We start from the raw sequence: 54,325 nt of genomic DNA, 5'->3' as shown, positions 1-54,325 counted from the left end.
AACACCTTCCTTCCCTCCCCCCATACGAAGGTCACAGCTACGTGCGCACGCTCGCCAGACGCCTCCTGCTTCCCAGCCTGACCACATTTGCGCTCGCCGCCACCGGCTGCTCCTCACCAGCGCACACCAGCGCGGCCACACCGGAAAGCGCCGCCACCACCGCGCCGGCAGCCAACGGCTCGCAGCAACTCGACGTGGCCGCCGCTCCGCAGGGATCGCCCACACCGACTGCCGTGGCTCGCAGCGGTGACGGCAAGGGCCGGCCCGAAAAGTCCTCGCTGCAGGTCGCCTCCTACGACAAGGCGAGCGGACGGGCCGTCATATCCACGCCCGCCGCTCAGAAGCAGACCGGTGCACCCAGCCACTCCCCCGCACCCGACAAGCCCGTGGCGGTGGGCGACGTCATCGCCAGCGCACCGGCGCCCGGCGCCCCCGACGGCCTGCTCGCGAAGGTCACCGAGGTCGTCGGGAAGACCGACCGCGGCACCGAGGTCAAAACCGCTGCCACGACGCTGGCCTCCGTACTCGACGACGACAAGGCCGACGGGAAGGTCCCGGTCGACCCGGCCTCGGTCACCGTCGAGCCGCTCGTGAAGGGCGTCACCTTCTCCTGGGCGAAGAGCCAGGGCGCGCGGTTCGGGCCCCAGGGCGCGACGCTGCCCCTCGGCAGCCTGCGGCTCGACGTGAACGCCGCGGTGGACACCGCCAAGGACGCCCCCGCCTCGGCCGGCGCCTCGGTGTCCGGCTTCGTCCAGCTCGCCCCCCGGGTGGAGTTCTCGTACGACGGCAGCTCGGGCGGCGGCTTCGGCCCGAAGTCCGCCTTCCTCGGCCTGAGCGGTGACTGGTCCTCGCAGTGGGCGCTCAAGGGCCGCGCGGCAGCGAGCACCGGCGACGCGCCCAAGCGGATCCCGTTCGCCAAACTGCACAGCGCCCCCGTCATCCAGGTGGGCCCGGTGCCCGTCGTCGTCAACCTCGACCTGACCTGCTACGTCCAGGTGGAGGCGGACGGCCGCGTCACCCTCGACGTCCAGCAGGACGTCAAGGGCGACTTCCGTGTCGGCGGCAGCTACGCCGCCGGGCAGGGCTGGTCCCCGGTCAGCACGTCGGCCGTACAGAGCACCCCGGTGAAGGCCGGCGTCACCGCCGCCGGACGCGTCAAGGGCGCCCTCGGCGCCGAGGCGTCCGTGGGCCTGTACGGGGCCGTCGGCGTCAGCGCCGACTTCGCCCCGTACGTGCGCGGTGAGGCCGACGTCAAGGCGAGCGCGTCCACCGACGGCAAGAGCGCGGTGAGCGGATCCTGGGCGCTGTACGGCGGCTTCGACCTGAGCGGACAGCTCCACTTCGAACTGTCCCTGTTCGGCACGCCGGTCATCCAGCACCGTATCCCGCTGGGCACCCTCAACCGCGAGTGGCCGCTCGCGAGCGGGCGCGCCGGGCAATAGCAGATGGGCCGGCTACAGCACTGAGCGCCGTAGTCGCCGGCAGAGGGCGACTACGGCGCGAGGCGCGAGGCGCGAGGTCAGGAAGTGCGCTTCAGCGTCCAGGTATTGGGGTTGAAGCTCGGGACGGCGGAGTAGCGGCAGCCGCTCGAGTAGTAGGTGCTGGTGATGGTCCAGCCGGCGGGCGGCCAGGTGGAGGCGCAGGCGTTGACCTGGGTGCCGACCGGGTAGCCCCTGAGGTCCTTGATCTGCTTGGTGTTGGGCGTGAAGCCGGAGCCGCACCCGCCGCTGTTCCACCACTGGACGTCCACCCAGCCGTCGGGGGTGAGCGTGCTGGAGCACATGGTGAGCGTGTCTCCGGGTGCCGCCGAGGCGGGGCTCGCGCTGATCGCGAGGGCGGTAACGGCCATGGTGGCCAGAGCGGCGGCATAACGGGTGCGGATCACGAGACGTTCCTTTCGGCACGCTGGAATCGCCGCCGACCGTCGGCGGGCCGTGCCAGGCGCCGTGTCATTGCTATCCGACCAGCTCAGGCTACAGAAAGTCAGCTTTTGGGCATAATTGTCGTGCATTTTAAAGCCGTTGCCGGGGCGACAGGAAGGGGGTGCGGGCCGGGACCCGTCCGGTCCGGCCCCCGCCCGCACCCCCTCGCCCTGCGCTACGCCTTCCTCGGGTTGGGGCACACCTGCCAGGCGAGGTGGTAGAGGGTGCTGACGCCGGCGTCGGTGGAGTCCATGGCCATGAAGCTCGTGGACGTCTGCGGGTTGGACGTGCCGGCGTTCACGCGCAGTTCGGTATTGATGTTGAAATTGCGCTTTTCACCGCACGGGGCCCAGACCAGGTCGGCGAATTCCGTCTTGTCGCTCGTCTGCCAGTTGTCGTTGAGCGGGCCGTTGAACTGGTGGGTCCGCTGGGACGTCTGCGGCATTCCCTGGAAGTAGTAGCTCGCCCTTTCCTGGCCCCACGCCCCGGGCTGGAGGAATGCGAATCCGCGGTAGTCGGCCTGCACGATGGCGTAGGTGAAGCCGGAGGGCACGTGAACGCGAAGGTTCAGCTGGCAGTTCTTGCGGAAGGCCGTCGGCGGGGCGCCCGGGCCGACCTGGGCGAGGTAGTCGCTGTACGTGACCGTGAAGGCGGTGTTGTCCGGGGCGACGGCCACCTCGGCGGTACCTTCGCGGCAGCCGGAGCCGTTCACGGTGGCGAGTTCGATCACGATCTTGTCGGGCGGGGCGGTGATCGGGCCCGCGGCCACGGCGGGTGTCGACGCGGTGATCAGGGCGGCGGCCGCACCACCGATGAGCAGGGAGCGGGTACGGGTGCGGGACAGGGGATGAGACATCGTTGTCACTCCTGACTGTCGGGTCGGGTTTCCAGCGCTCGCGCGCTCACGCGTCGGCTTCAGGCCGCAGGGCATTGCTTCCACTCGAAGTGGTAGACGGTGCTGACGCTCCCGTCCGTCGAGTCCATGCTCATGAAGCTCAGCGCCTGCGGGCTCGACGTGCCCGCGTAGACCCGCAGTTCGGTGTTGACGTTGAGGTTGCGCTCCTCGCCGCAGGGGGCCCAGACCAGGTCGGCGTACTCGGTCTGGTCGGCGGCCTGCCAGTTGTCCGTGAAGGGGCCGTTGAACTGGTGGGTCGAACGGGCCGTCTGGGGGGTGCCCTGGAAGTAGTAGTTCGCGCGCTCCTGGCCGTAGGCCCCGCGCTGGAGGTGGGCGAAGCCGCGGTAGTCCGCGCGGGCGATGGCGTACGTGAACCCCTGGGGGACGTGGATCCGCAGGGCCAGCTGGCAGTTCTTGCGGAACTCGGTACCGCCGGAGCCGGCTCCCGTCTGCGCCAGGTAATTGCTGTAGGTGACGGTGAACGCGGTGTTGTCCGAGGCGGTGGCGACGTCCGCGGTCCCCTGGGGGCAGCCCGAACCATTGACCCCGACCACATCGACCGTAATGCGGCCGGGCGGCGGAATGTCGGGGAAGTCGGCCTGGGCCTGCGCGGGGGCGGCCACGGCCGACAACACCGCGATAGCGGCGCCGACGGCCATTCTGCGGAGCGGCATCTTCGGTTCTCCATTCGTGCGGACGGGCACGGAATCCGGCATGCACATGCCACCACGGGCGCTGCGGGGGCAGCAGGACGCGATACGGCCAACACGCGCCCACCGCATTCCCCGACACACCTCCTGGCCAGATACTGCGATCCCCGCGCCCCGCCACACGCCGCCCATCAGCCCGGCCACACCGCGCCGGACGGGCGGAGCCGTCTGCGGCGGACCGGACGATGTCCGGATTCCCCGACACCGTGCCGATGGGCCGCGATACCAAGGGCGTGTGACGAAGTGCTGCCGCAGCCCCGGCGCAATGTGGTGGCGGGTCGGCCGTTGGGCGGGGCAGACTCCTGTGCATGGTCTCAGTGGTGCAAAACGTGGCGATCGACTGTGCGGATGCCTATGGGCTGGCCCGATTCTGGAGCGAGGTGCTCGGTCGTCCGCTGCACCCGGAGGCCAAACCGGGTGACCCTGAGACCGAGGTGCCGCTGCCGGAGGGACCGTTGCTGTACTTCAACCAGGTGCCGGAGCCGAAGACGGTCAAGAACAGGATCCACCTGTGTCTGCGTCCGGAGACATCGCGCGAGGAGGAGGTCGAGCGGCTGCTGGGCCTGGGTGCCACCCTCGTCGCCGATCGCCGGGAACCCGACGGCGCGGGCTGGGCCGTCCTCGCGGACCCTGAAGGCAATGAATTCTGTGTACTCCGCAGTGCGGCCGAGCGGGCTGCGATTTCCTGCGGCTGAACGGCCCGCTGCGGCCAGGGTGGATGTAGCAACTCAGAGCAAACGATTCATCTCCTCGGCGGCGACAAGGAGTGTGCCATTCCGGTGTCGCGGGGTTCGCCGAAGCGGAATGCTGGCAGGGACGTTCCGTACGCCAAGGGCGGGAGAGACAATGACGGGTGGGGACCGGAACCTGTCAGTGGGCGGCGAAGCCGTCGGCCAATTCGTCACCGGGGACAACAACGACGTCTTGAGCATCGTCGTGAACGCGACGCATTCGGCCGTCACGGTGGTGGGGCCGGCCAAGCGGCCCAGGCCGGTACGCCGCGAACGCATAGAACGCCTGCCGCGCCGTGCCAGTCGGCCGCTGCTCGGCAGGGACACAGAGCTGGCCTCGCTGGTCGGCAGCATCACCGGCAACGAACCGGCTGGGGTGCACGGGCCCGTGGGGATCGGCAAGAGCACCCTGATCCGGCAGGCGGTGTTCGAGATCGGCCACCACGACGGCGTCGTGTTCCTCGACGGGCACGGCAAGGACGTCGACGACCTGACCCAGAGCGTCTTCGAGGCCTGCTACGACGCCCCGGGATACCGCCCGAGCGACGGGGAACTGCATCGCCTCCTCGCCGGGCTCCGCCTCTGCGTCGTCGTCGACGACCTCGACCTGCCCGCTGGGGAGCTGACCCGGCTGCAGGACACGTTGCCGTCCGGCACCGTGGCGTTCAGCTCGCGCGAGCGCCTGCTGTGGGGGGAGGGCAAGGCGATTGCCCTTGCCGGTCTGTCCCCGTCGGCCGGATTGCAGCTGCTGGCACGGGAGTTGGAACGTCCGCTGTTACCCGCCGAGGCGGACACGGCGGCCGCGTTGTGGCAGGCGAGCGAGGGCAATCCCTTCGCGTTGATCAGGGCGGCCGCCCTGGCCCGCCCCGGCGCAGACGGCGGGATGGTCCTGCTGCCGGCACCGGCCGAGATCCCCGAATTGCTGCGCAGGGCTGTGGCCAGGCTCGGCGGGCTGTCCCGGCAGGTCCTGGCGCTCCTCGCGATGGCACCGAAGGCGCAAGCCACCGTCGAGGTGCTCACCCTGCTGGTACCGGATGCCACCACCACGGCCGTCGAGGAAGCCGTCGGCCGGCTGGCCGGGCTGGGAGTGCTGAACCTCACCGGGCCGCACGTCCGCCTGGCCGGCGTTCCGAGCGGCACACTGCCGGAGGATCTCGCGCTCGGCCCCCAGCAGCTCGCGGAGGCTGTGGCCCGGCTCACCGCGTGGGTGTCGGCCCGCCGGACCGGTCCGGCCGCACTGGCCGACCACAGTCTTCTGATCGCCGGACTCGCCGACGCCATCGGCCGGGCGGGCAGGCCGGACCTGGGCGTCGCTCTCACTCGGGCCGCCGCCCCCGGTATGGCGTGCTCCCTTCGCTGGGGCGCATGGGACCGGATCCTGACCCGGGGGCTGGCCTCCGCCCGCCAGGCCGGTGACGAACGTGCCCAGGCGTACTTCACGTACGAATCCGGCGTGCGCTCGTGGCTGACCGGCAAGCGTGTTGCCGCCGCCGCCGCGTTCGGGGCGGCGGCGATAGCCTGGCACGCCCTCGGTGACCCCACCAGCGCCGCCATCGCCGAAGGCGCCCAGGCGTTGACCGCGCCCGGCCCTGCACCGTTGCCGGGCTCCGATTCGGGCACGGACGCGGACCCGGGCACGGACCTGGACTCGGGCTCCAACACAGACGCGGGTTCCAACACGGACGCGGGTTCGAACACGGACGCGGGCTCTAACACGGACGCCGGCCCGGGCCCGGACAACGCGGGCTCGGACACGGGCGGGGGAACCGACACCGGGACCGACGGCGGCCAGTCGGCAGGCCCCACCGAGCCATCATCGGGAGCCGGAACCCCGCACCACAGCTCCGCTCCCCCTGCGGACGGCACCGGTGCCCCCAATCCGTCGCCGCCGGGCCCGGGAGCCCCCGTGCCACCCGTGGATCCGGTCGGCATTTCCCTGTTCGCCAAGGTGGTGATCGGAGGTTCGCTGCTCGCGGCAGCGGCGGTCGGCACCGTGATGGTCCTGGGCACGGGCGGCGGTCCCGCCGCGACCCCGCCCACCGTCCCCCTGCACGTGCACGTCGCGACCAGCCTCTTCGAGGTCAAGGACATGCCCGGCACTCCGGAAGGTCCTTGCCCGAGCGGCACCGGCACGACCGACTGCACGAAGGTCTCACAGGTGGTCAGGGGCAAGCAGGGACCCGTAGAGGTCATCCCCGCCCAACCTCTCCCGCAGGGCGTGAACGTCGTCTACTGGGGATGCGACGAAGGCCCTTCCTCCGCGGGATGCACCGTCAAGGCCGACAGCGAACGCACCGTGTGCGCCACGACGACCAGCCCCGGCGACGAGGCCGCCAGACGGGAGTGCCTGCGGCGGACCGGCGGCCGGTCGACCACTGAGGCGCAAAAGGCCCTGGTGTACGTCCAGTTGGGGGCGACCGACTTCGAGGTCACCGTCACCCCCGACGCACCGGATACAAAACCCTGTGTCCAACCGCCTCTGAACCTCGAACCGAACACGAGCCAGAACCAGCAACCATCGCCCACCCGCGCGTGCGCGTTCGTCGTCCCCCTCCACACCAAAATGAGCCTCACGGCCAAGATCACGGGCACTGCCCGGGGCCTGCCCCGTCCCTTCAACGGAGAACCCGAGTGGTTCGGTTGCGACGAAGGGCCCGCCTCCCCCAGCCCCTTCGACCCGAACGGCAGGGGCATCGACGAGGACGGCGGCCGCCAGGAGATGTACGCCAACGGCACGAGGACGTGCAGGCTCAACCTCACGACCGGCCGGTACATCGGTCTGTCCAGCACCGACGTGAGCGACGGCGGCTCGACCGGCGCCCTGGCCGGCGCCTTCGCCCAGCTCCCCAGGGTTCACCTCGCTCCCGGTGTGACCAGCATGCCGACGCCGCAGGAGCCGCCCCTGCAACGCGTCCCCTGCTCTTCCGTCGGCGGCCCGGAGGGAATCGAGTGCCTCGGCAAGCCCTCGAACGGCTGACCCCCGCAGGCCACGCGCCGCGACAGGGACATCCGCCTCACCGGTCAGCCCCCGCACCCACCCACCAGACACGAGACAAGGACGAGAAGATGGCCGACGACCAGCGAACCCGCGGCATCACGATTCACGGCCCGGCCACCGGCCTGTTCCAGACCGGTGACAACGGCACGCAGACCTCCACCACCATCTCGGCCGAGCACGGAACGGCGGCCGTGGCCCCGTTCGTGGAGCTGATGCTGGGCGTCATCTCCCGGCTCGGCCTGCCCGCCGATCAGGAGGCCGGTGCGCGGCGGACTCTGCACGAGTTGCAGGGCGAGGCGGCCAGGGACGAGCCGTCGGCCTCACGGCTCCAGCAGCTGATGGGCGGCTTCGTGGCCTACCTGGCCCAAGCCGGCGCCCCCGCCCTGACCGCGGCCTTCATGACCCTGGCCATGCACGTGGGCATCACCGACCCGCGGTAGCCCCCATCCGGTACCTGCGGAACGTTCATCGGGTCAGCCGCCGGTGGCGGCTGACCAGCCCGCCGGAAGGATGGAATGCGAAGCGCCATCCCGCCGCGGGCGACGGCTGCCCGATCAGACGTGGCAGCGCACGTTGACGAGCAGCGTGTCGGCGGGCAGCCCGATCAGATAGGACTGGACCCCCTCGCCCCCCATGCCGAAGTTCGGCTCGTGGACGCATTCGAGGCGACCGTGGCACGCGCCATGGAGGGGAGCATCGCCAAGTTCGTACCACCATCCACCGAGCGACAGCACGTTGCGCCGGGGCAGGAGGCTGAACTCGTAGGTTGCGATGTACTCCTCGCGGCTGCGCCGTCCGATTCCGACCGGGTCCCAACCAAAGGAAAAGTGGTCTGCGATGTCGGGCCGGGCCAATGCCGGTGCTACCTCCGCCCAGGCGCGGACGGCCGGCTGCGCCCGGTAGTCGGCGGCCTCCCGCGACGTCTTGTACGAGTCCCTGGTCCCTGCGGCGGCCAGGTGACGGTGGAAGAACACCGACTCGTCGTCCGCGACCGGGTGGCGAGAGGCGATTTCCCGCCAGCGATCCCACACCCGACCTGCGTGCTCAGCGGCTTCCGCCCGGCGGTCGTCGCGGAAGTCGATCAGCTCCCGCGGCCCTCCCGCGCACTCCCCGGGCACCGCGGGCTCCAGCGAGCCGTCCCAACGGGGGCGATCGGTGATCAGCTGCGGATCGCCCTCGTGTCCCGCCAGCACCGGCAGGCCCACGGAACTGCAGATCCGATAGTTGTCCCACACATCCCGCTCTACGGCGCCCGCACCGTCCCTTGCGAACGGCGCCATCGCCTCCGCTACCGCCTCATCCACCCTTTCGGCAGCCGAAGCGGGCAGACATACGGTGATCGACATTCCAGCCATCCCGGGATCGTAGGCACCAGGTTCACCACACGCCACCTCATTGTCCGGCGACGACTGACCTCGGGGCGGCTTGCTCGCCCAGGGGGGCCGCCGCAGTCAGCCGGCCTGGGTGTCGCCCGGGCCGGGAGCAGGCATGACGAACGCGGTAAAGACGATCTGCGTCGCGAACATCGCCACCGTCATCAGGCCGCCACCGAAGAAGAGGAAGAGAGTCATCGGCAGCATGCACACCATGCTCGCCGTGAACCGGAACTGCAGCCGGTCGTCCTTCCTGAGACGCGCGATCAACAGGAGCAGGAACACCGTCACCCCGCCGATCCCGGCCAGAAATCCGGGAAGCTGCTCCATGAATACGAGGAAGGACTCCCCGAAGGCAAGGACCCGGCCCTCGTAACCCGTGGCTCGGGGCGCCACCGCCGCGGCGACGGCCCAGCCCACGGAGAAGGTCGGCACATAGCGGACGGCACAAACCAGGAGCCACCACGCCCAGCCCTGCCGCCAACCACTGCCACCGCGGGTGGTGACGACTGCGGGGCGGTGCTGGTCACCAGTGACGCCCGAGGCCGACGAGACAGACAGGAAAGTGGAAGCAATTCATCCACTTATTCAATCAGGTGCTCAACCCGAGACGCCGGCCGGTCCGCTCAGCCGCCCGGACCGACCGTCGGGCGTGAGGCCAGGGCGAGGGCGGCGATCCGCAGCTGCGCCTCCCACGTCTCCTCGTCGAGTCCGAGCGTGTATTCGATGCAGCACACACATGGCGGGATCAGCGCCACGAAGGCTCGCTCCTCCGCGGTCTCGACCTCCAGCTCCCACCAGTCGTCCGATGCCAGCTCGGCAGGAGCCGGCTCCTCGGCGACGAACCGCATGGCCAGTCTGCGCAGCGCGTAGCGATGGGCCAGGTTGTGAGAGGGCAACGCGATTCCCAATTCCGAGAGAGCCTGCTCGAACGCGTCGCGGATGTCCCTGGGGTCTGCGTTGCGCGGCAAACCGGCGAGCTCGCAGAGAGTCGGGCCGTCCACCCCTGATGCGAGTGCTTCGGCAGCGGTCGTGGGCAGGTCTTCCGGACGCACCTGATCCGCCTGATAGAGCCACGCCGCCTCCTCCAGGGGCATGTGGACCTGGCCTACGGGGATGTCAGGTTCGGACGTGTCTTCTCTCGCTGCCATGGTCCATACGATGCCAGCACTGTTGGCGAGAGCGCACAGGCCTTGGGCCGACCCCCGCGTGAACCTGGAGGCCGGCCCGGCCTCCGCGAGGTGCGGAGACCGGGCCGGAGGGTCCATCGGCGCCCGTGCGGTGGTCGCCGTCGTGCGGTGGTCACCGTCGTGCGGTCACCTCACCGCGCGAGCCGGTAGGCGTTCGTGATCGTTTCCTGCACGGTGTTGCCGCCCTTGTCCTTCAGGTCCACCCGGAAGGACACGGCCTCGGCCGCCGCGGGGTGCTTCACGCTCACCGAGCGAGCCCCCTTCGCGTCGGTCCTCACCGTGAGCGGCTGCCAGGTCGCGCCCCCGTCGTACGAGACCTTGACGGTCAGCGCGGCGACCTGCCCGGCCGCGGCGGCCGCCCCGCCCACGTGCAGCGGCACCTTGAGCGTCCCGCCCGCCGGCGCCGTCCCGCTCAGGCTCAGCTTCGGCGAGAGCCGCACCGTCGACAGCGGCAGCTTCACCGGCTCGTCCGTGGGCGGGCGGGCCGAGGTGAACGTCCAGACCGCGGCCACCTTCGTACTGGTGGAGGTGTCCTCGGCGGAACGGCTCGCCTCGACGCTCAGGCGGTACACCGCGGAGGCGGCCGGGACTTCGGCGCTCAGCCAGTCGGTTGCCGTCCCCTCGGCGATGACCCGTCCGCCGGACTCCAGCCGGCTGAAGCCCTCGGTGACGACGGAGGAGCCCGAGTGGCCGCTGCCGTCGTTGAACAGCTGGACCCTGGTGTCGAGGTAGTCGCCGTTCCGGCTGGCGGCCTGGTCGCTCCCGGCCTCCAGATCGGGGCCCACCACGCCGGTGTTGAAGTCGAGCGTGTGGCGCGTGCCCGGTTTGTAGGCGACCGGGTCCTTCGTGAAGACGATGCGCGCTTCGCCTTGGGCGTTGAGCTGCGACGCGACCCAGGACCAGCGCACGCCCGCCGTACTGACGTACTGCGTGGTGGCCAGCGGCAGGCTCTGCTCGTCCGGGACCTGCTCGCCGGCCGTGAAGCCGCGCTCGTCCATCGGCGTCATGTGGACCAGCCCCTTGGCCCCGCTGACGGACGCACCGAAGCCGAGCTTCACTTCGGCGACATCGGCCCGGGTGACCGTGCGGGTGAACCCGGTGAACCAGCTGCCCGTACGGTGGAAGGCGAGCCGGTAGTCGACGTTCCTGCCCTCCGCGCCGGGCTTCTTCCACACGCCGCTGTACTGTGCCCGCAGCGCTGGGGAGGCCGGGCCGAGGGCTGCGGTGAGGATCCGCGTCTGGCCGTCGGTGGCCCAGTAGTTGCTCGTCCCCGCGGCCTCGTCCACGTATCCGGCGAAGGCGCTGACCAGCCGTGCGGCCGGATCCGGAGGGGTGACGGCGAACGGCTTGGCCTTGCGGGAGTCGAGCGCGATCGTGGTGTTCGCGGTGAGCTTCAGCACCGGCTGGACGAAGAACGCGACGGTGCTGTCCGGGCCGAAGACGAGGCTCTCCATCTGGTAGTTCCCCTTGGGCAGCCGATGGACGACCGTGCCGTCCGGGCTGTCCGGTACGTCGACGCGCCCCACCGAGCCTTCGCCGACCTGGGTGATCGTGGTCGCGTAGGTCAGCGGCGTCGCGCCGTTGACGTCCTTGTGCCGCAGTGTGACGTCGTACGACTCCACCTCGCGCTCGACCACGAGGCCGGTGCGTACCGACTGGCCGCCGCCGGTGGCCAGCACGGTGCCTCCGAACACGCCGTCGGCCGTGCCCTTGCTCGTGTCGACGGTGACGGTGGTGCCGGCGCTGCCGCCGGCGGGGACGGTGAGCTCGGCGTCCTTGACGGTGAACATCCCGGCCGGTGCCGGGCCGCCGGACGGGTCGGCCCCGGCCGCGCTCAGCCGGAGCGTGACGGCCTGGGCGCCGTGGTTGCGGTAGGTCAGGGTCTTCGCGACCGGCTTGTCGTCGGCGTGCGGCCAGGCCTGCGTGCCGAAGCCGAGGGAGCCGGGCTCGGAGACGACGACGGCGGTGGCGGCGCGTGCCAGGTCGACTCGGCCCGCGCCCTGCTGGTGGGCGTCGAGTGCCGGGTTGGGCTGTGCCGAGCCGGTCAGCAGGGCCTTGAGCTGGGCCCCGCTCCAGCCAGGGTGCTGCTGGAGCAGCAGGGCTGCGGCCCCCGCGACGTGCGGGGCGGCCATCGAGGTGCCCTGCATGCTGACGTATCCCTCGCCCGGTTCGTACTCGCCCTGTGTGGTCAGGGCGGCGGTGATGTCGACGCCCGGGCCGGTGATGTCCGGTTTCACCGCCCCGTCGAGGGTCGGCCCGCGGCTGGAGAAGTCGGCGATCTGGTCCTGCTTGTCGACCGCGCCGACGGTGAGCGCCTCCGGGGAGCTGCCGGGCGAGCGGATCGTGCGGGGCCCGGGGCCCTCGTTGCCCGCGCTCACCACGAACAGGGCCTTCCCGGAGAGCTGGGCGACCGCCTCCTCCAGCACGTCGACGTCCCGGTTGTCGGGGCCGCCCAGGCTCATGTTGACGACCTGGGCCCCTTGGTCGACGGCCCACTGCACGCCCATGACGATGTCCGAGTAGAGGCCGTCGCCGCCGTCGTCCAGGACCTTGACGTCCAGGAGCTGTACGTCGGGTGCCACGCCCTTGTAGCGGCCGCCCGACAGGGCGCCCGACCCGGCGAGGGTGGAGGCCACGTGCGTGCCGTGCCCGTAGCGGTCCTTGGAGTCGGGTGAGGAGCTGAAGTTCCTCTCGGCCGTCTCGACGCCCTTGAGGTCGGGATGGTCCTGGTCGACCCCCGTGTCCAGGACGGCCACCTTGACGCCCTGGCCGGTGTAACCCGCCTGCCACATGGCGGGCGCGCCGATCTGCGGCACGCTCGTGTCGAGGGCCGCCCGGACCTTGGCGTCCAGCCACAGGTGCGCGACGGGCCGCGCGGGTACGGCGCCCGGCGTGCGGGCGTCGGGGCGGTCGGTGAGCGCCGACCACAGGGTCGTGGCGTCGGCCTTGGGCGCGTTGAACGCCTCGCCACCGACGGCGGGCAGCGGACGGCGGTCACGGGCGACCCCGGCGAACGCGTCGCCGGACGCGGTGAAGTCCCCGGCTCCGGCGCCGTCTCGCCGGTAGCCGACGATCAGGGGCAGCGTTGTGCGGTGCGCGTCGTCGTACCCGTCCTTGACCAGCTGGACGACGTCGAACAGCCGCCGGTCGAGGACGCCGTCGCCGACCATGCGCAGGGCGTCCTGCGGGATGACGTACGTGTGCTCGGCCTCGCGCCGCACCGAGAAGCCGGTCCCTTCTCGTCCCTTGCCGCGCATGAGCCGGACGACGCGGCCGTCGGAGCCGACGACGACGCGGTCGCCGGTGATCAGCGTGACGGTCGCGGTCGCCGTCGCCGACGGCTTCGCCTTCACCGACGCCTTCGAACCGTCCTGTGCGGTGGAACTCGCGGCCTGCGCCGGCTGGATGCCGACCGACGCCGTCCCCGTGATCAGCGTCCCGGCCACCGCGGCGGCGATGGCCGCCGTTCTCACTCTTGATGTGGATCCCACCCGCGTTCCCCCGTCTCCGTGGACATGCCAAGGTGTTCTCCGGTATCACGCGCGAGGGGCGACGCCCGGTTCTCGACGGGCGCAGGCAATTCGAAGCAACAGCCTTGAGTCTCCAGTGACTGGAGACAGCAGAGTGGGGGACATGGACGTTACGACCCTCTACTCGATCGGGGAGCTCTCCCGGCGGACGGGCCTGCCCGTCAGGACCATCCGGTTCTACTCCGATTCGGGGGTGGTGGCGCCGACCACCCGAAGCCCCGCCGGCTATCGGCTCTACGACCTCGACGCACTGCTTCGACTGGAACTCCTGCGCACACTGCGCGAGCTGGGCATGGACCTGGCCACGATTCAACGGGTGCTGGACCGCGAGCTGTCGGTGGCGGAAGTCGCCGCGGCACACGCCGACGCCGTGGACGTCCAGATCCGGGTGCTGCAACTGCGTCGGAGCGTCCTGCGAGCCGTGGCCAGAGGCGGGTCCAGTCCCGAGGAGACCACACTCATGCACAGGCTCACGCAGTTGTCCGGCGAGGAACGCCGACGGTTGATCGACGATTTCGTGGACGGCACCTTCGGCACGGTGGATGCCGATCCGGCCGCGGCGGCCATGGTTCGCGCTGCCACTCCGGACCTCCCCGACGATCCGTCCAGCGAGCAGGTCGCCGCGTGGGTGGAACTCGCCGAGCTGGTAGCCGACGAGGACTTCCGGGCCCGGATGCGCCGGACGGCCAGACACCAGGCCTCCGGGCGTACGCTCGCCATCGAGAGCGAGGCCGGCGTAGAACTGATGGAGTTCACCCGCCAGAAGGTGGCCGAGGCCATGGAGTCGGGCATCGACCCGCTCAGCGACAGGGCCGCACCGGTCATCGAGGACCTCGTGCACCGCTTCGCCGAGGTGTTCGCGCGCACCCCTGACCCGGAATTCCGGGATTGGCTGGCCCAGCGGTTCGAGGAGGCACACGATCCCCGGGTGGACCGATACTGGCGGCTGGTGTGGATCGTCAACGGCTGGCAGGTGGTACCGAACCTGATCCCGGTGTACCCCTGGCTCATCCAGTCCCTGCGAAATGGCCGCGTCGCGTAGTCACCCAGGCCACGCCGGCGGCGGCAAGAGCCCGGCAGGGGTTGTCAACCCGGGTCTTGTGCCGGATCCTCGCACGGTGCGTGGGCACCGACAGGTCGGAAGGGATGTGGACATGGCACTGGCCAAGAAGGGATCGCGGCTCATCACCGTGGACGGCACCGCCTACCGGTGGCGACTCCGCGGACGGCCGACCTATGACCAAGGACTGGTCCAGTCACCCGTTACCTACGCGGTCGAGCACGCCGAGACATCCGGCACCACACTGGTGATCACCACCAACCAGCCGCACCCGAGCAACTGGCTCGGAACACACGGCAACCCGATCCTGCCGGCCCAGGTGGCCGACGGCATCCGCACCGCCGTCACCGCCGGCTGGACTCCCAAGAGCCCCGGCCCACCGTTCCACCTCGATCAATCAGCCGGCTTCGTCCCGTTCCACTGACCCACCCCGCACGCAAGGGCTCACCGACCCGGCAACCGGTGAATCCTCATGCCTCCCGCCCCCGCATTCCCCTGGATCGTCAGCCGAGGAATGCCGCAGTGGCTGCGCCGAACCGGTCGGCGTCGTCGAGCCAGGGGTAGTGGCCTGCTCCCGGCTGCACCACGAGCCTGGCATCGGGGAACAGGGCCGCGAGTTCCGCCATAGCCGGCGGGGGGCTGTTCAGGTCGAACTCCCCCGCGAGCACCAGGACCGGGGCCTCGCAAGCGCCGAGGGCCGCTCGCGTCGCCTCCGGGTCGAAGGCCCCGTCGGACCCGAAGACAGCGACGGCCTCCTGGTTGGTCGGTTGGGCGGCCGCGTGGTGCTCGTGCGCTTCGGTGTCCCATCGGCCGTAGAAGAAGGGATTGATGGCCTCCCAGTCGGTGCCCGTGCCCCGGGTGATCGCCTCCAGGGCGGCGAACGCGGCCGGGAACCAGGGCTCGTTCGCCCGACGCTGTGCGAGCTCTCGTCGCATCTCCCCGGTGATGGGGATGCCGACCGCTCGGGTACCGGGGGTGATCAGGGCCAGCTTGCCGACCCTCCCCGGGTACCGGGCCGCGTACTGGATCGCCAGGTTGGCGCCGGCGGAGTGGCCGAGCAGATCCATCCCGGGGAGGCCGAGGTGTTCGCGCAGGGCCTCGACGTCCTCGACCAGGCGGTCACAGCGGTACGAGGAGGTGTCCTCGGGAATCGCGGACCCGCCGGTGCCACGAAGGTCCAGGACGATCAGCCGGCGGTGCGCGGACAGGCCGCCGAGGTCGCCGAGGTAGAGGGAGTCCGCAGGACCTCCCGGGAGGCAGACGACGGGGTCGCCGTCGCCGTGGCTGCGGTAGGAGAGTCGGGTTCCGTCCGGTGCGGTGAAGGTAGGCATGACGCCGGATCCTGCCAGCTATAACCAGGTTATACAACTCGGTTATGACGATGCGGGCGCACGGGTGTATAACCGAGTTATGGAAGGCGAAGCGAACACGCATCGGCAGCCGGAGACGCTGACCGAGCAGCAGGCCGAGCGGATGCTCGCCGACATGAACGAGGTCATCCGCGCCGGCGAGGAGATGCGCAAGCTGCGCGCCGAGATGATCAAGCTGTTCGTCGGCTTCGGCTGGACCCAGGACAAGATCGCCGAGCTCACGGACATGAGTCAGCCCGCCGTGTCCAAGCAGGTCACGAGGTACAGGACCGACGAACCACCGGCTCCGATGGGACTCGCCCTCGACCAGCACGACGTCCCGTGGCTGGAAGGACGCCTGTGGGGTCTTGCCGAGGAGATCTCAGAGACCCTCGACACGGCCCGCTGCACGCGCTACGTCAACGCCATCGCCCGGGGGAAGAAGCGTTTCACGCCCCAGAACGTCGACGAGTTGCGACGCCTCCTGGAGGAAGACCTGATGCTCCACCAGCAGGAACTCCCCAGCGCCTACCGGGATGCGTACGACGAGATCAGCCGCGGCCTCGACGTCCCCGCGAACGCCATCTCCCCCGCACCGGCCTCGGTACGCCGCGCCCTCGCCCATCAAGTCCAACGCGACCAGTTCAGGAACGACACCTGACCCGGGGCCGCGCACGGCACGCGCCGCGCTCATCGCCGTGCGGTCGATCGATCACGCATACAGGTCGATAATGGCCCATATGACACAGAAGGCCGGTACGTCACATCGTCCGTCGACGCTGACCGTCAAGGGCCGGAACGTGCGCGTGCGCACCCTCGGCTTCGTCGTCCTGGCCGCCCTCGCCATCTGGTTCATCGCCGCCAATACCGGGTCCGTCACCATCAGGCTGTGGATCCCCACGGTCACGATCCCCCTGTGGGGCGTTCTCACGGTGACGCTGCTGGTGGGCGTGGTACTCGGCCTGTTCATCGCCCACCGCCGGGCCAGGCGGTGACCGCCCCACCCCCATGGGATGAGGGCATGACGTGCGGCCATCGGCGGTGTCCCGACGGCGTCGGCTGAGAGGAATGCCCTCATGCGGGCCGAGTCTGCGGCAGCAGCGCGGACGGGGGCCTTCGTCGCGGTCGCCCTCGCCCTGTTCTGCATCCAGCTCGACTTCTTCGCCCTCAATCTCGCCCTTCCCGGCATCTCGGCCGAGCTCGGGGTCACCGTTTCGGCCGCGCAGTGGACCCTCTCCGCGTACATGCTCGCCATCGGCTGCTTCTTCATCGTCGGCGGCCGGGTGGGGGACGTATTCGGACGGCGGGGCACCCTGCTCGCCGGAATCGCCCTGTTCACGGCGGGTTCCGTGGGCTGCGCGCTGGCTCCTGGCCTCGGCCTGCTGGTGGCGGCCCGGATCGCACAGGGGGTGGGCGCGGCCTTCGTCTTCCCGGTGTCCGTGTCCGTGATCACCAACACCTTTCCCGAGCAGACCCGCGCAAGGGCCCTGGGCGCCGTATTCGGCGTCGCCAACATCGGGACCGCGCTCGGGCCCTTCGTGGGCGGAGGGTTCACCGAGGGGCCCGGATGGCGCTGGATCTTCTGGCTGATGGTGCCGCTGAGCCTGCTCGCGCTGCTGGCCGCTCTCGCGTACGTCCCGGACTCGCGCGATGCGTCGGCGCCGCGCGAGCTCGATCTCCTCGGCTGCGCCCTGATCGTTTGCTCGCTGGCCGCCGTGACCCTGGCCGTGGAGCGCGGAGACGCCTGGGGCTGGGACGGCGCCCGCACCCTCGCCTTCCTCGCGGTGGCCGTGGTGACCGGCGGGCTGTTCCTGGTACGGGAACGGCTGGCCCGGCACCCGCTGGTCGATCTGCGGCTGTTCCGCAACGTCCCGTACGTCCTGGTGACCGGGATGGGCTCGCTCTCGAACATGGGCTTCTGCGTGACCGTCTTCCTCACCACGCTCTACCTCCAGGGCGTACGCGGGCTCTCGCCGCTCCTGGCGGGCACGGTCTTCCTGGCCCCGGCCCTGCTGGTGGCGATCGCACTGGCCGGTACGGCGGCGGGGATCTCGGCGATGACGCCGCAGCGGCCGCCCGAGGAGGCCTACGACGCGATCCTGCGACTGGGCGGGGTGGTCATCCTCGCCACGGCGGTGGTCGTCATGGCCGTACGCCACCGGCTCGTGGCGCTCGGCAGGATCCCTCCGCTGTCGATGCGGGCACACGGTGACGCCGAGCAGGAACGGGGCCGCCGGCCCTGACGGAGCCCCGACCGTGCCCGCGGCACGGAACGCACCGCCTCCCGGTGTCGGTACCGGCGGCCGACGACCGCACCTCGCGCCTCAGTAGGCGTAGCAGGGCGGATCCTTCTTCGTCCGGGAGACGGGCCTGTCATTGCGGAATTCGTAGTAGGTCCGCTGACCGCCCTGCCGGAAGCTCTCCAGTGCTTGCGCGCTGATGTCGAGGCAGAAGCTCTCAACGATGGGATCCGATCCTCCGGCCCGGTGCAGGGTGAGCGTGCCCTTGAAGAGTGCGATCCCGAGCGCCACCGTCCCTGTGACCGTGGTGCTCCACAGATGTACGGCATCGAAGCGCCGGCGTCCGGCTCTCCGCGTACCAGGATCCGCGCCGCTCACCCGGCCAGTCTGCGCCGCATTCGGCCTCCGCCGCAGAAACGACGCGCGACGGTCGCCGGGCTCCGGTCCTCAACCTGTGGCATTTGGAGGGTCTCCGGAAAGCTGAATGAATGGCACCTTCACCTTCGTCCGGCTCGGGGAAGGCACGTGAGCGCAAGGCCCAGATCTGGGGGCGCTACCTGCACCCGGAGCCGACTCCTGCCACACAGATGCCGTGAGCACTACCAGGGCACCGCCACCCGCCCGAAAATCAGTGGAACCGCACTCCCGCGCGGCGTTACCGTTCCCCCCGCCCGCAATCACCCTGTCAAGGACGTGCCGTTGTACACCAAGTGAGACCCCCCGAGCGCTGAACCGTCGCGCGTCGCACCTGTGCGCCGTGCTCCTTTTCGCTGCGGTCTTCTCACTGGAACCGGTGTATCTCTGTGTCCAAAACCTGGGTGGTCGTGCCCACCTGCCTGCCGATCGTTCTCCGCCGTTGCCACAGGTGCCCCTCCGGGCGCTTCCGGGCGTACGGCAAATTCCGCGTCAACGCGAACCACAAGCTCCTCGACGCCTGGCTCCTCGCGCTGTGCACCGTGTGCGGGGACACCACCAAGATCACTGTCTTGGAGCGGATGAACGTGCGTTCCGTACGACCCGAGCTCCTGAACCTGCTGCACGACAACGACCCCGGCCTGGCCGCCGAACTGCTCCAGGACCCGGTCGTACGGCGTCGCAATCGCATCGCCCTCGACTGGGACAACGCCTGGCGCCTCGACAGCGGCTCACCGGAGCAGCCGCATCAGCCGCATCAGCCGGAGGGTGAGGCGATCGAGATCTCGGTCCGCTTTGCGGAGCGGATTCCTGTACGGCCGGTGCGACTGATCGCCGAAGGGTTCGGCCTTTCGCGAGCCGAGGTCGAGAGACTGCTCGCCGAGGGCAACCTCGTGTCGACAGTCCGCCTGAGCGGCAAGCTCTCGGGCGACTTCACCTTCACGCTCAAGCGCTGAGTCCTCCCGGCCCAGGGCCTGTCCGGCAGTATCCGACCTGCCGGACAGGCCCTGGATCGGCGAACTCAGCTGTGTGGGAGTTGACTTCGGCATACTGCGCGGCGCCGCCGCCCTGCGGACGATCTTTGAGCCCGGGCAGGCCCGCCTGGGCGAACCCGCCACACCAGCGGCATGCAAGAGGCCACTTGGACAGGAAAAACGCAACTTCGACATGGCCCGCAGAGGCAGCTACCTTCACCTTGTCTTCGGCGATCGCCCACGGTCGCGCAGGAGTTCCTTCAGGCTGAGCCACCCGCGACGGGATGAGTTGGTCATGCCCCACGAACCCTCGCCCCCGTGCGTAAGACACCGGACCGGGTCCACACCAGGCACCCCCAACCAGGGAGAGACGCATGCCCCAGCTTGCTCTGTACACATTCGGCGTCCTGAAGTCGCCTCTCGCCGATCCCGCACCTCTCACGCGCGAGTTCTACGCCAAGGGTGAGGCCGTCTACCGGAAGATCAGTCAGCACCCCGGATACCTCGCGCGTGCTGAAACGGCAGGCGGTGACCAGGGCATGCTCTTCGAGGCGGACTGGGGTGCATGGGGAGAGTTCGCCGTACCGACCTGGTACGACAAGGGCCGTACGGTGGAAACCACCGCCCTGGCCGCGACACTCTCGCTCTGGACCGACCTGGACCCCGCCTTCGACGCCATCTACACCGGTCTGCACCGTGAGGCGCTGAACAGGCGCTACGACTGGTTCGAGAGGTCAGGAAACCCGAACTACGTGTGCTGGTGGGTCTCCGACGGCGTGATACCCACCTGGCAGGACGGGGTTTCCAGGCTGGAACACCTCCAGGACCACGGCTCCGCGCCGCACGCCTTCACCTTCCACCACTCATTCGCCCCGGACGGAACTCCGACCAGGATCAAAGGCATCGGCCCGAAGAGCGACCAGGTTCGCTGACAAGGAAGTGTCCCTCAACCCGCCGAGCGCCGCACCCATGGGGCTGCCGACTCAGCGGGCTGAGTGGCCTCGTTCCCCGTCGAGGTCACCGCCCCGCTCCAGGTCGGCCATGAGCCGGTCGTGCACCCTCAGCTCGCGCCCTCTGCCCGGGCTCGTCAGGACGATCGTCTTGGCCTCGCCAAGTGCCGTGGGACCCGCCCCAAGCAGCTCGCGCGTGACCACCACCGCATCGAGCACCTCGACGCGGCGCTCGCTCAGCAGCCGCTGTACCGCGTCCATCCCGCCGTCACCCGCCAACAGCGGCCGACACTCGTCGACGAGCACCTCTACCCGGGCCCTCCTCTCTGGACGCAGCCCCCCGATCGCCATCACGCCGTCCCTTCCCTCCACCAACCCGGACCCTCGATCATCCCCGAAGCCGGCGACTTCCGGATACCCGCACGAGCAGGAGGCGTCACGAGGTTCGGCGGCGGTCCTCGACTGTCCAGGCGTCGCCCAGTTCGCGGCGCAGATCGGCCAGCGCGGTGTCCGCCTGCTGCCTGAACAGCTCCCACTGCTCCTCGGGCCACGGCGAGGGGCCCGGCGGGTAGTCCCAGTCGATGGACGTCTCGTACCACTCGCAGAGCCTCACCAGTTCGGCCCGCGTGGCCAGGCTGATGGGCAGTCGTTCCAGCTCGCAGGGATACCCGTACGGGCTGTCGAGATCGGGGTCGCCTTGGGGACCCGGCCACAGCGGGGTGTGGGTGACGCCGACTTCGAAGAAGAACCGCAGGTGGTAGGGCATTGGTGCACCCTACTCACGACACCTGCCGGCGCTTCACCCCGGCCCACCCCGTGCACCGCGTTCCGGCGTCCGCCATCCCGCGTCGTGACCGGCCGTGTGGTTCCGCTGCTCCGGACGGCCCACCCCTGCGGTACGGCCCCCACCCATTCCGCCTGGCCTGTGCTCGCGTGGCCCCGTGCGAATCGGCTGTCCCCGCCGTGCCGCCACGTGTCCCACGGCGCCGAGCGGCCACGCGCGGGACCGACAACGCCTGCCGCGAGCCGGATCCGGAGTGCGGCCCTGACTTCTTCACCGAGTTCCAGCACGCCGGCATCCTGGCCAACACGGGGGTGGTGGTCACCAGGAACCGCCTCATCGGCAACCAGCTCGGCATCTACGCCTTCGGCACCATGGAGACCAGCCACAACACCCTCATCGACAACGAGTACTTCGGGATGGCCCTCCAAGACGGGACGTTCACCGCGGTCAAGGACACCATCCGGGGCGGCGGGGACGGCGTCGCGGTCATCGCCTCGGCCATCGACACCACCGCACAGCTGAACCAGGTGCGGATCACGAAGGTCACGGGAGACCGGATCCGGAAGTTCGAGTGCTGCGGGTTCACCGCGAGGGTGACCACCCAGCCCTGAGCCATTCCGGCGCAGGCCTACGCCGCCCCGCGATGCTTGATGTTGACGACGGAAGCCTTGGCAAGCGCCAAGGGGTTCAAGAAGCGCAGCGGACCGATCAGGCGGGATCCGAACAGATGCATGTGCCGCGCCATCGACTCGTCGCGCGCCGCGGCCGAGAACATCAGCCGCTCCATGGGATTGAACGGACGGGACGTGGCGAAGTCGGCTGCAAGGTACTGGTGACCTCGCAGCCGGCTGCGGTGTCTGCGCTCGTACGCCACGAGTGACGTGTCGAGGTCCCCCCGACCGGTCGCGGCCGAGGCGACCGCCTCCGCCAGCCATTGCGCGGACTGCAGCGCCCACCCGCACCCCACGCCCCACAGGGGGTCGCCGGTCAGGGCGGCGTCGCCGATGAACGCGACGCCCGGTGCGGTCGGCTTGCGGCTGTGGAGGGGGTAGTTGACCGTGCCGATGATCTTCGTGATGCGCTCGGCCGAGTCGATGGGCGGCGCCTCGGGCAGGGCGCGGACGAATGCGAGGAAGCTGCCCTCCAGGTCCTCGCGGAAGGCCGGCAGCCGCTTCTTGTCCGGGAGCACCGCGATGACCGTCACCCCGTCGTCGTTGGGGAACGCGTACGCCATGTCGGGCTCGAGGAACCACGCGTGACTGACCCCGTCGCGCAGCGGAAGGTCGCGGAAGTGCGCGAGATAGCCGAACCGCTCGTTCTCGAACAGCCGAGCAGGCACCCCGGCGAGCTTCGCCACGTCCGAGTCCTTGCCATCGGCGCCGACCACCAGGCGGGCCCGGATCTCTCGCTCGCCCTGGGGCGTCGACGCGCGTACCCCCAGGGTTCGCCCCGCTTCCCGGACCAGCCCGGTCACGTGGTGACCGAGGAGCAGGTCGACGCCGGGGGTTTCCGCCGCGAGCGATCTGATCAGCGGGTCGAGCGTGCTGCGCCGGATGTTGTACCCGTACGGCAGTTCGGGGCCCGTCGGCGCGGCCCTCGGCTCGATCCACCCCCAACGGGTGTACCAGCGGGCCTTGTTGCGTACGGCTCCCGCCTTCTCGAGGGCGGGGATGAGGCCGAGTTCGTCCAGCACCGGGTAGGCGTTGGCCGTGAGGGAGTGGGTGCAGAGCACCTTGTGGGCTTCGGGGTCCGAGCGGCGTTCCAGCAGCGCGACGCGGACACCGCGTCGAGCGAGCAGGATCGCCGCGGCGCTGCCGGCGAGGCCGGCTCCGCTGATGGCGACGTCGTAGTCGTATCCCGCGCTCTCAGGCTTGGTCATGCGCTGGCCGCTCCCTTCGGGGTGTGGTGCCCTTCATGGGAGTGGTGCAGTGGCACTCCTGTCAGGCACATGACCAATTGTAGAGAGCTGGTGGATCGGATGATGTGTGATCAGGCCGCGACCCCGGAGGTGGACTACGCCCCGCTGAGTGTCGGCCCATGCGATGTCCGGGAGCGTACAACCCTGGTTGTAGGCGGCCGCTTCCCCTGGTGGGAGGAGGAGTCACCTCCTGGTCGTAACAAGGAGAAATCAGCTCCGGGTGGGTCGACCCGCGCGGCGGCCGGCGCTACGTTGTCGCCCATTCAGCACTCCCCATGACGGAGGATCGCCGCATGCAGACCCGTTTGGCCGATGACCCGCGCAAGCGAGTGGTCTGGGGGATAACCCTCGTCCTGATCGTGGTCACGGCACTCCTCGGTGTCACGCCCGGGGCCGCCACGGCGACGGCCGCCGCCACCCCGCCCGTGCCCGTTCTGTCCTGGGGCCCCTGCGCCGACCCGGGGGACGGCTTCGAGTGCGCGACCGCCCAGGTGCCGCTGGACTACCGCCGGCCCACCGGGCGCACGATCCCCCTCGCGGTCACCCGGCGGCTCGCGGCCGACCCGGCCCACCGCACCGGTGTCCTCCTGCTGCACCCCGGCGGACCCGGCAACTCCGGTGTGGACTTCGCCCGTAACAGCTACGAGGCCCTCCCCGCCTCCCTCCGCGACTCCTTCGACGTCGTCGGGTACGACATGCGCGGTGTGGCGCGCAGCGGACAGGTGGAGTGCTGGAACGACAAGGAGTACTCCGCCGCCGTCGACGCCGCGCGCGGCGTGCCCGGCCCGGGAGCCCTGCGCGGCGCCATCCGGCAGGGCCTCGACTTCGCCACCGCCTGTCGGCAACGGGCCGGGGACCTCGTGCCGTTCATCGGCACCGGGTCGAACGCCAAGGACATCGATCTGCTGCGCCAGGCCCTCGGCGAGGAGACGCTCACCTTCTACGGCCGTTCCTTCGGCAGCTACGTCGGCACCGTCTACGCCGCACAGTTCCCGCGGCGCGTCCGCGCCATGGTCCTGGACGGGGCCTACGATCCGCAGCGCTACGCCAGCGTGCCGTACGCCTACGACGCCGCGCAGTTCGTCGCCCTGGACGCGGCGGTCGGGCGCTTCCTGGACTGGTGCGCGCAGAACGCCGCCGCCTGCGGATTCGGCGACGGCCGGCCTCGGGAGGCCTTCGAGCAGCTCAAGCGGGCGCTGGACGCGGACCCGGTCATCACGGCGAGCGGGCGCCCGGCCACCGGGTACACGCTCTCGTACCGCCTGATGTTCAACATCAACGCGGGCAAGGAGATCTGGCCCGAGCTGGGGCAGGCCCTGCGAGCGGCGCAGGCACGCCAGGCCACGTTCCTGCTGAACCCGCCCTCCCCCGCATCGTTCGACTTCCTCAACGTCAACCTGGCCGTCGAGTGCGCCGACCGCGTCTACCCGACCAGTCGGCTGCTCCTGGGCTCGCTGGTCAGTGCCCATGTCGCCTCGGCGCCGCTGCTGGGACCCGCCATCGGGCTCGGGCCGCCCACCTACGACCACAACCACGCGCCGGCCTGCGCCCAGTGGCAGGCGGAGCGCCCGAGCCGCTTCGAGGGCTCCTACCGGGCGGCCGGTTCGGCCCCGATCCTGGTCCTCGGCACGACCGGAGACCCGGACACCCCGTACCAGGACGCCGTGGCCCTCGCCGGGACGCTGGACAACGGGCGGCTGTTGACCTTCGCCGGTGAAGGACACACCGCGTACAACCGGAGCGCGTGCGTCAGCACCCTGGTCACGGACTACCTCGCCACGCTGGCGCTGCCCGCACGGGGCACCGTCTGTGCGGACGAGACTCCCCCGGCATCGCTGGGCCGCCGCACCGCGGGCATCGAGGTCGACGAGACCCGCGATGTGATCCCTGCCCTCCGCTGAGCGCGTCGCCCTGAGCGCCTCGTACTGAGCACCGGCCGCCGAGCGGGGCCGCAGCCGACCGTCGGCTGCGGCCCCGACCGCACGTCAGGACCGGGTGGGACGCCCGGCTCAGCGGAACAGCATGGACGCGTCCCCGACCGGGGTGGTGACCGAGCCCGGGCACAGGAAGCTGCCCGAGGTCTTGGCGGCGGTGAAGGCGCGGTTGATGTACTTCCGGCTCGTCCCGTCGCGGTCCCACACGATGTTCGTCGCCTTGTAGCGGCAGGAGATGAAACTCTGCCTGCCGGTGATGTCGATCAGATCGGTCCGCGCCGTGCCTGCGGCATCGTCGAAGGTGAAGGCGGGGTTGTTGTTGAGGGTGGCCGCGATCCCGCCACCACAGGCGAGGTTGCCTCCCGGCGCGTTGATCGTGGTGCGGTCGACGGTGAGGGCGGCCGGGGCAGCCGCGCTGGTGCTCGCGTTGGTCCAGCTGCAGCTGTTGCCGGCGACCACGATCACGCCGTCGGCCTTCAGGTCGGCTGCCGAGGCGCCGGGGCCGTGCGCGAGGGCGGTGCCGGTACCGGTGAAGGCGGCCGCGACGACCAGCGTCGCGATCCCGGCGATGCGCGAGATGCGGGTGCTACGGGTTCTGCGGGTGGGGTGCACGGTGTCGGTGCTGTGTGTGATGGGCGTGGTGTGCCTCATGGTTCGCTCCTCCATGCCACGTACTGGTGGGGGTGGTCGAGGCGCTGGGCCTCTCAGAGGGTGCGGAGTGCGTGCCGGGAGCGTCCCACAGCCATCTTGAACTGTCAGGAACCTGTCAGGGGATTGCCGAGAATTGGCTTGAATTACCGGTCGGTACGAACGGTGCTTCAGCGGGCGGGCAGGGCTCCGGAGGTCTTGCGCAGAACACCGATCTTGTCGATCCGATGCTCGGGGTTGCCCTGGGCGTCGCTCCAGAAGTTGCCCTCGGCGTGATCCTCCGGTGTGGCGCAGGTCGAGATCGTGATCATGGCTTGAGCGGGGGCCACCCCGGGCGCGCCGGGCACCGCCGCGCGCTGTTCGCCCAGCGAGCGCTCCGAGCGGAAGGACGTCTTGCGGGTCGCGATGATCTCGTAGGTGTACTCCACCTCGCCCACGGTCACGAGGACCGTGTCGCCCGTGTCCACGGCGGGCAGGTCGCGCAGCGGGCCTCCCGCCGACAGGCGGTGCGCGGTGATCAGGAAGTTGCCCACCTGACCGGGTCCGACTCCGCCCTGCTTCCCGTACGGGCTCGCCGCCAGGCCGAGGTCCTGGATGCGGGTCCCCGGTACGTCGTCGGAGGTGCCCTCGTACGGCACCACGCGCAAGCCGGAGATGCCCGCGGAGGGTATGGACAGCACCGAGGCCTGGGTCCGGACGGCAGCGGCCGTGGCCGCCGGGGACGGTTCCCGGGCGGGGGTGTACGCCGCAGAGGCCGCGGGCGGGGCAGCCGGGACCGAGGCGGGCACCGCGGCCGGCTGCGGCCGCGACACGGCACCGGCGGCGGCCGAGGGCGCGCATGCCGCCAGCAGGGCGGTCACGGCGCCGACCAGTACGGCGGGCACGGCACGGGACGGGAACGGCAAGGACATGGGCGCTTTCCGTGTCTGTCGGTCGTCCGGGTCGTGCGGCAGGCGGGTGACCCGGTTCACCGGTCACACTGACATACGGAGCAAGAGGTCCATAAGGGTCCCGGCCTGTGACCTGTGTCTTCCCGTGACCGGACCCGACGCCGGCGTGCTCAAGCGCAGCCCGTACCGACCGCATGCGTGGGCCGCGACGCCGCCCCCTAATGTGGCCCGGACAGTCCATGTAACCGGGTCCGGGGCAGGCCCCGGACCGCCTTCCTCCAGGAGTCACCCGTGACGCGCTCGCTCGACGGCATGGCCTTCGTCCCCGTGGCCGACCAGGCGCCCGGCCAGGTCGGCCGGGAGACCGGGTTCGAGTACCACGAGCAGGACGACCGGGTGTGGGCCGAGTACTGCGGCGGGGACGTGGTCAAGGGCTACCTCGTCGGCACCCGGGCGGACGACACCATCGACTTCCGCTACGTCCAGCTCCGCCTCGACGGCACGACCGCGTCCGGGCATTGCACCTCGCTCGTGACGGAGCTCCCCGACGGGCGCCTCCGCCTGGAGGAGACGTGGACGTGGGAGTCCCAGGAGGGCAACGGCACCAGCGTGGTCGAGCAGCCGCTCGACTGAGGCCGTGCTGCCGACCGGCTGATGGTGGAGAGAGGGCGTGGGGCCATACTTCCGCCATGAACATGCTCGGTTTGCGGCTGGCGCTCGCCGCCCTGGTCGTCGGGACCACCCTCAGTGGCTGCACCTTCTTCGCCCCGTTCACGACCTGTGAGGGCACCGACTCCGCCGTGGCGGAGCTCGACAGGCTTCCGGTGCTGAATCTGCGCCCGCCGCAGGCCTCGCCCGCCGGTGACGGGAAGGCCGACGGGGCCGCCTGCCACGAGGACAGCGGGGACGCCTGGCTGAGCGCAAACCGGCTGTACACGTACGACGGGAGCCGCGCGGAGCTGCTGGAGTACTACGGCCGGGAAGCGCCGGCGGCGGGATGGCGTCCGATACAGAGGCTCGACACGGGTCCGGACGGCCAAATCTCCGTCTTCTGCTTCGAATCCCGCGAGCAGCCGAGCATCACGCTCGCCTTCGAGTCTCGGGAACATCTCCGCGAGTTGTACGGAATAGAGCCGGGCCCGGACCCCATGGGACCGGGCTCCCGGATCTGGTTCTCGCTGTCCGCCGAGGCGGCGTCCGACGGCTCCCGGATGGGCTGCTTCGGCTAGGACTCAAGGAGAGATGACGGCCCGCTCCAGCAGGCCGCGAAGGACGCGCTGGTCCTGCGGGGTGAGGCCGGAGAGCGGGGAGTCCACGGCGAGGAGCTCGAGGAGACGTTCGCGCAGTGCGGTGCCCTCGGCCGTGAGGACCAGGTGCTTGGCGCGGCGGTCGGTGGGGTGCGGGTGGCGCTCGACCAGGCCCTGCTTCTCCAGCTTGTCGACGACGAAGGTGGTGTTGGAGGGCTCGCAGCTCATGCGTTCGGCGAGCTCCCGCATGGTCATCGGCCCGCTCATCTCCCGCAGCGCGACGGCCTGGGGCGCGGTGAGGCCAAGGGTGGCGGCGCGCTCCCGTACGTGCTCGGAGATCCGCTGGGCCAATCCGTTCACCAGGCCGCACAGCTGTCGCTCGGCGATGGCCTGCTGATCGGGGGACGTCGTCATGGCACCACCCTACCAAGTCCGTCAAGACAAAATATTTACAGCTTGAATGATTCAAACTTGATGCTTATGGTGAGGTCGTCGCCACGGGGAACGCCGTGACGACCTGATGACGACTCACAGGAGAGAACTCATGGCTGACTTGACGGTGGATCAGTACGGACGACTGCGGCGGCCGTCGGGGATCCGCTCGATACGGCTGGGCGACACGAAGGTGACGTACCTACCGGACGGCGATGTGCGGCTCCGGCCGCTGGACCTGCTCCCGGACACCACCGACGAGGTGTGGGCCGCACACCCGGAGTACCTGGACGCCACCGGCCACCTCGTGGGGAGCGTCGGCGGTCTGCTGGTGGAGCACGGCGACCGCGCGCTGCTGATCGACGTGGGCTTCGGCCCCCAGTCGCTCGAGGCTCCGGACGGCCCCCTCGGCGTGATCCAAGGAGGCGCATTCCTGGACAGCCTCGCCGAACTCGGTCGCGCCCCCGAGGACATCGAGGCGGTGGCCTTCACCCACCTCCACTCCGACCACCTCGGCTGGGCCTGCCACCCCGCCCCCGGCGGCGACCAGCCCGTGTTCGCCCACGCCGACCACCTGATCTCCGAGCCGGAGTGGGACAGGCGTGACGCTCTGGAGAACGAGGACGTGACCGAGCGGGTCGCGGCCCTCGCACCGCGCGTGCGTACGATCACGGACGGGCAGGAGATCTTCCCCGGCGTACACGTACGGATCACCCCCGGCCACACCGCCGGGCACGCCGAGTACGTCATCACCGGAGGTGGACGGCGCCTGATCGCCTTCGGCGACGCCATGCATTCGCCGATCCAGGTCGACCACCCCGACTGGTCCTCGACCTTCGACCACGACCTCGCGCAGACCGCCGACCACCGCCACCGCCTCGTCGCCGAGCTGGCAGAGCCCGGCACGATCGGCTTCGGCGTCCACTTCGCGGACGTGGTGTTCGGACACGTCCAGCGGGACGGAGACGGCCCGGCTTGGCGGCCCCTGGACGCCTGACCCGACCTGGCGGGGCCGGGCGGCGGCCGGTGGAGTTGGCATCGGCGACCATGACGACCCGGTAGCCGAGCGTCCAGGCGTCGCGGGCCGAGGACGCGCGGCACACGTTCGTGACGGTGCCGGTGATCAGGGAGTCGGGCGCATCGAGCGCAGCCGGTCGGCCACGTCGTACACGGTCAGGCGCAGTCCGCGGATGTCGTTGATCAGGTCGCGCCACGGGTCGAAGGCCGTGTCCACTTCCTGGCCGGAGGCCCTGATGTAGGCCACGGCTACGCCGTAGCCGAAGTACTCGTTCCTGGCCGGCAGCGGGCGCAGGAGCACGATCTGCTCCAGCAGCGCCGCTGCCCGCCAGTACGCATCGGGTTCGTCGGTCGCCAGGGCCGGGGTGTTCACGCGGTGGCGCGCGACCGCTGCCACCAGGCCCGAGTAGTCCAGGACTCCCAGCTCTTTGCCGAGGAGTTCCTCCTGACGGTCGAGGAGCCATCGGATGTCGATGCGCAGCTCCAAGATCAGGCCGCCCGATTCGCCCTCGCGGACGACGGAAGCCCGCCGAACTCACGGTCGAACGCCTCCGCGATACCCGGCCGGCCGACGACTTCACGGAACACGGCGGTCGCCCGGCCCAGGGCGAGCTGGTTCTCTTCCTCGATGGCCAGCTGCGCCAGATAGGCGCGCACGCTCATGCCCCGGGCGGCGGCCACCGCGGCGAATCGGTCCCGGGTTACCGAGTCGATCTTCACAGTCGTATCTGCCATGGGTCCGAGTATGCACCCATGAATACCTTCACGAATACCCTTCGGAGATCTCCGGTATCTCAAAATGCCGGCTTCAGGCGCTGCCCCCATGATGAGTGCTGTGTATGACACACGCAGGCAATCGATCGCCCTGTCGATCGTGGTTCCCATCTTCAACGAGGAGGAGGCCCTGCCTGCGCTGGCGGAGCGGCTCCGGCCGATCCTGGACGGGTGCGGCGAACCGTACGAAGTCCTCGCCGTCGATGACGGTTCGACCGACCGGACCCCCCGTCTGCTCGAGGACCTGCGCACCGCCTGGGACCAGCTGCGCATCGTGACCCTTCGGCGCAACAGCGGCCACCAAGCCGCCCTTACCGCCGGATTGCACCGTTCCCGCGGCGCCTATGTGATCAGCATCGACGCAGACCTCCAGGACCCGCCCGAAGTCATCCCCGACATGCTCACCCTCGCCCGGGCAGACGGTCTGGACATCGTCTACGGCATCCGTGTCGACCGCTCCACCGACACGGGGTTCAAACGCCGAACGGCCGCCGTCTACTACTGGCTCATGCGCCGCCTGGCCGGCTCGTTCGTCCCCGCTCAGGCGGGTGACTTCCGCCTGTTGTCGCGCCCTGTCGTGGAAACCCTCAAGACCCTCCCCGACCAGCAGCAGATCTATCGGCTGCTGATCCCCTCGCTCGGCTTCCCCAGCGGCCGGATCACCTACCAGCGCGCTGAGCGAGTGGCCGGCACCACCAAATACCCCGTACACAAAATGGTCCTCTTGGCATTCGACAGCATCACCAGCTTCTCGGCGGCCCCCCTGCGCCTGGCCACGGCAATGGGCGCCTTCAGCCTCGTCGTCTGCCTCGCGTTCCTCGTCTGGGCGCTCACCGTCTACGCCACCGGACGCACCCTGCCCGGATGGACGTCCCTGATCATCACGGTCCTGTTCTTCGGCGCTGTTCAGCTCTTCTGCTTGGGCATGCTCGGCGAGTACGTGGCCCGCATCTACACCGCCGTCCAAGCCCGGCCGACCTATGGCGTCGCTCGCGACACGGACGAGGAACAACAGTGATCCCCGCCCGAAAGGCCGATTACACCAGTACTCCGGCGAAAAACATCGCCCCCAAAAGGGAATACTGGATCGAGCAGAACGCCAACAACGACACCTGAACCCACCGGTACATGCGTCTGACCAGGATCAGCCCGACAAACATTTGCGCATGATTGCGGTACCACGACATTTCCGCACCGGCGAAGAACGGCACCCAGAAGATTGCCACCGTCAAGATCAAGGCGGCCCACTCCTCGACGTCGAGCCGACGGTTCCGGATGAGTTGACCTGCGGCCGCAGCCAGCACGAGCAGCAAGAAGGCGATGTTCAGCCAGAGCTGGGTCCGGTGCGCGGCGAGACTGTTCTCCACCAGCCACGGCAGGGGCCCCTCGGGCTTGTACCAGTCGCTGAACGGAAAGGAATAGGCCTTCCTCATCTCTTCGAATGGCTGATGCAGTTCGCCTTGCTCGTAACTGGATTCCTGGATGGTCTCGTACGCGTCCCAGCGGCCCGTCGCCTGCCACATCAGCCATTTGGCCCAGAGCACGCCGCAGCCGGCGATGGCTGCCGACAACCCGGCCTTCACGAACCGCATCGGCCGTGTGTCCCTTGGCCACGCGAAGAACGCGCTCAATAGCAGCAATCCGACAGCGACAGCGCCGACGAGGTAGCAGGAGGACGCCACGAACCCACCAGCGGCAGCAATTCCCCAGGAGCCGCGCTTCACTCCGGCGATACAGACGAGCAGCGCCAACGTTACGGTGGCGATCGGAAACATCGCATGGAAATAAATGCCGCCAGGGAACACCGTACCAATGGCGAGAGTGAGACCTGTGGCCCATGTGAGCCGAGCCCCGAGCAACCACCACAACACCGCGAACATGCCGAACAGGGACACTTCCGTGACGACGACAGCGGACAGCTCATAGGAAAGTCCCGTGGCGGAAACCGCCCGGACCGACATGGGGTATCCAGGAAACCAGGCAACATTTCCGCACATCACGTCGCGAAAGTCCGGGTAGCGGTCCCGGCACCAGAACATTTCGTAGCCGGTCTTGGCGATGGACAGGTAGTGCAGGGAATCCCAGCGATGGCGACTTCCCGTGGACCAATAGGCCACTTCGGATCCATCGCCGGCCACTGATTCCTTCGCGACCAGCCAGGTGAAGAGGTTCGCGATCAGCCATGCGACGACCGGCGGCAGCAGGCCATGGCGCCCATCGCGGCGCGCAGGCCTGCCGGTCACCGGCTGATCGCCGGCCGGGGAGCGCACGGGCGTGGGACGGGCATGGGGAAGTCGATCATCTCCGGCTCCGCGCTCGTCTCGTCGGTGAGCGGCAGAGTCCCGTTGGCTGCGGGCTTGCCGACGGTCACCGATACGGTGCCGTGCTTCACGATCAGTTTGACGAACGCCTCACGGAGCTGCATCCGGAAGTGCTCCTCCGGCCGAACCGGGGTCCGGCCAACGGCGTAACGGTGGTTGCTCCTTTCGCTCAGCCGGTGTGAAGGATCCGGAAGCGATCGAGGTCCGCCGGATCTCGGTCGACGACTTGGACGGGCGCCCAGGCCCATTGCCACACGCTGATGCCCGGGGTGCGGGAGAACCGGATCTGCCCGCGGGTGCCTTCGACCGCGACGCGCGGCCAGGCTTCGGCCATGCGCGCCCGGTCCGCGCCGTGGGAGCGCAGCACATCGGCGAGGACGGCGACCGTGTCGTAGCCCTCGAAGGCGACGAACGAGGGCGCTTCGCCCAGCCGCTCGCACAGGGCCGTCTCGACGCGTGCACCGAGTGGGCTGAGGCGCTCGGGCAGGTAGCGCAGGAACGGGATCGCGGCGCCGTCCTCGCCCAGCAACCTCACCCATTCGGCGCACTCCGGTTGCCCGGCCGGAGCGCCGATCATGATCTTGGCCAGGCGCCGGTCGCGGCGGACAGACCTGACGATCGACACCGCCGGCTCCGGGTGGCCGGCCAGAAGCAGGAGGGCGGTCGCGCCCTTGTCGACGAGTGCGTCGCACACGGCCGTGGGCGCGAGCGTGCGCATGTCGAGTTCGATGACGGTGCCGCCGCGTGGCGCGAGGTGGTCCCGCAGAATGCGGGCCCCAGATGCCCAGTAGACACTCGGCTCTGCCGCTACGGCGATGCGACTGTGGCCCGCGCCGAGGAGGAAGTCCGCGTAGATCTGCCAACCGTGGGACTGCGCAGGGGCGAGGCGCGCGACCCATTCCGTCGGCTCTTCGGTGAGTGCGTCGAGAACCGCGGACGAGCAGAGGAACGGCAGGCCGAGGGCGTCGGCCCTGGCGGCAGCGGCGCGAGCGACGACGCTGTGGTACTCCCCCGCCAAGGCGGCCACGCCCAGGCGAGCCAGTTCGTCCACGGCCGCCGCGGCCTTCTGCGGATCAGCCGCGGTGTCGCGGACCACCAGCTCCAGCGGTCTTCCGACGATCCCGCCGGCGTCATTGACTTCGCGAACGGCCAGTTCGAGTCCGGCGAGCAGGTGTTGGCCCGCCTCGACCCAGCCGGGCCGGGTGAGCGGGACGAGAGCGCCGATCTGAACGGATGATCCGTCAGTCCGCTGCGTACCAGGTGTGACCATGCCGGACATTGCATCCACCAACATCACCTACAGGCAACCGAGTATTCGTTCTTCGACGACGAGGGATACGAAGCCGAGTGCGTACTGCTGGGATGAGGACGAGCTCTTCACCATCCATCGCGCGTGACTTCGGCGTCCTGTCGGCGTTACTTCATGTCCTGCTCGGCGGCGGGCAGAAGGGGGCGTTTGTAGTAGCGCCAGGGGAACCAGCCCGCACCGACCGGGATCCAGCCTTCGGATTCCATCCGCCTGAGGCGTCCGCCGGACGCCAGGGTCACGCGGCAGTGCTCCCAGGGGTGGGCTGAAGCCTCGACGTCCAGGAACGCGGCGCCGTAGCCGACCAGGTGCCAGCCGTCGCGTCCGCAGTCCGCGAGGGCCGCCATCTCGTTGAACGCGGACACGGGGCCGAGACGGCGCCGTCGAGGGGTGTCGGGGCTGTTGGTGGACGGGTCGCCGTGGACGATGTCGCCGGCCTTGTCCGCGAAGCGCTGCTGCGCCGCTTGGCGGCTCACGCCCAGGACGCGGCCGACCGTGTCCCAGCTGTGGCCTGCCGCTCTGGCCCCCTGGACGGCTTCGCGCAACAGCCGGCTCGATTCCTCGGCACCGATGCGCGAGGCGTCGATCAGGCGCAGGTACCCGGCGGCGTCGCGTTCGAGACTGTCGGCGAGTTCGGCGGAGGCGCCGAGGACCGCCGCCGCGATCCCCTCCCGGATCCGGGCGGATTCGCTCGGGCCGAGCCGGTGCTCGTCGTTCATCGCCGTGCGCCCGAGAAGGAATCGAGCGTGTCCGGCACGTCGGGCACGTCCGGCACGTCCTGCGTGCCGTCGCACGGACGGGTGGCGGCGTTGCGGGCCACCGTCCGTGCGAGAAGCCCGCCTGCGGTGGCGACCAGGACGAGGCTCGCCACGACGAGGGCGATGGAGACCGTCGTACCGAACCGGTCGGCGCACATCGGCGTCAGGCCGAGCGGGATCACCGCGAGCGGCAACAGGGCGGCGAGCGCAGGACGGTTGGGCGTGCTGGGGGTGGCGTTCGATTTCACGTCGGGCATGCGTCGAGGAAACCTTGACAGGGAGAATCTGTCAACAATTCCTTGACATCGTTCGTCCGTGAGCGGGGTGACCAGCAAAGTTCCCGTCCCGCTCCCTCTCGCCGAGCCGGCCGACCTGGGCTCATACTGTGCCCCATGAGGGGGAGCGAGATGCCGCAGCGTGCTGCGCGGCGCCAGTCCGCGGTGCGGCGCAGTCCACTGGTTCCGGATTCCGTGGAAGCGGAGATCGCCCGGCACGACTGGGAGTCGATCGAGTGCGGCTGCGGCCGGTCCGCGGGGCATCTGGAGGCCATGGTCCGGGATGCCGCCGAGGGGCATCCCGCCGCGTTCCGCGCGCTGCAGGGCCACGTCTTCTTCGGGGAGAACCTGAAGCCGCCCGCGCCGGCCGCATGTGCCGTACTGATGGCCGTGTGGTCCGCGCGTCCGCCCCGGCGGGCGACCCGCGAGGAGCTGCTGAGGACTTTGCTGGAGCTGCTGTGCACGGTGGACGACGGCGGCACCCACGAGGCCGGGCTGTACGGGCAGTGCGCCGCCTTCATCCGTACCGGCACCGACGGCTTCCGCCGCGAACGCGCCGTCGCCCCCGGCTCGGGGACCGCCGAGTACGCCCAGGCGATCCTGGAGATCCTCGGCCTGAGCGTCTAGTCATCTCATCTTGAGCACGTGTCCGGGGGCGAGGGCAGCGGAGATGCGTTCGGCTATGGTCTGCGCCGAGTTGCCCTCGGGACTCTTGGGGCCCATCGTCACGCTGACCGCGATCGACAGCCCTTCCGCCGGCAGGTAGGCGCCTATCGCCGCGTAGCCCGAGAACGAAGGGTTCGTCAGGATCCAGCCGTTGACGACGAGGACACCGAGGCCGAAGTGGTGGGCCGCCGTATTGGCCAGGCAGACACTGGCCGGGCAGGAGGGCGTTGCACGCCCCAGGCCGACGGTGCCCGGATCGATCTGGGTCCGGAAGGACTTCTCGGACACCAGCTCCCCGGTCCCCGTGGCACGCGCCGACCGGTCCAGATCGCAGATGTTCTGTACGAGGACCGCGCCGGGACTGGTGGTCCACGAGGGGTTCCAGAAAGTGGACTCCTCGTAGGTGCCGCGCTCGGAGGTGAAGGCGTGCAGGACGGGCTCGGGGATCTGCGGCGTGGACTGGTTGCTGGTCTGGCTCAGCCCGAGCGGCTCCATCACACGCTCCTTGAGCAGCCGGTCCAGCGGGAGGCCGCTGATCTTCTCCAGCGCGGCTCCGAGGAGCTGGAAGTTGGCGTGCGAGTAGCTCCAGTTGGTCCCCGGCTCGTACAGGAGCGGGTGGCCCGTCGCGATTTCGATGACCTGGGCCGGTGTCCACTGGCGGAAGGGGGCGGCCTCGAGCTCGGCGAGGAAGGCGGGGTCCGTGACGTAGTCCCGCAGGCCTGACGTGGAGTTGCCCAGCATCCGCAGGGTGATCTCGGAGCCGTGCGGCAGGTCCGGCAGCCAGCGGGACACCGGGTCGTCGAGCGAGGCCTTGCCCTGCTCGACGAGCTGGAGCAGGGCGGTGGCCATGTAGACGATGCCGACGGACCCCGCACGGAAGTGCATCGACGGCTCGGCCGGAACACCCGTCATCGATTCCCCGAGAGCCGTGGTCAGCACTTCCCGGTCGCCGGAGGAGACCCGCAGGATCACCGAGTTCAGGCCGAACTCGCGCTGGGACTGCTCGGCGATGGTGAGGATCTTGCGCGCGTCGCCCTGGGCGGGGCCGGGCGAGCTGGCGCAGGCCGCAGGCGCTGTCGCGGCCGGCAACCGGACCGCGGCGGTCCCGGCCGGAAGGGCTGCACCCAGCAGGCCGGCAACGCAGAGCAAGACCGTACCGGTACGCCTCACCCTCCCAGTGTGGGCGGGCACGGCACGTCGCGCACTCCAGGCGCCCGTGCCGGGCTCGTCCTAAAATGGCCGGGAAAGGTACACAAGGTTCGCCCGGCCCGGGAGGCGTCATGACCGTACCCTCCAACGCGGCACCGCAGCACACGCAGAGCGACCCCGAAGACGTCCTCCGGCAGCTCGGCGGCTCGTGGCACTGGGCACTCGGTTTCGCCCTCGCGACCCTGATCCCCGGCATCCTGGTGCTCGTCTGGCCCGACGAGACGCTCCACATCCTGGCCGTGATCATCGGCCTGCAGCTCCTGGTGGCGGGCGGCTTCCGTTTCGTCACGGCCTTCTCGCACAGCAGCGACGGGGGCGGCGGCAGGCTGGCGGGCGTCCTGATCGCGATGCTGGCATTCCTCGCGGGCGTCCTGGTGCTGCGGCATCCGATGCAGACGATCGGCGCGCTGTCCCTGATCGTCGGGGTGTTCTGGCTGCTGACCGGAGTGCTCACGGCGTACGTGTCGCTCACCGACCGCGCGGTCGTGCATCGTGGCCTGCTCTTCGGCCTGGGCGCCCTCGGCACCGTCGCCGGGATCGTCGTGCTCTGCTTCCCGGTGGACTCCGCGGTCGCCCTGACACGGCTGCTGGGACTGTGGCTCGTCCTGCTCGGCGTCTTCGAAGTCGTGATGGCCTTCGCGCTGCGCTCCGCCACCCGGCGGAACACGACCCCCCTGCCTCCGGGATGAACACCGGGCATCCCACGCGTAGGCGCGGGATGCCCGGTTGGCGGTCAGGCGGCGGAACGGGTGCGGGTGCCGTCGTAGCACAGGGCCCAGATCACGAAGACACCGATCGCGATCGAGATGATGGCCCACACGGGCGCGTAGGGCAGCCACATGAAGTTCACGATGATGTCGAAGGCGGCCAGCGCCACGCCCATCGCCCGCGCCCAGTACGTGCCTTTGAGCAGTCCGGCGCCGACGATGACGAGGATGATGCCGAGTACGAGGTGGATCCAGCCCCAGGCGGTCACGTCGAACTTGAAGACGTAGTCGCCCAGCCGGCTGTAGACGTCGTCCTTGGCGATGCCGACGATGCCCTTGATCACGGCGAGTACGCCGTCCACGAGGAGCAGTACGCCCGCGAACACGGTGCCGCCCGCCGCCCAGCCGCTTCGGGCGTCGTACGGCCCACCGTCGCGGGGGGCGCCGGCGGCAGGGGTGGAAGGTGATGTCTGTGCCACGAGAAGCTCCTTCATCGGGCGGAGACCCGGAAGGGCCTCCAGCCCTCAGCCTCCGATCGGTGGCAGGGGACGAACACCCGGGCGCGTCCGTTCGGGTGACCTGGGTGGAGGCGGAGATGCCGCGGCGCGCCGCCTCGGTCGCGCCCTGCTACCCGGGCAGACGGAAGCCGTTGAAGAGGTCGTCCATGCCGCGCAGGGCCAGGCGGTTGGGGACGGCGCGGACCGCGAGGTCGCGGGCCGCCGCCGCGAGCGGGTTGCGGAGGGCGCCCAGGCGGCCGACCCGGCGGGCGCGGAGGCGCACGGCGTCGGTGCGGTCGCGGCGGGCGGCGGTGTACGCGGCGAGGGCGGCCGGGACGGCATCGGTGCCGTCTCCACGGTCTCCCCCGTCTCCCCCGTCTCCGGCGGGCAGCAGGTGCGCGAGGACCACCGCGTCCTCGATGGCCTGGCAGCCGCCCTGGCCGAGGTTGGGGGCCATGGCGTGGGCGGCGTCGCCGAGCCAGGCGATCCGGCCGTGGTGCAGTCGTGGGAGCGGCGCGGCCAGGTCGTAGAGGTCGTTGCGGAGGATGTCGGCGGGGTCGAGGCGGCCGACGCGGTCCAGCAGGGCCGGAATGGGGTCGTGCCACGAGGCGAAGCGGCGGCGGAGTTCGGCGCGGGAGTCGGCCGATCGGGAGCCGGCCGGAACGACTGCGGTGGCGTAGAGGTAGAACCGGCCGTCGGAGAGCGGGGTCACACCGAACCGCTCGCCCCGCCCCCAGGTCTCGCTCATGGCCGGGATCCGCAGGTCCGGGGCGTCCACGATGGTCCGCCAGGCGGTCTCGCCGACGTAGTGCAGGCCGGGGTGTTCGGGGAAGTACGCGCGGCGCAGCGGGCTGTGGATGCCGTCGGCGGCGACGACCAGATCGGCGGGAAGGTCCGGGCCGACGGCCGTGCGGACGGTCGGGCGGCCCATGGCGTCGTCGACGGCGGTCACCGCGGTTCCGTAGCGGAGGGCCTCCGACGGCAGGGCGGCGGCCAGGGCCGCGGTGAGGGCCGGGCGCGGGACGGCGATCGGGGGCATGCCGTAGCGGGCCGCCATGTCCGCGGTGTCGGAACGGGTGAGCCACTGGCCGTTGGCGCGGCGCACGCCCATCGTCGTGGGTACGGCGCTGCCGGCGGCGCGTGCGGCTTCGACGCCGATCGTGTCGAGTGCGCGCAGGGCGTTGGGGGCGAGGCCGATGCCGGCGCCGGTGGTGGGGGGTTCGGCGGCGCGTTCGCAGACGGTGACGTGCCAGCCACGGCGGTGCAGTGCGATGGCGGCCGTGAGGCCGCCGATTCCGGCTCCGACCACCACCGCGTGACGTATCGGCATGGAACACCTCTCCGTTCGGTTCGGCCATCCTCTACATGTGTAGAGCCCTCACTCTACAACTGTAGAGTGAGGGCATGTCCAGCCCCGACCGCCGCACCCTCATCTCGGACACCGCGATCGCCACCGTGGCCGCGGCCGGCCTGCGGGGGCTCACCCACCGCGCGATCGACAGCGCGGCGGGGCTGCCCGCGGGCAGTACCTCGTACTACTTCCGCACGCGTACGGCGCTGATCGGCGCGTGCTGTGCGCGCATCGCGGAACTGGATCTGGACGACGTCGAATCGCGGGATCCGGTCTCGCGGGAGGAGGCCGCGGTCTGGCTCGGGGCACTGCTGCACCGCTGGCTGACCACGGGCCGCGAGCGCCAGCTCGCCCGCTACGAACTCAGCCTTGAGGCCGCGCGCACGCCGGAGTTGGAGCCGGCCCTGCGCCGGGCGGGCCTGGCGGCCCGTGCCCGTGCGGTCGCCATCGTCGCGGCGCTGGGCGCCGCCCGGCCCCAGGAGGCCGCCGAGGTACTGGTCGCCTGGACCGAAGGCGTGCTCTTCGACCGCCTCGCCGGCGCGATGGCCCGCACCCGGCCCGCACCCGACCCGGCGGAACTCACATCGGTGGCCCGCCGGATGCTCGACGCCGCGCTGGCCGGCGAGTAGCGCGTAGTGCGCTTGCCGATCCCAACTTGCATATTTGGTGGACGATTTGACAAGGCGACGACCACACTGTGCAGGAAGTGTGATCGTTCCTGGAGCGACTCCGCGTGCTGCGGGCCGGGCACACCGACCGATCAGCGCCGCCGACTCGGCTGAGGTCGGGGGTGCTGTCCGCACCTGAGCCGACTGGAGCAAGCGTGTCTCTTCCTCACCGCCCTGCCAAGCAGCCGGACCCGGCCTCCTCTCGCCACACCGACGGCGCCTTCGACGAAGTCCCGGCGCTGGACGGGGAACTGTGCTTCGACCGGACCGCTCTCGAAGCCGCGTCCACCGACTTCGGCGGCCTCGTCCACCAGCGGCCCGCCGCGGTCCTCAAGCCCGGCTCGGCCGAGGACGTCGCCACGATGGTGCGCTACTGCCGCGAGCGCGGGCTGAAAGTGGCCGGGCGGGGCCAGGGGCACTCCACCAACGGGCAGGCTCAGGTGCCCTCCGGGCTCGTCATCGACCTCAGCACCCTGAACTCCGTCGAGATCCGCGACCAGACCGCCACGGTCCAAGGCGGGGCGGTCTGGAGCGCCCTGGTCGGGGCCACCCTGCCCCTGGGCCTCACCCCGCCCGTCTTCACCGACTACCTGGAACTGTCCATAGGCGGCACGCTGTCGGCCGGAGGCCTGGGCGGGCAGATCGGCCGCTACGGGGCACAGGTCGACAACGTGCTCGAACTCCAGGTCGTCACCGGCGAAGGCGAGCTGACGACCTGCTCACCCACCCTGCGCCCCGACCTGTTCCGGGCCGTCCTCGGCGGCCTCGGACAGTGCGCGCTCATCACCCGCGCCACCATCCCGCTGGTCCCCGCGCCCCGATCCGTACGGCTCTACACACTGACCTGCCCGAGCGTTGCCGCGCTCACCGCACAGCAGGCGCAGCTGATCGAGGAGGGACGCTTCGACTACCTCGTCGGCCAGGCCCACTCGCCTTCCCCTGAGGGCTGGGCCTACATGATCGAGGCTGCCGCCTACGACGCGACACCGGCGGACGACGCCCGGCTCACCGACGACCTTGGCCACACCGCCGTCCAGGCCCAGGACCTGCCCTACTTCGACTTCCTCAACCGGATCGCCCCGATGGTCGAGGCGTTCAAATCCATGGGCGAGTGGAAGCGGCCCCACCCCTGGTACGACAGCCTGCTCCCCGCCTCGTCCGTGAACGCCGTCGTCACGGAGACACTCGCGAACCTGAAGTCCGGCGCGATCGGCGCGAGCGCGGTCATCCTGCTGTACCCCGTCCTCACCGCCAAGTGCGCGACCCCGCTTCCGGTCATGCCGGACGAGGAACTCGCCTATCTCTTCTCCCTCCTCAAAACCGCTTCGCCCGGGGCGGATTCCGCCGAGGAGATGGTCGCCGCGAATCGCAGCCAGTACGACGTCACGGTCGACGCCGGGGGCCGCTGGTACCCGATCGGGTCGGTGCCGCTCACCTCGGCCGACTGGGTGCGCCACTTCGGCGCGTTCTGGGACGAGTTCAAGGCCGCACGGCACCGTTACGACCCCGACGGCATCCTCACCCCGGGCCAGCGCATCTTCTGATCACGAGCCAGGCCGGCGCGTGTCGACGGAGCCGCCTCCCACCACCCGCCAGCGCGGGGGTGTGCCGAAATTCGTTTCGTGCCGTGTGGGAGGCGCCTTACCGTGGCTCGGTGACGACTCAGATGATCATTCTCAACGGTGGTTCCAGCTCGGGGAAGTCCGGGATCGTGCGGTGCCTGCAGGCCGTACTGCCGGATCCGTGGCTGGCGTTCGGGTGCGACTCGTTCGTCGACGCCGTGCCCGCGAGGATGCGGGAGTCGGACGGGGGGATCGTGTTCGCGGCGGACGGCGGGGTGAGCGTGGGCGCGGACTTCCGGGCGCTGGAGGCGGCCTGGATGGACGGCGTCGCGGCGATGGCCCGTGCAGGCGCCAGGATCATCATCGATGACGTCTTCCTCGGCGGAGTCGCGTCCCGGCAGCGGTGGCAGAAGGCTGTGGGCGACCTGGCCGTGCTGTGGGTCGGCATCAGGTGTGAGGGTGCGGTCGCCGCAGGTCGTGAGGTGGCGCGAGGAGACCGCATCCAGGGGATGGCCGCATCACAGGCGGAGGTGGTTCACGAGGGGGTGTCCTACGACCTCGAGGTGGATACGACGCACAGCGAATCCCTGCTGTGCGCGCAAGCCATCGCCGCTCACGTCATCTGAGCGCCGATCGGCTCCCGGCTGCCCGGCCGGCCTTCGGGCCCATGAGATCACCGCACTAGGCTGGGCCCATGGATCTCCAGGAAAAGCTCATGGACGACCCGTACGACGTCTACCGGCGTCTGCGCGAGACCTCTCCGGTACATCGGATCGCGGGTACGGACGGCAACCCGGCCTGGCTCGTCACGCGCTATGCCGACGTACGCGCGGCCCTGGCAGATCCCCGGCTCTCCCTGGACAAGAGGCATGCGGCGGAGGGGGGTTACCGAGGACTGTCCCTTCCGCCGGCCCTCGACGCCAACCTGCTCAACATGGACCCTCCGGACCACACCCGCATTCGCGGTTTCGTGGCCCGTGCCTTCACCGCACGCCGCGTCGAGGAGCTCCGTACTCCGATACGCGAGACGGCCGACCGGCTCCTCGACGCCCTGGGCCCGCAGGGAACCACCGACCTCATCGCCTCCTACGCCGCGCCCCTGCCGATCATCGTGATCTGCGATCTCCTCGGCGTGCCGGAGGAGCACCGCCGGGACTTCCGTGCCTGGACCGACGCGCTCATCGCCCCGGACCCGACCCGCCCGCAGGCTGCCAAGGAAGCCGTTGCGGCCATGCTCGGCTTCTTCCTCGACCTGGTCGCGCACAAGCGCCGGCACCCCGGTGCCGACCTGCTCTCCGACCTGGTCGCGGTCCGCGACGCCGACGGCGACCGCCTCACCGAGGACGAGCTCCTCTCCCTCGCCTTCCTCATCCTCTTCGCCGGCTACGAGAACACGGTGCAGCTCATCGGCAACGCGGTCTTGGCCCTGCTGCAGCACCCCTACCAGCTCGCCGTGCTCCGGAAGGACCCGTCCCGGCTGCGCGCCGCCGTCGAGGAAGCCGCACGGTACGAGGGCCCGGCGCTGCTCGCCATCCGGCGCTTCCCCACCGAGGACGTGACCATCGGCGGAGTGACCGTCCCCGCCGGCGAGACGGTCCTGCTGTCCCTGTCCGCGGCCAACCGGGACCCGGACCGCTTCTCCGGCCCGGACCTCTTCGACCTCTACCGCGACACGACGGGCCACCTGGCCCTCGGCCACGGCATCCACTACTGCCTCGGTGCGCCGTTGGCCAGAGCGGAAACCGAGATCGCCCTGGCCGCACTCCTCGACCGCTTCGAGTCGCTCGCCCTGGCCGACGGCGACGCCCGCTGGCGTCCGTCCCTCAGAGCCCGCGGCCTCGTCGAGCTGCCGGTGCGGTACGGGAAAGCAGCCGCGGCCCGCTGAGCCCGGCTCACATCCGGCGCCGGCGGAATTCCGATCTTGGCGAATGAGGTCCGGGGCGGGGCGGCCCGTCGCGCGGCCGATGCGGTGATCCCTCAGCCGAGGGACCCGGAACCGGACCAACCGGTGGCTGCCACCTCGACCGGTACGGTGCCGGGTGCCAGGTCGACCGGGGTGCCCAGGGCGTCGGTTCCGCCCGGGTAGAAGAGGAGTCGACCGTCCTGGGTGGTCGCCCACATGTCGGCGGTGCCGTCACCGTCGGCATCGGGGGCTCCCGCGATGCGGGGCCGGGTGTTCTCGTAGTAGCCGCTGCCGAAGAGCGTGCGGGTGCCGGTGCTTCCGAAGCTGCCGCCGTCACGGCCGTGGTACAGCCACAGCTTGCCGTCGGTCTTCTTGCGGGCCAGCAGGTCGACCCGGCCGTCCCCGTCGGCGTCACCGGGCGCGGTCAGCGTCATCGCGTCCCAGCCTCCGGTGCCCAGGCTGACGGGAGGCTTCAGGGAGGCGGGCGTACCGGGTACCCCGTCGTAGCGGTACAGCGTGTCGGCGTACTGGGCCACGAGGTCGGGAAATCCGTCGCCGGTGGCGTCACCGACTCCGACGATCTTCGCGCCGGCGGGAAGCCCGGTCGCCAGTACGGTGTGGCCGGAGATCCTGCCGTCGCCCAGGTTCGGGAAGAGCCGCAGTTCGCCGCCGACGCGGGCCACGACGTCCTCGGCGCCGTCGCCGGTCCAGTCCCCGCGGTGGGTGACCGAGGTTCCCGCCCAGTTGGACTGCCCGATGACGGTGGACGTGCCCAGGCCGCCCCGGCCGTCGCCGGGGTACAGACGCAGTTGGTTGCTGTCGTCGACGCCAAGGATGTCGGGCAGGGCGTCACCGTTCAGGTCGCCGGGCACCCGGCGCACGGTGGTGATGACGGGTGCGTGGTCCGAGAAGACGCCCGCCGGTTCGGGCACCGCGTAGGGGTCCGTCAGGTCCATCAGGGAATGGTCGACCTCGACGGAGGTGAACCGGTTCCGCTTGCTGGTGAAGACGTGGTCGTAGCGGTGGGTGAGCGGAGAGCCCGCCGCGAGCCAGCCCTGATGGGTGTGTTCGGTGTTCGCGTAGCGCGCGAGGCCATCGGCGAGCGGCGCCAGGGAAGGCTCCGTCTCCGTGGCGTTGAGGTCCCCGCCGAGGATCATGCCGGAGGTGAAGTCCGCCCCGAGCGTCGACTTGATCGCCTGGGCCTGCATGCCGCGGACCACGCTCTCGGCCGTGCCCTCGCTCCCGGCGAAGAGGTGCGTGGTGCAGATGTTGTCCGGCCAGCCCTCCTTGCGGACGCAGAGTGCGGGCTTCCTGCGGCCGGACAGCGCGGCGATCCTCTCGGCACTCGGCCGCTTCGCCGGAGGGAGCGACGCGAAGTCCTCCGCCTTGAGCGTCGCCGGCGCCGTCTCGAACGACTGCACGGCGGACGTCTTGCCCTTGACCGCGATCAGCACACCCAGATCGCCGCCGAGCTTGGGGGCGCCTGTGCCGGGGCGGCAGTTGGTGAGGAGGTTCCCCTCGCTGTCCCTCGCTTCGCGGTCGCCGACGGCGTGGACGATCTTCCAGCCCGGGAGTTCGGCCTCCAGCAGCTTCTGGTGGCTCAGGGCCTGGACCTCGTCCGGCATCTGGGTCGTGTAGCCGCATGCCTCCTGCAGCATCACCACGTCGGCCTGGTGCTTCTCGGCGAGCTCGGCGACCGCCTTCGCCTTCTGCGCCGGATCGTTGCGGTGCGGGCAGTAGCCCGACGTCACCCCGCGGGTCCCGCCCGCCTCACCACAGATGTTCCACGAGATCACCCGCAGCTCACCCGCAGCCGGCGGCGGCACGGCCTCCTCGGCCTGTGCCGGTCCCGCCGTCAGCAAGGAGGCGGCGGCGGCCACGGCCGCGACGAGCCCGGTGGCCCCACGCCACTTTCCGGGCATGGCAAGACTTCTCAAGACCCCTCCCCAGATGGTCCGGACCGCCCGAAGAGCCTGCCGACATGGTGGGCGGCTCGGGGCGGACCTCCGGGCGGCCGATCGTTCGGCCCTGCTCCCGGATCTTGGTCAGCATACGGGCGGCCACCGGGGCGGCCACCGGGGCATGTGTTGGCCGTCCGGTCGATGCTCGCCAGGGGTTCCGTGCGCACGTTGGTCAGCCGAGCCGTGCCTTGAGTTCGGCATACAGCTCGGTGACGGCCGCGTCGGCGGCCGGGGAGACCGGGAAGAGGTTGAGGAAGGCGTGGATCAGCCCGTCGTAGGTGCGGGCGAAGACGTCCACGCCGGCGTCCTTCAGTGCCTCGGCGTAGGCGTTGCCCTCGTCGCGCAGCGGGTCGTACTGGGCGGTGCCGATGACTGCGGGCGCGAGGTCGGTGAACCGCGCGGCGCGGAGCGGGGAGACCTGGTAGGAGCCGCGGACGGTGGGGTCGTCGCCCGCGTAGAGGTGCTGGAGGTCCAGGACGTCCTGGGCACCGAGGAGGTAGCCGGCGCCGTTCTCGGTGCGTGAGGGGTGGTCGCCGACGAAGTCGGTGGCCGGGTAGACCAGGAGTTGGGCGGCGAGTGGCCGGCCCTCGTCGCGGAAGGTGAGGGCGACGGCGGCGGCCAGGTTGCCTCCGGCGCTGTCGCCGGCCACGGCGAGGCGGTCCCGGCGGCCGCCGTAGTCGTCGATGTGATCGGCGACGTGGCGGGCGGCGGCCAGGCAGTCGTCGTAGGGGGCCGGGAAGGGGTGCTCGGGGGTCAGGCGGTAGTCGACGGCCACGACCACGGCGTCCACGTCGCGGCACAGCCGTCGGGTGACGTCGTCGTGGGTGTCGAGGTCACGGTGAGCCAGCCGCCTCCGTGGAAGAAGAGCACCGTGGGGGCGGGTCCGCCTCCGGCGGGCCGGTAGACGCGCACCGGGATCCGTCCGGCGGGGCCGGGGACGGTGGTGTCCTGCACCGAGCCGACCTCGATGGGCTCCGGCAGTGCGATGCCGGCGCTCATCTGCCGGTTCGCCTCGCGCAGGATCTGGGGGTCGGTGTCGATGACCCGCAGGGTGGGGCGGGCGTTGACCTGGTCGAGTACGGCAGCGGTGGACGGGTCCACGGGCATGTGGGGGCACCTTTCCTTCGGAGGGGTGTGCCAAGGGTGGGGGCACGGGGCGGACGAGGCGGTGGGACACGAGGTCAGGGGCGCAGGATCAGCCGGATCGGGTCGCCCCCCTTGGTGTGCAGGCGCTGGACGGCCTGGGCGGCGTCGGCGAGCGGCAGTACGTCGGTGATGGAGCGGGAGAAGTCCAGCCGGCCGCCTTCGGCCAGGGCGATCAGCTGCGGTACGGCGTTCTCCTCGGAGCCGTAGTGGCCGAGGATCTGGTGCTGCATGTAGCCGAAGAGCGTGCTGTGGGCGACGGTCAGCGGTGTGTCGGTCAGTCCGACCAGGACCAGGCGCCCCTTGGGCGCGAGGACGGTCAGGGCCTGCTCGCGGACGGCGGCGGCCCCCGCGAAGTCGAAGGCGACCTCCAGTGCCCGGTTTCCTGTGACGGCCAGCACCCGCTCGCGCAGGTGGGGGTGGGCCGGGTCCAGGGCGAGGTCGGCGCCGAAGTCCAGGGCGCGGCGGCGGGCGGCCGGGACGGGGTCGATGGCGATGATGGGGTGGGCCCCGACGGCGCGCAGCAGCTGGACGGCGTGGGCGCCGAGCCCGCCGATGCCCCAGACGCCGACGGCCTGGGCCGGCCGGACCTCGGCGGTGGTGGTGATGGCTCCCCAGGGGGTGGAGACGGCGTCCGGGATGATCGCGCCCTGCTCGGAGGGGATCGAGTCGGGGAGGCTGAACAGGGTGCCGATGCCGGCCAGCGTGTATTCGGCCCAGCCGCCGTCGTAGTCGACGCCTCGTGTGAGGAGGCGGCCGTCGCGGACTTCGCCGGCCTGCAGCACGACCCGCTGCCTGGGCGTCCAGCCGGTCACGTCCGGTCCGAGCTCGGAGATCGTCCCGGCGACCTCGTGACCGAGCGTGACGGTGTCGCTCCGCAGGTGGGCCGGTGTGAGGGTGCCGTCTATCAAGTGGACGTCGGACAGGCACACGCCCGCCGCCTCGACCTTCACCAGTACCTCTCCGGGCCCGGGAACCGGCTTGGGCACGTCCTCGACGGTCAGCGTGCGGGAGGGGATGTGCAGTCGCGCGGCGCGCATGAGGTCCATGGCGGGGTTCGTCCGTTCCGGTCGGTGGCCTGCGAGCTATCGGCTATCGCAAGTCGTCTTGCTTTACAACGTACGCACGCCGGATCCATATCGCAAGAGACCTTGCGTTAGGCTGCTGTGCCATGAGGGATGAGAAGGAGGCGCCGCCGCTCAGGCGCCGGGGCGAGCGGATGCGGCAGGCCGTCCTGGACGCCACGGTCGACCTGCTCACCTCGCAGGGCCTGACGGCGACCACCGTGGCCGCCGTGGCGCGCGCGGCCGGCGTTCACGAGACGACCGTCTACCGGCGCTGGAAGACCCGCGAGAACCTCATCTTCGACGCACTCGCCACCCGCAGCGACCAGGCCCTCCCGGTCCCCGACACGGGCACCGTGCGCCAGGACCTGGCCGTGTTGTTCACGGCACTGACCGACTTCCTCGCCACGCCTGCGGGTGCCGCGATGCTGCACCTCGGCACGGTGCACGAAGAGCGCGCGCTGGAGGAGGGGCGCCGCTCCTACTGGCGCGCCCGCATGGAGCGCGCCGAAGCCCTCGTCCGGCGCGGCATCGACCGCGGCGAACTCGCCGCCGACACCGACCCGCACCTCGTCGTCGAGGCCATCACCGGCCCTCTGCTCGCGCGCGTACTGCTCACCGGCGAACCGCTGGAGGAGACCTTGGCCCCCCGCCTGGTCGACCTGGTCCTGGACGGGGCACGCGTGCCCTAGATCGGCCTTCCTCCGGCAAACCGCGTCGGAGCGGCATGCCTCCGGCCGGCGCGCCGGCTCGGTGCCCGGCCGGTGGCAGTCGAAGCGCTGGAGGCAAGGGGTTCAACCGGAAGTCACCCTGCGGCAGGGTGTCCGGGAGTCGGCCGCCGCACATGCGCGTCTCGAGCGGCTCGGCGTGCACCAGAGGCTGCAACACCGCCAACAACCGTGCCACTGGACCGGGGTGCCACCTCCCGCGGCGCCGCGACCACGGCTTTCGCAGCGCCGGAGGAGTGCGACGGATTCTGCAGAGAGGGAACTGCGGGCGGCTGTTGGTGGGTAACATCCCGCAGCAACACCGTGAGGTATGAGGAGAGTGAGCCGCAAGTGGCCAACGAACCGGACACCACGCCCATCCACAACGTGTACGCGCAGCGGTTCGCCGCGGATCTCGAGACCAACCACAAGGAACAGGCAGAGGTCTCCGCGCAAATCACGGAACTCGAATCACGCTTGAAGCAGCTGAAAGCCGACGAGAACTGGCTCTCCGGCATGCAGGGTTCACTGCCCCCCGCCGCGGAGGAGGCCGTGACCTCTGGCGTCCAGGTGGCGCCGCAGCCCGGCCAGTCCCCCGCGGCCGCCGACGCTCCGGCGACAGGGGTCGTTCCCAAGCCCCGTCAGGCGAGGAAGACCACCGGGCGCGCGGCCGGAAGGAAGGCGGCACAGCCCAAGGAGGCCCCGGTCGTCGCGTCCGGCGCGAAGGCCAAGACGGCCGCCGTACGCAAGACGGCCGCAACCACTCCGAAGAAGACCGCCGACTCGAAGACGAAGAAGGTCGCGGAGCCCCCGCTGCGCGAACTCGTCCTGGCCCTCCTGGTCCACGCCGCTGAACCCCGCATGGTCAGCGAGGTCACCACCGAACTGGCCGCGGCACACCCCGGCCGGCCGGCCTCCACCCAGGTCGTCCGCAACACCCTTGAGGCACTGGCCAAGAAGAACCACATCGAGAAGGAACACAAGCAGGGCTCGGTCATGTACTCCGCGCCCCGGCCCGCGGCCGTCGAGCCGGTAGCCGCGGCGGTCCCGACCGCCGACACGACGGACGAAAAGGAGCCGGCGGAGGTCTGATCCGCCACTTCCGTACGCCACCCGGCCCCTACCCGCTCGCGGTTCTGTCCCGCCGGGCCGGGATGCCCGGGTGGTGTGGCGGCCTTCAGCGGACGCGTCGGGGGCCGCCTCGGTGCGGGCGGCGGCGGGAGACGGCTTCGGGAGCGGCCTCGGGGGACGAAAACCCGCCGGCCACAGCCACCCGTGCCGGGACGGGCGAAGCGGGGGCCTGTGCCGCGGAGGCCTGAGAAGCCGTCGGCTGCTGGGCGCGTCCGAGGACGGCAGTGTGCGCGATCAGGGGTGCGCAGGCCTGGCAGATCTCGGCGAGGGTCCAGACTTGGCCGACGGCCGGGTTGTGGATGAGGACGAGCAGCGGAGCACCGTGACAGGACGCTCTGGCGTCCTCGTGGAATCCGCATTCGACGGCCCCGCAAGCACACGCCGCGTTGGGGCGGACCGTGGCGAGCCGGGCGTGCGCACGGGCGTGCTCGGCGGCGAACCGCCTCATGGCCGACGTGTCTTTGGACCGGGGCGGCATGCGGCACGCCTCGGTGGAACAGGTGACGGAGACGGTGTGGTCGCCGTAGCCGGTCAGACGGACCGTCCAGGTCCGCCCCGGGACACGGGATCCGGGAATCATGGTCAAGGAGAGTTGTCCGTTCACGTATGCGGTGGTGTGCCCACTGTTCGACAGTCTCACGTGTGGCGACAGTGAATTTCACGCGGTGCCGGCGTCGGCACGGGCACGTACTGGTGGCCCCGGCCACGAGGAGAACCGCACCTCAGACGAGGAAACGGTGGCCGAACACGCCCTGCAGTCTTTGTCGCACGCCGTTCGTCACGTGTCAACGACATGCCATCCAATCCGTCAAACCCCGGTCCTGCTCCGCCTCCCGCCCGCGGACCGATCGGTGACCCGGGATAACGGTTTGGTCATGCACACGAAGAATGAGGAAGGGCGGCCTTACTTAGGTTAGCCTTCCTTTATGCATTCCATATCTCTGGCCGCCGAAGCCGGCTACGCCGTACCTCCGTTGTGGCGCATCCTCACCAAGTCCGGCTACTTCATCGGGCTGTCCGGAGCCATCGGTGCGACCGTGACCTACGCGGCGTCCATCCGCCCCGCGCTGCGCGCACCGGAGAACAACAGCGACGACGTCGCCGTCATGCGGCGAAGAACGGCCGGGTACCTCGCCTGGGCGGGGGTGGTGCTGTTGGTCGCGGGCTACTTCCAGCTCGCCGCCCGCCTGGCCCGGGCCGGCAAGGGCATGCCGTTCGGTGACGCCCTCGCGCCGGGACGGATCTGGGACTTCCTGCTCGCCCCGGCGGCGAAGGGGGCCTGGATCGCGCAGGGCACCATCTACCTGGTCCAGAACGTCGTGCTGGTCCTCGCGTCCGCCGCACTGATCTCGCTGTTCTTCGGCCGGGCGCGTCGGCGCCTGAATGCCCTCGCGTTGACCGCCCTGCCCCTGACGCTCGCGATCACGCTCGTCGCAGCGGTTCCGGCCACCAAGCCGAAGGACGCGGAGAAGTGGCTGGACCTGCTGTTCACCCAGACCCACATCGTCAGCGGCGTGGTCTGGGTCGGCGGTCTGGTCCTGCTCGCCACCCTCGCCGCCGCCCGCGGCCGGCTGAGCGAGGACGCGGGCGCGCTGTGGGCCGACCTCTGGCGCCGCTTCGCCTTCATCGCCCTGGTCTGCGTCGGCGCGGTGTTCACCTCCGGCCTGTGGATGAGCTGGAAGCACGTCGGCTCCATCAGCCAGCTCTGGACGACGACCTACGGGCTCTTCCTCCTGGTCAAGATCCTGCTGGTCCTCGGCATGGTCACGGCCGGCGGCGTCAACCAGTTCTGGCTGATGCCCCGGATCGCCCGGGCCCGCCGCGACGATGCCACGTCCTCCCTCCTGCACCTGACCCTGCGACACTTCCCGAAGGTGGTCTGGGCCGAGGTGGCCCTCGGGATCGCCGTCCTGGCCATCGTCCCCTTCCTCAGCGGCTCGGCCCGTTCCGAGGCGGGCAGCCCCCCTGCCGTGTCGAGCGGCAGTGTCTTCGCCACGGGCGCCGTCCTCGTCCTCACCCTCGCCGCATCGCTCTACATCACGGTCAGGGCCTCCGACGCGCTTGCACGGCGCACGACCGCGGCAACGTCCTGATCCACGCCGGGGCGCGCCGCAGAGCATGGGCGGGCGCCCCGGCCCGGTCGTTCGCTCGTTCGTTCACTCGTTCGCTCGCTGGGGAGCAGTCGCTCAGAACATCAGCTCGCCGGCCGGATAGCCGGTGCCGACGCGGACCCGGGGCAGATAGCTCCCCGTGCCGGTGCCCCGGTACAGGTAGAGGTTCCCCGAGCCGTCCCGGCCGAGGAGGTCCGCGTAGCCGTCCCGATTCAGATCGCCCGGCGGCACGAGCGCGGTGTAGGTCCCCCAGCCCGTGCCGATCCGGATCCGGGCGGCGAAGCCGCCGGCGGCGGTGCCGCGATGGAGGTAGAGGTTGCCCGCGCCGTCGCGGGCGAGCAGGTCCGGCAGCCCGTCACCGGAGAAGTCTCCGGGAGACAGCAAGGCGTTGTAGACGCCCCAACCGCTGCCGATGCGCACGGGTGTGGCATAGGTGCCGTCGCCGTTTCTGCGGTGCAGCCAGAGCACGCCGGTGGTGTCCCTGGTGATGAGGTCGTTCGGGCCGTACCCGATCAGCGTGTCGTAGCGCTGCCAGCCGGTGGCGGCGCGGACCCTCAGCGTGTCGAAGTACCGGCCCTCGTCGTCCTGGCTGTAGCGCCACAGGTTGCCGTCGGTGTCGACGGCGGCCAGGTCCGTCGTACCGGGCAGGCGGACCACCCGGCGCATGCGGCTCCACGCCGTGCCGGCCTTGCAGGGTGCCGCGATGGTGCCGTTGCCCTGGCCCGCCTGCCGGTACAGGTCGCCCGAGGCGTCGCGGCGGAAGGCCGCACCGCGGGCGGGGTCGAGAGGACCACAGTCCGACCAGGCCGCCGCGGCCCGCAGCATCCTGTGGTCGGTGACCCTCGTGTCCAGGGGGAGCAGATCGGCCTTGGGCGTACGGAAGTCCCGGGTGCCGAGAAAGACGTAGTCGAGCTTCTTCCCGCTCACCGTGGCCTCCCCCGAGCGGCACCTGATGGTGACGCCGGGCGTGCAGGCGGCCGGGTCGAAGAACTGCGCGTCGGTCTCGTCCGACTCGATGAAACGGCCGAAGGCACCGTCGTTGATGCCGGCGTCGTAGATGCGGGAGAGGGTGGAGCTGCGCGGGGAGTGGTTGAAGTCGCCGCCCAGGACGACGGGGATGCCGGCCGCCTCCCACGTCCGGGCCCGTGCGGCGAGCCGGTCGGCCTCGGGGACGGCCAGGGTGCCGTTGTCCCAGTACAGGTGAACGGAACAGGACCATGTGCGGCGGTATTGGAGGGTGCTCTCGACGCACGGGACGCGGATCGGTTCCTTCTCGCCGCCGACCGTCAGGTCCAGGTCCAGGGTTTGGGTGATCTGACCCCGGACGAAGACGGCGTTGCCGTAGTCGGCATCGCCGCAGATGCCGGGCCGGCCCAGGACGGTCCTGCTGAACATGCCCCGAAAGCCGCGCGCCCTCAGCTGCGCGGCGACGGAGTCGTATTGGGGGCGGCACACCTCCTGGAGGAAGATCTGGTCGGCGTTCCACGAGGTGGCACCGGCCTGCGCGACGATTGAGTCCACGCGCCTCTGGTTGTCGTACGGGGGCGCGCCGCACACGTTGCCGCAGATGTTGTAGCTGATGAAGCGCAGCGGCGGGGCGGTGCTGGGGGAGACCGTGTCCGCGTGCGCGGATCCGGGTACGGCCAGGGCGTTGCACAGCGCCAGGGCTGCGAGGGCGGTGCTCTTCCGGAAGCGGCTGACAGTTCGTCGCACGGGGCACTCCGTGGGGCCGGGGCGAAGCCGCGGGTCGCACCGGAAACGAGGACACGACGCACGGCCCTGCGGAATTCCACAGACGGTCAGATCATCATGCAGTCACATCAGTTGGTTGGAGGCGGCGTTCGTGGCGTCGGTCTTCACCCCGTCGGTCCAGTTCCGGTGTCGACCATTCGGGTGAGGCCAAATCGAGCCGTAAGGGGCGAGCCCGACAGCGCCGGCAGCCGCGGGACCGCACATCCGGACACCTCGCGGGCCCGGCGGTGCCGACTGCCGCGGCACCGCTCCCCGTGGATCTTGGCCCCGAAGATCAAGCAACGGTGCCCGCGAGGACGGCGGGCCGACCCGGGAACACGCCCGCCCGCATGTGATCAAACGCCTGGTCAGCGGCTTCTGTCCGGTTCTCACCCGGTGGCGAGTTCGGCCGGGTGTTCATTCGCCGACGGTTGCGTAGCGTCACCGGTCTGCGACGCAAGGAGGTCTGAAAAGCATGGGAAATGCCAGCGTGAGGAACGATGTGGGCACGGCCTACATCAACGACGTATTCATGCGCCATCCGCTGACCACACGTAATCAAGAGGAACTCGACATAGCCGCCAGGGCCGCCGGGATCCTGCAGCGGAACCAGCTGCGGAACGTGTTCAAGCGGACCCCTCAGGGAGGGGGCAAGCAGATCGACCCGATCGGGTTCTCCCTGAACAAGGTGCGCTACGGCGGCTTCCCGGCGGAAGAACCGACCGCGCACGAGCGCGGCTGGCGCGCCTATATGAATGTCGGCGTACCGGTCGTTGAGGAGCGGAGCGACATCCAGCAGCCCCCTCCCGACATGATCTCCAAGCAGACGTATGTCAACGGCACCGACCCGATCAAAATCACCGTGACGGACACGGTCGAATTCACGATATCGAACACGATCAGCTGGTCGCTCCAAGGGGAGGTGAAGCTCACCTTCGGGGCGAAGTCCATCGCGTCGCTCCAGCAGCAGCTCCAGAAGAGCATGGAGATGAAGCAGTACCAGAAGACCACCCTGCTGAACAGCAAGGACAACCAGGGCGTCAACACGGAGTCCCAGACGGAGGCGACGAGCAACACCACGGCCACCAGTTCCGTCACCGGGACCGGGGAGCTGTGGGGAGAGCTCCTGCTCGGGATCACCGGCTCCGTCAGTGGTTCGCTGACCACCGAATGGAAGCACCAGTCGTCGGTCAGCTTCGAAATCAGCAGCCGGGCGGACGTCATGGCCACGACGCGGCGTCAGATCCGCCAGTTCGACTACGAATTCCCCGTCA

At 70.3% G+C, this 54,325-nt stretch carries 58 protein-coding genes (1 of these 58 running past the window's edge); 27 read left to right on the top strand and 31 right to left on the bottom strand.

The window, feature by feature from the left end; translation table 11 throughout:
- Nucleotides 1–41: 41 nt before the first annotated feature.
- Nucleotides 42–1,442, top strand: coding sequence for a hypothetical protein (locus tag ACFWBN_RS17160; protein WP_385177291.1), 1,401 nt, complete (start codon nucleotides 42–44; stop codon nucleotides 1,440–1,442).
- A 77-nt stretch (nucleotides 1,443–1,519) separates the two neighbouring features.
- Here the strand turns inward: ACFWBN_RS17160 and ACFWBN_RS17155 are convergent, their stop codons facing one another.
- The 3 genes from ACFWBN_RS17155 to ACFWBN_RS17145 all read right to left on the bottom strand — a co-directional run bounded on the left by ACFWBN_RS17155 (nucleotide 1,520) and on the right by ACFWBN_RS17145 (nucleotide 3,491).
- Entirely contained in the window at nucleotides 1,520–1,885 is a 366-nt protein-coding gene (locus ACFWBN_RS17155) for a hypothetical protein (protein ID WP_385177289.1), read from the bottom strand.
- A 212-nt stretch (nucleotides 1,886–2,097) separates the two neighbouring features.
- Nucleotides 2,098–2,778, bottom strand: coding sequence for a DUF4360 domain-containing protein (locus ACFWBN_RS17150; protein ID WP_385177287.1), 681 nt, complete (start codon nucleotides 2,776–2,778; stop codon nucleotides 2,098–2,100).
- Between the two features lie 59 nt (nucleotides 2,779–2,837).
- Entirely contained in the window at nucleotides 2,838–3,491 is a 654-nt protein-coding gene (locus tag ACFWBN_RS17145; RefSeq protein ID WP_385177285.1) for a DUF4360 domain-containing protein, read from the bottom strand.
- 344 nt (nucleotides 3,492–3,835) lie between these two features.
- On the opposite strand from ACFWBN_RS17145, the gene ACFWBN_RS17140 reads away from it, so the two are divergent.
- The 3 genes from ACFWBN_RS17140 (at nucleotide 3,836) to ACFWBN_RS17130 (ending at nucleotide 7,696) form a co-directional block, all read left to right on the top strand.
- Nucleotides 3,836–4,222, top strand: a complete 387-nt coding sequence (locus tag ACFWBN_RS17140) for a VOC family protein (RefSeq protein WP_385177283.1) — start codon at nucleotides 3,836–3,838, stop codon at nucleotides 4,220–4,222.
- A gap of 229 nt (nucleotides 4,223–4,451) precedes the next feature.
- Nucleotides 4,452–7,235: a hypothetical protein gene (locus ACFWBN_RS17135; RefSeq protein WP_385177281.1), complete on the top strand. Its 2,784-nt coding sequence runs from the start codon at nucleotides 4,452–4,454 to the stop codon at nucleotides 7,233–7,235.
- A gap of 89 nt (nucleotides 7,236–7,324) precedes the next feature.
- Nucleotides 7,325–7,696 (top strand): hypothetical protein, encoded by a 372-nt coding sequence (locus tag ACFWBN_RS17130; RefSeq protein WP_385177279.1) that lies wholly within the window; start codon nucleotides 7,325–7,327, stop codon nucleotides 7,694–7,696.
- A 114-nt stretch (nucleotides 7,697–7,810) separates the two neighbouring features.
- Here ACFWBN_RS17130 and ACFWBN_RS17125 read toward each other — a convergent pair whose 3' ends face one another.
- From ACFWBN_RS17125 to ACFWBN_RS17110, 4 genes are all read right to left on the bottom strand, one after another.
- Nucleotides 7,811–8,611 carry a hypothetical protein gene (locus tag ACFWBN_RS17125; protein WP_385177277.1) on the bottom strand — a complete coding sequence of 267 codons (801 nt, stop codon included), beginning with the start codon at nucleotides 8,609–8,611 and terminating at the stop codon, nucleotides 7,811–7,813.
- 96 nt (nucleotides 8,612–8,707) lie between these two features.
- Nucleotides 8,708–9,064 (bottom strand): hypothetical protein, encoded by a 357-nt coding sequence (locus tag ACFWBN_RS17120; RefSeq protein ID WP_385177275.1) that lies wholly within the window; start codon nucleotides 9,062–9,064, stop codon nucleotides 8,708–8,710.
- 191 nt (nucleotides 9,065–9,255) lie between these two features.
- Complete coding sequence (locus ACFWBN_RS17115; RefSeq protein WP_385177273.1) at nucleotides 9,256–9,780, bottom strand: hypothetical protein; 525 nt, start codon at nucleotides 9,778–9,780, stop codon at nucleotides 9,256–9,258.
- A 170-nt stretch (nucleotides 9,781–9,950) separates the two neighbouring features.
- The gene (locus ACFWBN_RS17110; RefSeq protein WP_385177271.1) at nucleotides 9,951–13,292 is read right to left on the bottom strand and encodes a S8 family serine peptidase; all 3,342 of its coding nucleotides are present in this window, start codon (nucleotides 13,290–13,292) and stop codon (nucleotides 9,951–9,953) included.
- A gap of 160 nt (nucleotides 13,293–13,452) precedes the next feature.
- Between ACFWBN_RS17110 and ACFWBN_RS17105 the strand changes: the two genes are divergently transcribed.
- Together ACFWBN_RS17105 and ACFWBN_RS17100 are read left to right on the top strand one after the other, a co-directional pair.
- Nucleotides 13,453–14,391: a MerR family transcriptional regulator gene (locus ACFWBN_RS17105; RefSeq protein WP_385177269.1), complete on the top strand. Its 939-nt coding sequence runs from the start codon at nucleotides 13,453–13,455 to the stop codon at nucleotides 14,389–14,391.
- Between the two features lie 112 nt (nucleotides 14,392–14,503).
- Complete coding sequence (locus ACFWBN_RS17100) at nucleotides 14,504–14,833, top strand: hypothetical protein (protein WP_385177267.1); 330 nt, start codon at nucleotides 14,504–14,506, stop codon at nucleotides 14,831–14,833.
- 79 nt (nucleotides 14,834–14,912) lie between these two features.
- Here the strand turns inward: ACFWBN_RS17100 and ACFWBN_RS17095 are convergent, their stop codons facing one another.
- Nucleotides 14,913–15,740, bottom strand: coding sequence for an alpha/beta fold hydrolase (locus ACFWBN_RS17095; protein WP_385177265.1), 828 nt, complete (start codon nucleotides 15,738–15,740; stop codon nucleotides 14,913–14,915).
- A 79-nt stretch (nucleotides 15,741–15,819) separates the two neighbouring features.
- On the opposite strand from ACFWBN_RS17095, the gene ACFWBN_RS17090 reads away from it, so the two are divergent.
- From ACFWBN_RS17090 to ACFWBN_RS17080, 3 genes are all read left to right on the top strand, one after another.
- Entirely contained in the window at nucleotides 15,820–16,419 is a 600-nt protein-coding gene (locus tag ACFWBN_RS17090; RefSeq protein WP_385177263.1) for a sigma-70 family RNA polymerase sigma factor, read from the top strand.
- Between the two features lie 79 nt (nucleotides 16,420–16,498).
- Nucleotides 16,499–16,753: a LapA family protein gene (locus tag ACFWBN_RS17085; RefSeq protein WP_385177261.1), complete on the top strand. Its 255-nt coding sequence runs from the start codon at nucleotides 16,499–16,501 to the stop codon at nucleotides 16,751–16,753.
- Between the two features lie 81 nt (nucleotides 16,754–16,834).
- Nucleotides 16,835–18,001, top strand: a complete 1,167-nt coding sequence (locus ACFWBN_RS17080) for an MFS transporter (RefSeq protein WP_385177258.1) — start codon at nucleotides 16,835–16,837, stop codon at nucleotides 17,999–18,001.
- 81 nt (nucleotides 18,002–18,082) lie between these two features.
- Here the strand turns inward: ACFWBN_RS17080 and ACFWBN_RS17075 are convergent, their stop codons facing one another.
- Nucleotides 18,083–18,376, bottom strand: coding sequence for a hypothetical protein (locus ACFWBN_RS17075; protein ID WP_385177255.1), 294 nt, complete (start codon nucleotides 18,374–18,376; stop codon nucleotides 18,083–18,085).
- A 425-nt stretch (nucleotides 18,377–18,801) separates the two neighbouring features.
- Between ACFWBN_RS17075 and ACFWBN_RS17070 the strand changes: the two genes are divergently transcribed.
- Both ACFWBN_RS17070 and ACFWBN_RS17065 read left to right on the top strand, forming a co-directional pair.
- Nucleotides 18,802–19,368 carry a DUF1062 domain-containing protein gene (locus ACFWBN_RS17070; protein ID WP_385177252.1) on the top strand — a complete coding sequence of 189 codons (567 nt, stop codon included), beginning with the start codon at nucleotides 18,802–18,804 and terminating at the stop codon, nucleotides 19,366–19,368.
- A gap of 392 nt (nucleotides 19,369–19,760) precedes the next feature.
- Nucleotides 19,761–20,318, top strand: coding sequence for a DUF3291 domain-containing protein (locus ACFWBN_RS17065; RefSeq protein ID WP_385177250.1), 558 nt, complete (start codon nucleotides 19,761–19,763; stop codon nucleotides 20,316–20,318).
- Between the two features lie 51 nt (nucleotides 20,319–20,369).
- On the opposite strand, the gene ACFWBN_RS17060 is transcribed toward ACFWBN_RS17065, so the two are convergent.
- Nucleotides 20,370–20,597, bottom strand: coding sequence for a hypothetical protein (locus ACFWBN_RS17060; protein ID WP_385177248.1), 228 nt, complete (start codon nucleotides 20,595–20,597; stop codon nucleotides 20,370–20,372).
- A 175-nt stretch (nucleotides 20,598–20,772) separates the two neighbouring features.
- Entirely contained in the window at nucleotides 20,773–21,102 is a 330-nt protein-coding gene (locus tag ACFWBN_RS17055; RefSeq protein ID WP_385177246.1) for a hypothetical protein, read from the bottom strand.
- 197 nt (nucleotides 21,103–21,299) lie between these two features.
- Between ACFWBN_RS17055 and ACFWBN_RS17050 the strand changes: the two genes are divergently transcribed.
- Complete coding sequence (locus ACFWBN_RS17050) at nucleotides 21,300–21,731, top strand: hypothetical protein (protein WP_385177244.1); 432 nt, start codon at nucleotides 21,300–21,302, stop codon at nucleotides 21,729–21,731.
- Nucleotides 21,732–21,748: 17 nt separating this feature from the next.
- Here ACFWBN_RS17050 and ACFWBN_RS17045 read toward each other — a convergent pair whose 3' ends face one another.
- The gene (locus ACFWBN_RS17045; RefSeq protein WP_385177241.1) at nucleotides 21,749–22,999 is read right to left on the bottom strand and encodes an NAD(P)/FAD-dependent oxidoreductase; all 1,251 of its coding nucleotides are present in this window, start codon (nucleotides 22,997–22,999) and stop codon (nucleotides 21,749–21,751) included.
- Between the two features lie 332 nt (nucleotides 23,000–23,331).
- On the opposite strand from ACFWBN_RS17045, the gene ACFWBN_RS17040 reads away from it, so the two are divergent.
- Nucleotides 23,332–24,939 (top strand): alpha/beta hydrolase, encoded by a 1,608-nt coding sequence (locus tag ACFWBN_RS17040; protein WP_385177238.1) that lies wholly within the window; start codon nucleotides 23,332–23,334, stop codon nucleotides 24,937–24,939.
- Nucleotides 24,940–25,047: 108 nt separating this feature from the next.
- On the opposite strand, the gene ACFWBN_RS17035 is transcribed toward ACFWBN_RS17040, so the two are convergent.
- Entirely contained in the window at nucleotides 25,048–25,623 is a 576-nt protein-coding gene (locus tag ACFWBN_RS17035; RefSeq protein ID WP_385177236.1) for a hypothetical protein, read from the bottom strand.
- Nucleotides 25,624–25,790: 167 nt separating this feature from the next.
- Entirely contained in the window at nucleotides 25,791–26,531 is a 741-nt protein-coding gene (locus ACFWBN_RS17030; protein WP_385177234.1) for a sortase domain-bontaining protein, read from the bottom strand.
- Nucleotides 26,532–26,801: 270 nt separating this feature from the next.
- On the opposite strand from ACFWBN_RS17030, the gene ACFWBN_RS17025 reads away from it, so the two are divergent.
- Both ACFWBN_RS17025 and ACFWBN_RS17020 read left to right on the top strand, forming a co-directional pair.
- On the top strand, nucleotides 26,802–27,143 hold the full coding sequence (locus ACFWBN_RS17025; protein WP_385177232.1) for a hypothetical protein: 342 nt from the start codon (nucleotides 26,802–26,804) through the stop codon (nucleotides 27,141–27,143).
- 56 nt (nucleotides 27,144–27,199) lie between these two features.
- The gene (locus tag ACFWBN_RS17020; RefSeq protein WP_385177230.1) at nucleotides 27,200–27,739 is read left to right on the top strand and encodes a hypothetical protein; all 540 of its coding nucleotides are present in this window, start codon (nucleotides 27,200–27,202) and stop codon (nucleotides 27,737–27,739) included.
- A 3-nt stretch (nucleotides 27,740–27,742) separates the two neighbouring features.
- Here ACFWBN_RS17020 and ACFWBN_RS17015 read toward each other — a convergent pair whose 3' ends face one another.
- A complete protein-coding gene (locus ACFWBN_RS17015) occupies nucleotides 27,743–28,171 on the bottom strand; it encodes a MarR family winged helix-turn-helix transcriptional regulator (protein ID WP_385177227.1) in 429 nt (142 codons plus the stop codon).
- Between the two features lie 130 nt (nucleotides 28,172–28,301).
- Between ACFWBN_RS17015 and ACFWBN_RS17010 the strand changes: the two genes are divergently transcribed.
- Nucleotides 28,302–29,186: an MBL fold metallo-hydrolase gene (locus ACFWBN_RS17010; RefSeq protein WP_385177225.1), complete on the top strand. Its 885-nt coding sequence runs from the start codon at nucleotides 28,302–28,304 to the stop codon at nucleotides 29,184–29,186.
- A 126-nt stretch (nucleotides 29,187–29,312) separates the two neighbouring features.
- Here the strand turns inward: ACFWBN_RS17010 and ACFWBN_RS17005 are convergent, their stop codons facing one another.
- A complete protein-coding gene (locus ACFWBN_RS17005) occupies nucleotides 29,313–29,693 on the bottom strand; it encodes a toxin Doc (protein ID WP_385177223.1) in 381 nt (126 codons plus the stop codon).
- A 2-nt stretch (nucleotides 29,694–29,695) separates the two neighbouring features.
- Entirely contained in the window at nucleotides 29,696–29,941 is a 246-nt protein-coding gene (locus ACFWBN_RS17000) for an antitoxin MazE7 (protein WP_385177221.1), read from the bottom strand.
- A 91-nt stretch (nucleotides 29,942–30,032) separates the two neighbouring features.
- Here ACFWBN_RS17000 and ACFWBN_RS16995 point away from each other — a divergent pair, with 91 nt between their 5' ends.
- On the top strand, nucleotides 30,033–30,998 hold the full coding sequence (locus tag ACFWBN_RS16995) for a glycosyltransferase family 2 protein (RefSeq protein ID WP_385177326.1): 966 nt from the start codon (nucleotides 30,033–30,035) through the stop codon (nucleotides 30,996–30,998).
- Between the two features lie 19 nt (nucleotides 30,999–31,017).
- On the opposite strand, the gene ACFWBN_RS16990 is transcribed toward ACFWBN_RS16995, so the two are convergent.
- From ACFWBN_RS16990 to ACFWBN_RS16970, 5 genes are all read right to left on the bottom strand, one after another.
- Nucleotides 31,018–32,223, bottom strand: a complete 1,206-nt coding sequence (locus ACFWBN_RS16990) for a hypothetical protein (protein WP_385177219.1) — start codon at nucleotides 32,221–32,223, stop codon at nucleotides 31,018–31,020.
- On the bottom strand, nucleotides 32,220–32,405 hold the full coding sequence (locus tag ACFWBN_RS16985) for a hypothetical protein (RefSeq protein ID WP_385177217.1): 186 nt from the start codon (nucleotides 32,403–32,405) through the stop codon (nucleotides 32,220–32,222). The genes ACFWBN_RS16990 and ACFWBN_RS16985 overlap by 4 nt, the downstream gene beginning before the upstream one ends.
- Before the next feature lie 65 nt (nucleotides 32,406–32,470).
- The gene (locus tag ACFWBN_RS16980; RefSeq protein ID WP_385177215.1) at nucleotides 32,471–33,580 is read right to left on the bottom strand and encodes an ABC transporter substrate-binding protein; all 1,110 of its coding nucleotides are present in this window, start codon (nucleotides 33,578–33,580) and stop codon (nucleotides 32,471–32,473) included.
- Nucleotides 33,581–33,717: 137 nt separating this feature from the next.
- Nucleotides 33,718–34,326: a hypothetical protein gene (locus ACFWBN_RS16975; RefSeq protein ID WP_385177212.1), complete on the bottom strand. Its 609-nt coding sequence runs from the start codon at nucleotides 34,324–34,326 to the stop codon at nucleotides 33,718–33,720.
- A complete protein-coding gene (locus ACFWBN_RS16970) occupies nucleotides 34,323–34,622 on the bottom strand; it encodes a hypothetical protein (RefSeq protein WP_385177210.1) in 300 nt (99 codons plus the stop codon). The genes ACFWBN_RS16975 and ACFWBN_RS16970 overlap by 4 nt, the downstream gene beginning before the upstream one ends.
- A gap of 135 nt (nucleotides 34,623–34,757) precedes the next feature.
- On the opposite strand from ACFWBN_RS16970, the gene ACFWBN_RS16965 reads away from it, so the two are divergent.
- Nucleotides 34,758–35,267, top strand: a complete 510-nt coding sequence (locus tag ACFWBN_RS16965; protein ID WP_385177208.1) for a hypothetical protein — start codon at nucleotides 34,758–34,760, stop codon at nucleotides 35,265–35,267.
- Here ACFWBN_RS16965 and ACFWBN_RS16960 read toward each other — a convergent pair whose 3' ends face one another.
- Nucleotides 35,268–36,476: a serine hydrolase domain-containing protein gene (locus ACFWBN_RS16960; protein ID WP_385177206.1), complete on the bottom strand. Its 1,209-nt coding sequence runs from the start codon at nucleotides 36,474–36,476 to the stop codon at nucleotides 35,268–35,270.
- 110 nt (nucleotides 36,477–36,586) lie between these two features.
- On the opposite strand from ACFWBN_RS16960, the gene ACFWBN_RS16955 reads away from it, so the two are divergent.
- Nucleotides 36,587–37,204, top strand: a complete 618-nt coding sequence (locus tag ACFWBN_RS16955) for an HdeD family acid-resistance protein (RefSeq protein WP_385177204.1) — start codon at nucleotides 36,587–36,589, stop codon at nucleotides 37,202–37,204.
- A gap of 44 nt (nucleotides 37,205–37,248) precedes the next feature.
- Here the strand turns inward: ACFWBN_RS16955 and ACFWBN_RS16950 are convergent, their stop codons facing one another.
- Nucleotides 37,249–37,701 carry a hypothetical protein gene (locus tag ACFWBN_RS16950; protein WP_385177202.1) on the bottom strand — a complete coding sequence of 151 codons (453 nt, stop codon included), beginning with the start codon at nucleotides 37,699–37,701 and terminating at the stop codon, nucleotides 37,249–37,251.
- A 148-nt stretch (nucleotides 37,702–37,849) separates the two neighbouring features.
- Nucleotides 37,850–39,049: an FAD-dependent oxidoreductase gene (locus tag ACFWBN_RS16945; protein ID WP_385177200.1), complete on the bottom strand. Its 1,200-nt coding sequence runs from the start codon at nucleotides 39,047–39,049 to the stop codon at nucleotides 37,850–37,852.
- 74 nt (nucleotides 39,050–39,123) lie between these two features.
- On the opposite strand from ACFWBN_RS16945, the gene ACFWBN_RS16940 reads away from it, so the two are divergent.
- From ACFWBN_RS16940 to ACFWBN_RS16925, 4 genes are all read left to right on the top strand, one after another.
- Complete coding sequence (locus ACFWBN_RS16940) at nucleotides 39,124–39,699, top strand: TetR/AcrR family transcriptional regulator (RefSeq protein ID WP_385177198.1); 576 nt, start codon at nucleotides 39,124–39,126, stop codon at nucleotides 39,697–39,699.
- 194 nt (nucleotides 39,700–39,893) lie between these two features.
- Entirely contained in the window at nucleotides 39,894–41,282 is a 1,389-nt protein-coding gene (locus tag ACFWBN_RS16935; protein ID WP_385177196.1) for an FAD-binding protein, read from the top strand.
- 122 nt (nucleotides 41,283–41,404) lie between these two features.
- On the top strand, nucleotides 41,405–41,926 hold the full coding sequence (gene cpt, locus ACFWBN_RS16930; protein WP_385177324.1) for a chloramphenicol phosphotransferase CPT: 522 nt from the start codon (nucleotides 41,405–41,407) through the stop codon (nucleotides 41,924–41,926).
- A 68-nt stretch (nucleotides 41,927–41,994) separates the two neighbouring features.
- Nucleotides 41,995–43,185 (top strand): cytochrome P450, encoded by a 1,191-nt coding sequence (locus ACFWBN_RS16925; protein ID WP_385177194.1) that lies wholly within the window; start codon nucleotides 41,995–41,997, stop codon nucleotides 43,183–43,185.
- Between the two features lie 92 nt (nucleotides 43,186–43,277).
- Here ACFWBN_RS16925 and ACFWBN_RS16920 read toward each other — a convergent pair whose 3' ends face one another.
- The 4 genes from ACFWBN_RS16920 to ACFWBN_RS16905 form a co-directional block, all read right to left on the bottom strand.
- The gene (locus ACFWBN_RS16920; protein ID WP_385177192.1) at nucleotides 43,278–45,125 is read right to left on the bottom strand and encodes an FG-GAP-like repeat-containing protein; all 1,848 of its coding nucleotides are present in this window, start codon (nucleotides 45,123–45,125) and stop codon (nucleotides 43,278–43,280) included.
- Between the two features lie 211 nt (nucleotides 45,126–45,336).
- Nucleotides 45,337–45,954, bottom strand: coding sequence for an alpha/beta hydrolase (locus tag ACFWBN_RS16915; RefSeq protein ID WP_385177190.1), 618 nt, complete (start codon nucleotides 45,952–45,954; stop codon nucleotides 45,337–45,339).
- Nucleotides 45,918–46,271, bottom strand: a complete 354-nt coding sequence (locus ACFWBN_RS16910) for an alpha/beta hydrolase family protein (RefSeq protein ID WP_385177187.1) — start codon at nucleotides 46,269–46,271, stop codon at nucleotides 45,918–45,920. The genes ACFWBN_RS16915 and ACFWBN_RS16910 overlap by 37 nt, the downstream gene beginning before the upstream one ends.
- Before the next feature lie 74 nt (nucleotides 46,272–46,345).
- The gene (locus tag ACFWBN_RS16905; protein WP_385177185.1) at nucleotides 46,346–47,356 is read right to left on the bottom strand and encodes a zinc-binding dehydrogenase; all 1,011 of its coding nucleotides are present in this window, start codon (nucleotides 47,354–47,356) and stop codon (nucleotides 46,346–46,348) included.
- A 122-nt stretch (nucleotides 47,357–47,478) separates the two neighbouring features.
- Here ACFWBN_RS16905 and ACFWBN_RS16900 point away from each other — a divergent pair, with 122 nt between their 5' ends.
- The gene (locus ACFWBN_RS16900) at nucleotides 47,479–48,063 is read left to right on the top strand and encodes a TetR-like C-terminal domain-containing protein (protein ID WP_385177183.1); all 585 of its coding nucleotides are present in this window, start codon (nucleotides 47,479–47,481) and stop codon (nucleotides 48,061–48,063) included.
- Between the two features lie 366 nt (nucleotides 48,064–48,429).
- Nucleotides 48,430–49,170: a hypothetical protein gene (locus ACFWBN_RS16895; protein ID WP_385177181.1), complete on the top strand. Its 741-nt coding sequence runs from the start codon at nucleotides 48,430–48,432 to the stop codon at nucleotides 49,168–49,170.
- Nucleotides 49,171–49,255: 85 nt separating this feature from the next.
- Here the strand turns inward: ACFWBN_RS16895 and ACFWBN_RS16890 are convergent, their stop codons facing one another.
- Entirely contained in the window at nucleotides 49,256–49,789 is a 534-nt protein-coding gene (locus ACFWBN_RS16890) for a hypothetical protein (protein ID WP_385177179.1), read from the bottom strand.
- Nucleotides 49,790–50,135: 346 nt separating this feature from the next.
- Between ACFWBN_RS16890 and ACFWBN_RS16885 the strand changes: the two genes are divergently transcribed.
- Entirely contained in the window at nucleotides 50,136–51,302 is a 1,167-nt protein-coding gene (locus ACFWBN_RS16885; RefSeq protein ID WP_385177177.1) for a copper resistance D family protein, read from the top strand.
- 93 nt (nucleotides 51,303–51,395) lie between these two features.
- On the opposite strand, the gene ACFWBN_RS16880 is transcribed toward ACFWBN_RS16885, so the two are convergent.
- Nucleotides 51,396–53,033, bottom strand: coding sequence for an FG-GAP-like repeat-containing protein (locus ACFWBN_RS16880; protein WP_385177175.1), 1,638 nt, complete (start codon nucleotides 53,031–53,033; stop codon nucleotides 51,396–51,398).
- A 508-nt stretch (nucleotides 53,034–53,541) separates the two neighbouring features.
- Here ACFWBN_RS16880 and ACFWBN_RS16875 point away from each other — a divergent pair.
- Nucleotides 53,542–54,325 carry the 5' portion of a gluconolaconase gene (locus ACFWBN_RS16875; RefSeq protein WP_385177173.1) on the top strand. 266 nt of this gene lie beyond the right edge of the window, so 784 of the gene's 1,050 nt are visible here — the first part of the coding sequence; it begins with the start codon at nucleotides 53,542–53,544; its stop codon lies off the right edge, out of view.

Source organism: Streptomyces sp. NPDC059989 (assembly GCF_042736975.1).
Lineage (GTDB): Bacteria > Actinomycetota > Actinomycetes > Streptomycetales > Streptomycetaceae > Streptomyces.
This window is presented reverse-complemented; position numbering and strand designations above follow the sequence as displayed.

What these genes read in the sequence shown, in the direction of transcription:
- ACFWBN_RS16905 (WP_385177185.1), bottom strand. Translation starts at nt 47,356, where the DNA reads ATGGACCTCATGCGCGCCGCGCGACTGCACATCCCCTCCCGCACGCTG.
- ACFWBN_RS16970 (WP_385177210.1), bottom strand. Translation starts at nt 34,622, where the DNA reads ATGCCCGACGTGAAATCGAACGCCACCCCCAGCACGCCCAACCGTCCT.
- ACFWBN_RS16925 (WP_385177194.1), top strand. Translation starts at nt 41,995, where the DNA reads ATGGATCTCCAGGAAAAGCTCATGGACGACCCGTACGACGTCTACCGG.
- ACFWBN_RS17140 (WP_385177283.1), top strand. Translation starts at nt 3,836, where the DNA reads ATGGTCTCAGTGGTGCAAAACGTGGCGATCGACTGTGCGGATGCCTAT.
- ACFWBN_RS17125 (WP_385177277.1), bottom strand. Translation starts at nt 8,611, where the DNA reads ATGGCTGGAATGTCGATCACCGTATGTCTGCCCGCTTCGGCTGCCGAA.
- ACFWBN_RS17145 (WP_385177285.1), bottom strand. Translation starts at nt 3,491, where the DNA reads ATGCCGCTCCGCAGAATGGCCGTCGGCGCCGCTATCGCGGTGTTGTCG.
- ACFWBN_RS16975 (WP_385177212.1), bottom strand. Translation starts at nt 34,326, where the DNA reads ATGAACGACGAGCACCGGCTCGGCCCGAGCGAATCCGCCCGGATCCGG.
- ACFWBN_RS16985 (WP_385177217.1), bottom strand. Translation starts at nt 32,405, where the DNA reads ATGCAGCTCCGTGAGGCGTTCGTCAAACTGATCGTGAAGCACGGCACC.
- ACFWBN_RS17045 (WP_385177241.1), bottom strand. Translation starts at nt 22,999, where the DNA reads ATGACCAAGCCTGAGAGCGCGGGATACGACTACGACGTCGCCATCAGC.
- ACFWBN_RS16945 (WP_385177200.1), bottom strand. Translation starts at nt 39,049, where the DNA reads ATGCCGATACGTCACGCGGTGGTGGTCGGAGCCGGAATCGGCGGCCTC.
- ACFWBN_RS17100 (WP_385177267.1), top strand. Translation starts at nt 14,504, where the DNA reads ATGGCACTGGCCAAGAAGGGATCGCGGCTCATCACCGTGGACGGCACC.
- ACFWBN_RS16965 (WP_385177208.1), top strand. Translation starts at nt 34,758, where the DNA reads ATGAGGGGGAGCGAGATGCCGCAGCGTGCTGCGCGGCGCCAGTCCGCG.
- ACFWBN_RS17020 (WP_385177230.1), top strand. Translation starts at nt 27,200, where the DNA reads ATGAACATGCTCGGTTTGCGGCTGGCGCTCGCCGCCCTGGTCGTCGGG.
- ACFWBN_RS17035 (WP_385177236.1), bottom strand. Translation starts at nt 25,623, where the DNA reads ATGAGGCACACCACGCCCATCACACACAGCACCGACACCGTGCACCCC.
- ACFWBN_RS17055 (WP_385177246.1), bottom strand. Translation starts at nt 21,102, where the DNA reads ATGCCCTACCACCTGCGGTTCTTCTTCGAAGTCGGCGTCACCCACACC.
- ACFWBN_RS17150 (WP_385177287.1), bottom strand. Translation starts at nt 2,778, where the DNA reads ATGTCTCATCCCCTGTCCCGCACCCGTACCCGCTCCCTGCTCATCGGT.
- ACFWBN_RS17085 (WP_385177261.1), top strand. Translation starts at nt 16,499, where the DNA reads ATGACACAGAAGGCCGGTACGTCACATCGTCCGTCGACGCTGACCGTC.
- ACFWBN_RS16940 (WP_385177198.1), top strand. Translation starts at nt 39,124, where the DNA reads ATGTCCAGCCCCGACCGCCGCACCCTCATCTCGGACACCGCGATCGCC.
- ACFWBN_RS17000 (WP_385177221.1), bottom strand. Translation starts at nt 29,941, where the DNA reads ATGGCAGATACGACTGTGAAGATCGACTCGGTAACCCGGGACCGATTC.
- ACFWBN_RS16885 (WP_385177177.1), top strand. Translation starts at nt 50,136, where the DNA reads ATGCATTCCATATCTCTGGCCGCCGAAGCCGGCTACGCCGTACCTCCG.
- ACFWBN_RS17015 (WP_385177227.1), bottom strand. Translation starts at nt 28,171, where the DNA reads ATGACGACGTCCCCCGATCAGCAGGCCATCGCCGAGCGACAGCTGTGC.
- ACFWBN_RS17030 (WP_385177234.1), bottom strand. Translation starts at nt 26,531, where the DNA reads ATGTCCTTGCCGTTCCCGTCCCGTGCCGTGCCCGCCGTACTGGTCGGC.
- ACFWBN_RS17010 (WP_385177225.1), top strand. Translation starts at nt 28,302, where the DNA reads ATGGCTGACTTGACGGTGGATCAGTACGGACGACTGCGGCGGCCGTCG.
- ACFWBN_RS16900 (WP_385177183.1), top strand. Translation starts at nt 47,479, where the DNA reads ATGAGGGATGAGAAGGAGGCGCCGCCGCTCAGGCGCCGGGGCGAGCGG.
- cpt (WP_385177324.1), top strand. Translation starts at nt 41,405, where the DNA reads ATGATCATTCTCAACGGTGGTTCCAGCTCGGGGAAGTCCGGGATCGTG.
- ACFWBN_RS16920 (WP_385177192.1), bottom strand. Translation starts at nt 45,125, where the DNA reads ATGCCCGGAAAGTGGCGTGGGGCCACCGGGCTCGTCGCGGCCGTGGCC.
- ACFWBN_RS16995 (WP_385177326.1), top strand. Translation starts at nt 30,033, where the DNA reads ATGAGTGCTGTGTATGACACACGCAGGCAATCGATCGCCCTGTCGATC.
- ACFWBN_RS17060 (WP_385177248.1), bottom strand. Translation starts at nt 20,597, where the DNA reads ATGGACGCGGTACAGCGGCTGCTGAGCGAGCGCCGCGTCGAGGTGCTC.
- ACFWBN_RS17105 (WP_385177269.1), top strand. Translation starts at nt 13,453, where the DNA reads ATGGACGTTACGACCCTCTACTCGATCGGGGAGCTCTCCCGGCGGACG.
- ACFWBN_RS17115 (WP_385177273.1), bottom strand. Translation starts at nt 9,780, where the DNA reads ATGGCAGCGAGAGAAGACACGTCCGAACCTGACATCCCCGTAGGCCAG.
- ACFWBN_RS17095 (WP_385177265.1), bottom strand. Translation starts at nt 15,740, where the DNA reads ATGCCTACCTTCACCGCACCGGACGGAACCCGACTCTCCTACCGCAGC.
- ACFWBN_RS16890 (WP_385177179.1), bottom strand. Translation starts at nt 49,789, where the DNA reads ATGATTCCCGGATCCCGTGTCCCGGGGCGGACCTGGACGGTCCGTCTG.
- ACFWBN_RS16955 (WP_385177204.1), top strand. Translation starts at nt 36,587, where the DNA reads ATGACCGTACCCTCCAACGCGGCACCGCAGCACACGCAGAGCGACCCC.
- ACFWBN_RS17065 (WP_385177250.1), top strand. Translation starts at nt 19,761, where the DNA reads ATGCCCCAGCTTGCTCTGTACACATTCGGCGTCCTGAAGTCGCCTCTC.
- ACFWBN_RS17080 (WP_385177258.1), top strand. Translation starts at nt 16,835, where the DNA reads ATGCGGGCCGAGTCTGCGGCAGCAGCGCGGACGGGGGCCTTCGTCGCG.
- ACFWBN_RS17040 (WP_385177238.1), top strand. Translation starts at nt 23,332, where the DNA reads ATGCAGACCCGTTTGGCCGATGACCCGCGCAAGCGAGTGGTCTGGGGG.
- ACFWBN_RS16910 (WP_385177187.1), bottom strand. Translation starts at nt 46,271, where the DNA reads ATGCCCGTGGACCCGTCCACCGCTGCCGTACTCGACCAGGTCAACGCC.
- ACFWBN_RS17130 (WP_385177279.1), top strand. Translation starts at nt 7,325, where the DNA reads ATGGCCGACGACCAGCGAACCCGCGGCATCACGATTCACGGCCCGGCC.
- ACFWBN_RS17090 (WP_385177263.1), top strand. Translation starts at nt 15,820, where the DNA reads ATGGAAGGCGAAGCGAACACGCATCGGCAGCCGGAGACGCTGACCGAG.
- ACFWBN_RS16980 (WP_385177215.1), bottom strand. Translation starts at nt 33,580, where the DNA reads ATGTCCGGCATGGTCACACCTGGTACGCAGCGGACTGACGGATCATCC.